We start from the raw sequence: 57,532 nt of genomic DNA on the forward strand, positions 1-57,532 counted from the left end.
AATGAACAGATCTCTGAGGAGCGGCGCATGGTCTCATAACCGATTCTAAGCAGCAGTTCATTGCGCCGGCCGGCTAGAGAGGAGTCACATTTTTTTAAAAGTTGCTCAAGAAGGTCGAGTGTCAGAGGGTGAGCCTGTTTCTGCTGCCTACCGATTTTACGATGCATCTTTTTCAGTGCAATTTTAACCTCTGGTGTTTTCGTTGGGCTATTGAAGCCCGCAAAAAAGCAGATAGACCCCAAAGTATCTATGCGGCGCCGAATAGTCGCACTTTTTTGAAATTGAGACATCTCTTCAATGTAAAGTGCTAGATCTGAAGCTTGGGGTGGAAGAGGATTAAGTCCTTTTGATATTGCCCAGTTGGCAAAGTGTTTAAAGTCACTGCGATAAGCTTTGAGGGTATTTTCTGCAAAGGCGCCGTCTAATTGCGCCATCAAATCATCTAAGAACTGATTTACGTCCATCACCTACCTCCCTGTATCGTGATGGTTTAAGTGTAGACCACAAAATGTGGATTCTGTTTTAAAAAATTTACAGAGATAAAATGTTTCAAAAATTTATCAAATATACTATATTGCAAACTATATGAAACAAATATGGTGTTTTAAGTGGACGCTGAAAATATTGGGATAGCAATAAAGCAAGAACGAAAACGCTTGAACGTAACCGCTGAAGCATTGTCAGGTGCTTCAGGTATTTCAAGAGTTACATTGCATCGAATTGAGAAAGGTGAGGGAGGGTCAAGTTTGAACAGCTACCTCGCCGTAGTAGCTGCTTTGAATCTGGAGTTAACGTTGACTGATACGTCAAAAGTTGGGGCGCGCAAAGTTGATCAAGAAGACTCTATTCCTGTGATCATTCGGCTGGATGACTACCCTGAACTTAAAAAGCTCTCTTGGCATATTACAGGCAGAGACTACCTTAAACCTTTCGAAGCACATGCTATGTACGAGCGAAACGCCCGTCATCTTGATGAAAATGATATGACACGAGCTGAAAGGTTATTGATGGCAAATTTAAATAGGGCATTTGCATGAACCATGAAGGTTGTCATTTTAAAAGACCTCATCATCAGCTGATTGCAAGAGTACTTGCAGCGATTAATACAGATCTCTTTGATATGAGTGAGTGCTTTTTTGGTGGAGGAACTGCTATCGCCCTTGCTTATGGAGAATACCGAGAATCTATTGATATAGATTTTGTGGTCTCTAGTAAGGAAGGTTATCGCGCTCTGCGAGAAGTTGCGAAAGGACACCAGTTGGGTTTGGGGCTTTTTAAAGAGCATCAAGAAGGGTTGGATATTGATCGAGTGCGCATGGACCAGTATGGAATTCGTATGGTAGTGAGGATTAGCGAAAGTGCATTTATTAAATTTGAAATTGTGAATGAGGGAAGGGTAGAAATTCAAAAGCCTGATGCAGACTCAAGGATTTGTGGAGTATCCATATTGAGTAGGCTTGATATGGCGGTTACAAAGTTACTGGCCAATTCAGATCGTTGGGCTGATCGCGCGGTTTATTCTAGGGATGTTATTGATTTATCGATGTTGGGTTTATCAAAGAGAGAGCTAAGTCAGGCCATATCCAAAGCTGAAGCAGCCTATGGGTCTTCAATTATGCAAGATTTGAAAAAGTCACTTACCTACCTGACTGAAACACCGAAACGACTCGAACAATGTATGGAAGCTATGAGCATCGATCTCCCTAAATCTGTTCTATGGCAAAAATTGAAAAAGCTAGAGCGAGACTCTGATAATTGCCTATAGCCCCTAAATAATAACATTTAGTTAGACAACCACCTTAGCCTAAGTTAATTGAAGAGCGCCCAGATATTTCACAGCGCGAACTGGCTTCGCGGTTGGGTGTGAGTGTCGAGAACTACAAATCAACATAGGGTGTCATTGAATTCCTATCAAAAGGGCAACAAAGGCTTGTTTTCCCGTAGGTGTCGTCAACTTGCTTTCCATCCCGTCAGAGAATTGATGAGCCTTAGTTATCCCTTCTTTTGTTATCGATATCACCAAAGTCACTTTGTAAAGTTATTACAATCTTGTTAGTCTATGTTCATAGATTGAACAACCGTTTTAAATGTAACCGCACTGTGGCAAGCAGGGGCAGTAGCGTGCCTAAATGAGTCAAAACAGCGATACCCTTGAACTTGACTACCGTGTCCTTCAATTAATAGAAGAACGACCTGATATTTCACAGCGCGAACTGGCTTCGCAGCTGGGGGTGAGTGTGGGTAAAACCAACTACGTATTGTCTGCACTTATAGAGCGTGGCTTGGTTAAAGCGGAAAACTTCAAGCGTTCAAATAACAAAGCCGGTTACTTATATCTTCTTACACTCAAAGGCATTTCAGATAAGGGGTTAATCACTGCGCGATTCTTAAAACGGAAGGTGGAAGAGTACGAGCGCTTAAAGGCTGAAATTGCGGATATTCAATCAAGAATCGAAGAGTGAGTGTTGAGAACTAAAAGTCAAAATTGGGTATCATTGAAAACTTATAATAACGGCGATAAAGACTTTCTTGAGGTTCGTCCTGATATTTTTGATTTTAGTAGAGAAGTGCTATCGATGAGCGATCTGAAAATTGACACAGCTTTTTATGTGAAATGTATATCTGCCCTAGAGCGTGCGTTCGAAATGTTGAATGCTTCACAAGCTGAAAGCATCGAATTTGAACTCTATCGCTCAGCGACCATCAAAGAGTTTGAAATTATATTGGAGCAGTCGGGTAAGTTACTTAAAAAACGATTGAGACCTTTCTTTCACAGTAATAAAGCTGCTGATGAGCTTTATTTCAAAGATATATTTCGTCATGCAGCATTGCATGGTCTGATCACTGCTGAAGAAGCAGAAAGATGGTTGCAGTATAGGGATAATCGGAATTCCACGAGTCATGACTATGGTGAAAAACTCGCTAACACAACGCTGCTGTTGATCCCTAAATTTATTGTTGATGCTAAACGGTTGGCAAAAGTTATAGATGCTGCTTAGAGATAAAGATCACAAGGAAATTATCCGCCTAGCTAAAAGGTCGTTTACAAAGCCCGTTAAAGTTTGGGCTTATGGTAGCCGTGTTAATGGTATGGCGCACGAGGGTAGCGACCTCGATTTGGTTGTGCTCCCGGATGGCGATGGAATGCTTGATCTTAGCGAATTAGGAATTTTCAAAGATTTATTACAAGAATCAACCATTCCGATTCTTGTTCAGGTTTTAGATTGGAATCGCATACCTGAAAGCTTTCAAGCGAATATTTTGAAAGAGTACGAGGCGCTCTTATAGGTAAGGCGGGCTTATATTAATAAGTGGCCCTTATCGGAAACTAAAGTAGTTTTATATAGAAAGTGTTAGCGTTTAGAAAAACAGCAAGGTTTTTGAAACTATCTCGAAGAGATAGCAATGTATTATAAGTCTCATTGAAAATTTGTAGGCGTTAGCTCACAGAGCGAAGAGATTCACGCTAGGTGTTTATTAGTAAATGAAAAAAGTCTTAACAGTATTCGGTACACGTCCAGAAGCTATCAAGATGGCCCCGTTGGTCCGCGCACTCGCCGCTGACACACGTTTCGAATCGCGTGTATGCGTAACGGCTCAGCACCGTGAAATGCTTGACCAAGTGCTTGATCTGTTCGAGATCAAACCCGAATATGATCTGAATCTTATGAGGCCTGGGCAAACTTTGAGCGATGTTACGTCCGGGATCTTAAAAGGGATGGAGAGTGTGCTGGATGACTTCCGGCCGGATGTGGTTCTAGTGCACGGAGATACAGCGACAACCTTTTCTACAGCGCTGGCTGCCTATTACAAACAAATACCAGTCGGTCATGTTGAGGCGGGTCTTCGGACAGGAAATATATACTCTCCATGGCCAGAGGAAGGTAACCGTAAGCTGACGGGTGCGCTAACGCGTTATCATTTTGCACCGACCGAAACTTCACGACAAAATTTGCTCAACGAGAGTATTCCCGCTTCTGATATCTCAGTGACTGGCAACACGGTTATTGATGCGCTTTTATGGGTAAAGCACAAACTAGATAATGATGCCCAGTTGCGTGATGAGTTAGCTGCATTATTCCCCATGCTGGGCACACACAAGAAACTAGTTTTGGTAACGGGCCATCGACGAGAAAGTTTTGGTGGTGGGTTTGAGCGTATCTGTGAGGCTCTGCGGAAATTCTCGAGCGAGCGTGATGACTGCCAAGTAGTCTATCCGGTTCATCTAAATCCAAACGTGCAGGAACCTGTAAATCGGCTTCTGGCGGACTGCAGTAACGTTCATTTGATACCCCCGCAAGACTATTTACCATTTGTATACCTTATGATGCAGTCCTGCCTGATATTGACGGATTCCGGTGGAATACAAGAGGAAGCTCCGTCTCTGGGTAAGCCAGTTTTGGTCATGCGCGACACAACTGAGCGTCCCGAGGCTGTGGATGCTGGTACGGTAAAGCTGGTGGGTACTGATGTAGATCTGATTGTCGAGGAAGTGATAAACCTTCTTGTAAACGAAAATGCCTACGCAGCCATGTCGCGCGCCCACAACCCGTATGGTGACGGCCAGGCGTGCAAACGTATCTTGAATTTTTTAAGTATTTAAGGAAGCTATATGAGCTTTGAAACGATCTCCGTTATCGGTCTTGGCTATATTGGACTGCCAACAGCGGCTATGTTTGCCTCGCGAAAGAAGAAGGTAATAGGAGTAGACGTAAACCAAAAAACTGTCGATACAATTAACCGCGGCGAAATTCATATCGTTGAGCCAGAACTGGATATTATTGTCCGCTCAGCTGTTAAAGAGGGTTACCTCAAGGCAGTTACAATACCTGAGCCTGCGGATGCATTTCTGATTGCAGTGCCAACACCTTTCAAGTCGAATGGTTCAGAAATTCCAGAGCCGGACCTCGGGTACATAGAGAAAGCTGCTAAGGCTATAGCTCCAGTTTTGAAAAAAGGCGATTTGGTGATTCTCGAGTCTACCTCACCAGTTGGGGCGACGGAGCAGATGGCTGAGTGGTTGGCAAACTCTCGTCCTGATCTGAGATTTCCGCAACAGCTTAGTGAAAATGCAGATGTTTCAATTGCGCACTGTCCTGAGCGAGTTTTACCGGGTCACGTTGTAAGAGAGCTTGTCCAAAATGACCGTGTGATTGGTGGAATGTCAGACATGTGCTCGAAGAGGGCTGTCGAACTCTACAAGGCGTTCGTCGAAGGTGAGTGTGTAATCACAAACGCACGTACGGCTGAAATGGCGAAACTCACTGAGAACTCCTGTCGAGATGTTCAGATAGCTTTTGCAAACGAGTTATCGATGGTTTGCGATCAGCTTGAAATTGATGTCTGGGAACTGATCACCTTGGCGAACAGGCACCCGCGTATAAACATACTTCAGCCAGGCCCTGGTGTAGGTGGGCATTGTATAGCTGTAGACCCCTGGTTCATTGTAAGTAAAACACCAGGCTTAGCGCGCCTGATAGAGACTGCCCGATTAGTAAACGACTCAAAGCCAAATTGGGTAATTAAAAAAATTCAGATGGCGCTTGCCGAGTATTTGCTCGAGCATCCTGATAAAACCGCTAAAGAGGTGACAGTTTCGTGCTTCGGTTTGGCATTTAAGGCAGACATAGATGACCTGCGGGAGAGCCCGGCATTAGAAATAGCGAGAACGCTAGCGGAACTACACCCTGGGCGGACCCTGGTTGTTGAGCCAAACATCAAAGAACTACCAATAAAGCTCCAGGATGCGGTAGAGCTCGTGAGTATCGTGACTGCCCTTGAGTCCTCGGAATTGATAGTATTGCTTGTAGATCATCATCACTTTAAAGCTATCGATCATCGGAATATCAACGCTAAAGTTATAGATACCAGAGGTATCTGGAACCGCTGATTTACCGAATTGAAACAGAAAAGGAAACCTTAATGCTAACCAATGCAACAATTCTAGTTACAGGCGGTACAGGTTCATTCGGTAACACTTTTGTTCCAATGACATTAGAAAAGTACAACCCCAAGAAAATAATTATCTTCTCACGTGATGAGATGAAACAGTGGGACATGGCCAAAAACTACCAAGACGACCCTCGTGTGCGTTTTTTTATCGGTGACGTGCGTGATCGTGATCGTCTTTACCGTGCGTTGGATGGTGTTGATTATGTTGTTCATGCCGCTGCTACTAAGATAGTACCCACAGCCGAGTACAATCCATTTGAATGCGTTAAGACCAATATCAATGGTGCAATGAACGTTATCGATGCCTGTATAGATAAGAAAGTTAAAGGTGTAGTGGCTTTATCGACTGATAAGGCGAGCAGTCCGATTAACCTCTACGGTGCTACAAAGCTAGCGTCAGATAAGTTGTTTGTGGCCGGTAATCATTATGCTGGAGGTAAAGGGACTTGTTTCTCTGTTGTTCGTTACGGCAATGTAATGGGCTCCCGTGGTTCAGTCATTCCATTCTTCATGTCGATCAAAGACAAAGGCTCACTGCCTATTACCGATGAACGGATGACCCGTTTTATGATATCGCTAGAGCAGGGTGTCGAGTTGGTCTGGCATGCTTTTGAAGATATGATCGGCGGCGAAATATACGTGAAAAAAATTCCTTCAATGAAGGTTACTGATCTGGCTCGGGTAGTTGCGCCGGAAGCAAAACAGGAAGTTGTCGGTATTCGTCCAGGCGAAAAACTGCATGAGCAGATGATCGGAACCGAAGATGCATTCTTTACTTATGAGTATCCTGAACACTATAAAATTTTACCGCAGATAAACAGTTGGGGGCTAGACGCTAATCGCATTAAAGACGGGCAGAAAGTACCGGAGGGTTTCGTTTACTCCAGCGAAAATAATGCCGAGTGGATGAGTAATGCTGAATTGCAGGTCTGGATTGATGCCAACCGTGAGAAGATCGGGAGTATCTGATGATCCCTTACGGCCGACAGGAAATTATCCAGTCAGATATTGATGCGGTTGTCGAGGTGCTTCAGTCTGACTTTCTGACGCAAGGGCCGAAGGTGCCACTGTTCGAACAGACGGTTGCCAACAAGGTAGGGGCTAAACATGCGATAGCTGTAAATAGTGCTACCAGCGCCTTGCATATAGCCTGTATGGCTCTTGGGCTCGGTCAGGCTGATTGGCTGTGGACTACCCCTATCACATTTGTCGCCTCGGCCAACTGTGGTCTCTATTGCGGGGCGCAGGTCGATTTTGTCGATATCGACCCGATTACCTACAACCTCTGCCCCAAGGCATTGGAAGCGAAGCTGATTGCTGCCGAACGGGAAGGCAAACTGCCTAAAATACTAGTCGTTGTGCATCTGTGCGGCCAGCCCTGCGATATGCATGCAATTCATGGGTTGTCACAGCGGTATGGCTTCAAGATCATTGAAGATGCGTCTCACGCTATTGGCGGCAAGTATCAGGGTGAATATATCGGCAACTGCCGTTATAGTGATATAACGGTTTTCAGCTTCCATCCGGTGAAAATCATCACCACCGCAGAAGGCGGCATGGCGCTGACGAATGATGACCAATTGGCAGAAAACATGAACCTCTACCGCAGCCACGGTGTTACCCGCGACCAGAACCGTATGACCCATGAGCCAGATGGGCCTTGGTACTACCAGCAGGTCGAACTCGGTTACAACTACCGAATGACCGAACTACAGGCAGCGCTCGGGATCAGTCAGACAGAACGGCTAGATACGTTTGTCGCCCTCCGCCATGACTTAGCAAAACGTTATGATGGGTTACTGAAAGAATTGCCGGTTAAAACCCCTTGGCAGCATCCTGGCAGTTATTCGGGACTGCATTTATATGTGATTCGCCTGCAGCTGGACAAAATCGGCAAAACCCATCGTGAGGTATTTGAATGCCTACGCGGGCAGGGAATTGGTGTAAACCTACATTACATTCCGGTGCATACCCAACCCTACTACCAGAAAATGGGTTTTATGCAAGGCGATTTCCCTATAGCCGAGCGCTATTATAGCGAAGCGCTCAGCCTGCCAATGTATCATGGGCTGACTGATGTGCAACAGGACACAGTGGTTGGGTGTTTGCGTAAAGTATTATCGTGATGAAAATTGCATTGGGCACCGCACAGTTCGGTTTGGTGTATGGCGTAGCTAACGCAAGCGGTCGTGTTCCAGAGAACACTTCTCAAGATATTATTAGCCTCGCACGTGAGTTGAACGTGGACACACTAGATACTGCTGCGGCCTACGGTACTAGCGAAGAGGTACTAGGTCGTGCTGGTATCGAAAATTTTAAGGTGATTTCGAAAGTTCTTCCAGGTACAGACTGCATCGAAAAGCCAGCAAGTTGGGTAAATCGTTGTATTGATCGATCACTCACGAACCTCAAATGCGATTCGCTCTATGGGTTACTCCTGCACCGGCCTCTGGACCTGCTTCAGTCAAGCGGTGGTGAGCTTTACGAGGCTCTTGTTAATCTTAAGAGGCAGGGGTTGGTAGGAAAAATCGGCATTTCAGTGTACGGGCCAGACGATCTAGACAAACTAACTGATTTCGATTTTGACCTGGTTCAGGCACCGATGAATATCCTAGACCGACGCTTAGCGAATTCCGGTTGGCTTGAAAAGTTAACCAAACAGGGTGCGGAGGTTCATATACGATCTGCTTTTCTACAAGGGTTACTATTGATGCCAGCAGTGAAGCGGCCTGAATATTTCAAACCATGGCAAAAACTTTTATCCGAGTATGACACCTGGGTCTCCGACCAGCAATTATCTCATTTGCAGGCTTGTCTGGGTTTTCTGAGTGAGTATTCGGAAATTAATAAAATAGTGGTTGGTGTGGATACACCTGAGCAAATGCGGGACATTGTGTCTGCAGCTAACACTTCAACTCCCCGAGTACCAGAAAGCATACAGTCGACTGATATAAATTTCATCAATCCGGGGTTATGGAGGCTATGAGTATTAAGTTAGGCGTGCTCGGACTGTCAGAAGGTAATGGCCATCCCTATTCCTGGAGTGCTATTTTTAACGGGTATAATCCAGAGTTTATGGAGTTATGTGGCTTTCCGGTAATTCCGCGGTATCTTGAGTTACAGCAGTGGCCGGAAAGTCGAATTTCGAGAGCTGAAGTTGTATCTGTGTGGACACAGGATGAAAAGCTTTCCCAGATGATAGCGAAGGCTGCAAATATCTCCAAAGTGGTTCCGATTCCAGAAGCTATGATCGGTGAGGTCGATGCAGTTTTGCTTGCCAGGGATGATGCCGAGTGCCACCTTAAATTCGCGGCTCCTTTTTTGAAAGCCGGTTTGCCGATATATATTGATAAGCCAATTGCGCTGTCAATGGCCGACCTTGAAAAACTGTATGAACTCGAACAGTACCCTGGGCAGATATTTACTTGTTCAGCTTTGAGGTTCAGTCAGGAGTTGATGCTGTCACAGCAAGACCGTGAGAAAATTGGTGAAATAAGAAAAATCGTCGCTTTCACGCCTAAGTCCTGGAATAAGTACGCAGTACACATAATCGAACCCGTGCTGAACATGCTTCCTGAATCTGATCAGCCAGTGAGTTTCAGTGGGGGCGTTGTCAATAGATTGCATGACAATACTCCTGGATCGCTTCTTGTTGACTGGCGCAGCGGCATACAGACGGCCTTCTTTGCTGTAGGGGATGGCGTATCCCCAATTTCGATTAGAGTTGTTGGAACGAGAGGGTTCAAGGATTTAGTGTTCAGTGACTCTTTCAATGCTTTTAAGACAGCCCTCGAGATGTTCCTTGAAGGAGTCTGGAATCAGTCGGTCACTTCGCCTAGATCCTTTAACGAATTAGTTGTTCAATTGTTAGAAAGGGGGGGGCATGACTCAGACAATTATGATTACGGGCGGAACAGGTAAGTTTGGTCGCAAGTTTGTTATGCATTTTCTAATGAAGAAGTGGAGAGTTATTTTCACTACGACCTCACAGGTTCGTGGAGACGCTCTCATTGAAGAGTTCGGCAAACCAAGTGGCCTTGTGGCAATTGCTTCGGATCTTACCGGTCGTTCGGCAGTTAAAGAGTTATTAGAGGTTTTGGCGAAAAAGGGATATAGCATCAATCATCTAGTTAATAATGCCCGTAGCCTTGAATCGCTGAAAACAGATGCCTTTGGGCAAACCAGTCGCGAAGACTTCATGGCCGAGTATTTGATGGATGTGGTAGTGCCTTATGAACTTTCTATGGGTCTTTTTCACGCGCAACCAGGCGAGCTGAAAACGATTACAAATATAGGCTCTCAATATGGTGTTGTAGCCAGCAATCCTTACTTATACGAAGACTATCCCAAGCAATCACCTATACAGTATGGTGTAGCCAAAGCTGCGCTTAGCCATTTGACTAAAGAGCTTGCCGTGCGGATGGCCAGCAAAGGCGTTCGAGTGAACTGTATAGCATATGGCGGTGTGGAAGGTAGGGTAGATGATGCTTTTAAGGAACGCTATGCGGTATTAACACCTTCGGCACGTATGCTTGCGGAAGATGAGCTGGCCGGTCCGCTCGATTTTCTAATCGCTTCGTCCAGCAGTGCTGTTACGGGACAAACTTTGGTTGCAGACGGCGGCTGGTCGATATGGTGAAGCTGAGTATCGCAATCTTTGCTGCTAGTGTTTGTTCAAAGTGTATTTCTCGTAACGATATAGTGGTTTGTTCCGGCATTCTGTTGATTGTCCTTATAATTCAAGCCGCGAGAGAGTCCGGTTGGTTCGGTCGCAGGCTAGTTTCGGCAGATGTTAAATCAATTGCGGCGGTTTTCCTTCATTGAGAGTCTCATTTCGGGCTGACGCCTCTATCCGAATCGGTACCGGCCACGTTATGCGTTGCCTGACCCTGGCCGATGAACTGACCCGCCAAGGCCACCATTGTTGGTTTATTTGCCGAGAGCACCTAGGTCATCTAGGTGATGTAATCATCAGCAAAGGCTACAGCCTAACCCTGTTACCGGCACCAACCGACACACCGCCGCAGCAGAAAAACAACACATCCGACGTCTACGAACACTGGCTGGGCGCATCTTGGCAAGAGGATGCTAATCAAACGCTGGACGCGATTTTGCCAATGAAACCGGATTGGCTGGTCGTAGACAACTATGCACTGGATGCAAAGTGGGAACGTGCCCTTTCAAACGCAGCGCAAAAAATCATGGTGATCGACGATCTGGCGAATCGGCCCCATGAATGCAGATTGCTGCTGGATCAGAACCTTGGTCGCTTTGCATCGGATTATGATGGGCTATTACCTACAGAGTGCCAGCGATTGATCGGCCCTTGTTTTGCGTTGTTACGACCTGAATTTGCAGCGCTAAGAGAGAAAAGCTTGTTACGTCGTGAGAACCCAAAAATTAAGCGTATTTTAATTTCTTTGGGTGGAATTGATCGCACCAACGTTACCGGCAAGGTACTTGCAGCACTTGCACAGTCGTCACTACCTGCTGGTATTGAACTGGATATCATTATGGGTGCTGCTGCGCCTTACCTGGATGAAGTTCGCTGGGAAGCGGCGCAGTCGCCATTTAAAGCTATGGTAAGCGTGAATGTGCAGGAGATGGCAGCGCGAATGTTCCTGGCCGACTTGTCCATAGGTGCTGCTGGTGGCACTTCATGGGAGCGAAGTTGCTTGGGGCTTCCGTCGATGCTAATCGTACTAGCAGAGAATCAAGTGACTGGAGCCAAGGCGCTAGAAATGGTTGGTGCAGCGAGAGTGATAGAAGAACCGTCACTAGTCGAACCAATGCTGCCATCAATATTAGAAGAGTTATCAAACCCCACTCGGCTCATATGTATGAGTAAGGCTGCTGCAGGTATCACAGATGGTCACGGGGCTCTCAGTGTTGTAAGGACAATGGAAAGGTAATGTTTATGAATGAACATAGGCTAAGGCCGATGGAGGAGTCAGACCTTGAACAAGTGCTAAGCTGGCGTAACCATCCAGAAATTCGACGCTACATGTACTCCACCCACGAAATACCAATGGATGAGCATTGCGCTTGGTACGCCAGTTCGAGCACGGACCCGAGGGTGGAGCTTTTGATTTATGAGCAAGGATGTAAAGCACAAGGCTTTGTTAATATTACACGGACCGGTTGTGCTAATGTGGCAGACTGGGGGTTCTATATGGCCCCTGATGCCCCCAAGGGCTGCGGCCGTGACTTGGGCAAGCAGGCGCTCGACTATGCTTTCACAAAGTTAAGGCTTCACAAGGTATGTGGAGAGGTGCTTGGGGTTAATACCCGTTCGATAGCCTTTCATAAGAGCCTGGGCTTTACCGAAGAGGGTCGTCTGCGAGAGCAACACTGTGATGCCAGCAAGTTTCATGATGTTGTGTGCTTTGGCCTTTTGAGCAGCGAGTGGCAAGCACGATTTGAGGATTAAATTATGAAAGAACCGAGAATTTTTATATCCGGCAGAGAAATTTCCCAGAATCAGCCACCTTATATAATTGCTGAGCTCTCTGCCAATCATAACGGCAAGCTGGAAACTGCAATCAAAATAATTGATGAGGCCGCTAAGGCTGGTGCCGATGCTGTCAAACTACAAACCTATCGGCCCGACACAATCACGCTGGACTCCGATGCAGATGAGTTTAAAATCAAAGGGGGATTGTGGGATGGGCGAACACTCTACGAACTCTACCAAGAGGCTCATATGCCATGGGAATGGCATAAACCACTGTTCGAACACGCGGCTAAAGTTGGCATTACTATCTTCAGCTCACCCTTTGATTCCACTGCAGTGGATCTCCTAGAAGACTTGAACGCACCGGCATACAAAATCGCATCGTTTGAAGCAATAGATCTGCCGTTAATCCGCTACGTAGCAGCTACAGGTAAGCCGATGATCATCTCTACCGGTATGGCAGACGAAGAGGAAATCCAAGAGGCGGTCATCGCCGCTCGTGAAGGTGGTTGTAAAGAACTAGCTATTCTGCATTGCGTCAGCGGCTATCCAGCGCCCGCTGAGGATTATAATCTTTACACTATAAGTAACATGATAGAGCGTTTTGGATGTGTTGCCGGTCTCTCTGACCATACATTGGATAATACAACCGCGATAACAAGTGTAGCTCTTGGCGCTTCGATAATCGAAAAGCACTTCACACTTGATCGAAGTGGTGGTGGCCCTGACGATAGTTTTTCATTAGAGCCAGAGCAGCTGAGCAATCTCTGTCGAGACAGTAAAACGGCATGGAGGGCTACAGGGTCTGTTAATTACGGTAGAAAATCGAGCGAAGAAGGAAATGTAAAATTCCGAAGATCACTTTATTTTGTAAAGTCTGCTGCGCGTGGAGAAAAAATTACCGAAACAATGGTCAGATCCGTACGTCCCGGTTATGGCATACCACCAAAGTATCTTTATGATGTTATCGGAAAGACCTTAGTAAGAAATATTGATAAAAATTCTGCAGTGAAATTTTCGGATTTTGAATAGGTACGCGCAAATTAAATGATATTGGACTCTTGATATAATGGAAAATGAAAAAAAAGTAGCGTTAATAACTGGTGTGACTGGTCAAGATGGTTCGTACTTAGCTGAATTTCTTCTTGATAAAGGTTATGAGGTTCATGGGATTAAACGCAGAACTTCATTATTTAACACAGATCGTATAGATCATCTTTATAAAGATGAGCATGACCCAGAGTGTAATTTTTTCCTTCATTTCGGTGATATGACTGATTCCTTAAGTTTGGTGCGGATAATCCAAAAAGTCCAGCCAGATGAGATTTACAACCTCGCGGCACAATCTCACGTAGCTGTGAGTTTTGAAGAGCCTGAGTACACTGCTAACTCCGACGCGCTTGGAGCTCTTCGCATCCTTGAGGCGATCCGCACTCTTGGGCTGGAGAAAAAAACTCGTTTTTACCAGGCTTCTACGTCTGAATTGTTTGGATTGGTGCAGGAGGTCCCACAGAAAGAGACCACCCCTTTCTACCCACGAAGCCCTTATGCGGTCGCTAAACTGTATGCTTATTGGATCACCATTAATTACAGGGAAGCCTATGGGATCTATGCTTGTAACGGTATTCTCTTCAACCACGAGAGCCCAAATCGCGGCGAAACTTTTGTCACTCGCAAGATTACCCGTGCTATGTCTCGGATCAAACTCGGTCTGATCGATCGACTGTATCTTGGTAATCTCGATGCAAAACGGGACTGGGGGCATGCCCGGGATTACGTTGAGCTTCAATGGCTGATGCTGCAACAGGAAACCCCCGAGGATTACGTTATAGCCACTGGAGAACAGTACAGCGTTAGGGAGTTTGTTGAGCTTACTGCCGAAGAACTCGGTATCAAGATCACTTGGAAGGGTGAAGGCGTAGACGAGAAAGGGTATGACCATGAGGGGCGCTGTATCGTGGCTGTTGATTCTGCTTACTTCCGTCCAACCGAAGTCGAAACGCTATTGGGCGACGCTTCCAAGGCCAAAGAGAAGCTAGGCTGGAAGCCAAAGACCAGTTTCCGCGAATTGGTTAGTGAAATGGTTAAGGCTGATTACCAAGAGGCAAATTTTGAAGTCAAGATGGTTGCTGAGGGGCACAAAGCACTTAGGAATCAGCGTTGATCTGCTTCCAGGGCGAGAAACAATGCGAACAATTGACCGCGGAGAGCATTAGATGAGCAACAGAATAGCAATTATCCCAGCGCGTGGCGGATCCAAGCGGATACCCAAAAAAAATATTATCGATTTCTTTGGTGTTCCAATGATTGCCAGAACTATCCAGGCTGCCCTTGAATCGGGCTGCTTTGAGAGGGTGCTAGTCTCGACCGATGATCCTGCTATTGCTGATGTTTCACGAGCTCATGGTGCTGAGGTGCCGTTCCTTAGACTCGAGAATGCCGATGATCACAGCCCGATCAGTGAAGCGACCCTTTCAGCGCTTGCACAGGCAGAAGCTCACTGGGCTGAGATTTATGATACCGTGGTTCAATTAATGGCTAATTGTCCTCTAAGAAACTCTGATGACATTCGCAAGGCAGTTGCGGCCTTTGATAATCGATCTGCACAGTTTCAGATTAGTAGCTTTAAGTTTGGTTGGATGAACCCGTGGTGGGCTGCCAAGCTGGATGCTAATGGTACCCCGGAGCGTGTCTTTCCTGAGGCAATTTTTACGCGATCGCAAGACCTTGAAAGCCTCTATTGCCCAACTGGAGCTGTCTGGGTCGCGGAGTGCGTGGCACTTAAGCAAGCAGGCACCTTCTATGGAGACGGGTATGTGTTTGAGAACATGCCCTGGACATCGGCCGTGGATGTCGATGAATACGAAGATCTGGAGATGGCCAAAGCCGTTTTCCTGATGCAGAACTCTTCATCAAATGACTAAGACGAAATGGTAAGTCGAAGTGTTCTAATAATCGGCCTCGGGCAGATCGGTATGGGCTATGATATCGACCTGGATCCGAAACAGCATATTTACTCCCATGCCAGAGCTTTTACTCTGCACTCGGAGTATGTTCTTGTAGGTGGTGTCGACCCTGATCCGGGCATGCGGGCAGCGTTTTCCCGCAGCTATGGTGTTTTAGCCTATGAAACAGCTGAGGCTGCTCTCGTTGAACAGGCGCCGGAACTTGTTGTGATTGCGGTACCCACGTCTCTGCATGGGTTGACGTTGGAAACAGTGCTTAAGTTTTCATCGGTGAAAGTGGTGCTTTGCGAGAAGCCCCTCTCCTATGATCTGGCCGAGTCGCAGTGTATGGCTAGAGCCTGTCAAAAGCGGGGGGTCCAACTAGTGGTCAATTATATGCGACGCTCGGATCCTGCTGTTATAGAGATCGGGCGCAGATTTGTTTCCGGAGAAATCCAAGGACCGGTGAAAGGTTTGGTCTGGTACGGTGGAGGATTGATCCATAATGGATCACACTTCTTCAACTTGCTCAGGTACTGGTTGGGCGAGATGATTGATTTCCAGATCTTAGGCTCGGCAAAACCTCTGGGCAATGATGATGCCGAAGTTGATGTCAGTATCCAGTTTGAAGGCGGTAAGGTACTGTTTCTATCGACCATGGATCGTGATTTTGCCCATTATGAAGTAGAACTTATGGCTGATAACGGCCGTCTTCGTTATGAGCGGGCGGGCCATCGAGTGACATGGCAGGGGTTAGAACAGCATCCTGTATTTTCGAAAAGTAAATCGATTGCAAATGAAACGGAACTAATTGAGTCCGGAATGAATAAGTTTCAATACAACGTAGCTTCTCAGGTTGAAGAGCTCTTTGCAGGCCGGGTCAGTCATGTAGCGACAGGCGAGGATGCAGTTAGTACTCTGGAAGCACTTACGAGGATAATAGGTAAAATATGAGTAACTCTCACAAGTTGGCTTTGTTTGGCGGCCCTAAGGCAGTCCCTGAGACTCTTCCTGCGTATAACCCAATTGGGCTGGAAGAGTTAGAGGCAGCGAAAAAGGTTGTTGAAAGTACAGTATTGTCGCGGTTTGTTGGCGCTGCCTGTCCTGATTTCAATGGTGGCGATAAGGTCAATGAGTTTGAAGCAGCTTGTGCAGATTACTTCGGCGTTAAACACGCAATCACCGTAAATTCTTGGACTTCTGGGTTGATAGCCGCCGTAGGTGCATTGGGAATAGAACCGGGTGACGAGGTAATTGTTAGCCCTTGGACAATGTGCGCTAGTGCCACCGCTATTCTTCATTGGAATGCTATTCCTGTATTTGCAGACATTGACCCCGATACGTTCTGTATAGATCCAAAGTCGATTGAAAAAAACATTTCACCTTATACCAAGGCAATAATGGCTGTTGATATTTTTGGGCATCCAGCCGATATGGACGCTATCAGAGAAATTGCTGATCGTTATAACCTAAAAGTAATCTCCGACAGCGCTCAGGCCCCAGGGGTGTTCTACAAGGGGAAAATGGCTGGCACATTGGCAGATATCGGTGGATACAGCCTAAACTACCATAAACATATCCACACCGGTGAGGGTGGTATTCTCGTTACCAACGATGACCGATTCGCAGAACGTTTAAAACTAATTCGTAACCATGCTGAGGCTGTAATAACGGGTGAGGTCGTTGAAGATCTTACCAACATGGTTGGCTATAACTTCAGACTAGGGGAAGTTGAATGCGCGATTGGACTCGAGCAGCTAAAGAAATTAAGCAACGCTGTCAAATCACGCCAGCGCGCTGCGAGTCGTTTGACCGACTCTCTGCAGCATCTCAATGGATTGACGCCACCAATCGTCGCTAAAGATTGCACAAGTTCATTTTATTTTTATGGAATGATCGTTGATTTCGAAAAACTAGGTGTTACTCGCGAACGAATCGCAGAAGCTCTTGTGGCCGAGGGGGTTGAGGGCCTCAGCACCGCATACCAGAACTTGCACCTACTTCCAATGTATCAGAGAAAAATTGCCTTTGGTTCTAAGGGCTTCCCGTGGACATCAGATATCTGTCATCGAAAGGTGAGTTACGATAAGGGTATCTGCCCCGTTGCAGAGAAATATCAAGACTCCTGCTATTTGGGGCTTTTCATGTGCATGAAGGAGTACCGAGACGAAGATGTAGATAAAGTTGTGGCAGCGTTTGAGAAAGTCTGGCGTAACTTGGAGCTACTTGCGTGATCTACAAGTTGAACCACTCCTACTACGTTCGCCCTTTCCGAGAGTCGGATGTGGAAGGGCCTTACCTCTCTTGGTTTGAAGATCAGGATGTATGCAAGTTTAACGGCCATGGCAAGTTCTTCAAATCTGAGGCCTCGATGCGCAAGTTTGCCGCCGAGGCGAATAACGATCGGCAGTTAGTTTGGGCTATCTGTCATGTGGATGATGGGCATATTGGAAATATCAGCCTGCAAAACATTTCTTTTATCGACAGAACAGCGGAGTTCGCAATTTTGATGGGCGACCAACGTCATTGGGGAAAAGGCGTTGCTCGCTTGGCTGGGAAGGTACTTCTCTACCATGGCTTCTTCAAACTAAATTTGGAGAGGGTATATTGCGGTACCGCGGCTACTAATGAAGGAATGAAAAAACTCGCAGTCCAATTAGGGATGGCCCACGAGGGGACTCGGCGCGCTCACCTGTACCTCGAAGGTGAAAGGGTGGATATCGTTGAGTACGGCATTCTTAAAAGTGAATACTCTGGGATATGCACAGAATGATTGCAGTCGTTTCACATGACGCGGGTGGCGCAGAGATCCTCTCCAGCTATATCCGGCGAGCGGGTCTTGACTTTAATTTAGTTCTTAGCGGACCAGCTGTGCGGGTTTTTGAGCGAAAACTTGGGTCCTTTGTGAACGTTGATCTTAAAACTGCTCTACATAACTCTGACTTGTTATTATGCGGAAGCAGTTATCCTGCGAGTTTTGAGTTGGAGGCGATCAAGCAGGCGCGAGAGCAAGGTAAGCGATCTGTGGTGTTTCTTGATCATTGGATTAACTACCGTCAGCGGTTTGAGCGGAATGGATTTACCGTACTTCCCGATGAGATCTGGGTGGGGGATCCTGATGCTGAATGTATCGCTCGGGAGCAGCTTCCTGAGATACCGGTGAGGTTGATTGAAAACCCCTATTTTTCCGACCTGATTGCAGAGATACAGGCGCGCGCAAGAAAATATGTAAACACGGATATTAAGGCTCGAGCTTTGTTTCTTTCTCAGCCAATCAGTGCTCATGAGTCTCGAGCAAGCTATCCGGACCTTGATAGAGGGTACACGGAGCAACAAGCGCTGCGTTACTTCCTCAGAAATATCCATTTATTGGGACAGCCTGTGAAAGAGGTGCTGATTCGGTTGCATCCTTCGGAACAACCGGGGAAGTACGATGGTATCGAAATGGAGTTTGATTTTCCGATTCGAATAGATGCTAGCGCTGACTTGATAGATTCGATTTTTGCAGTTGATTTTGTCGTTGGAATGGACAGTATGGCCATGGTTGTCGGTCTGTTGGCAGATAAAACTGTCATATGTTGCATCCCCCCTGAGGGGAAGCCATGTCGATTGCCACATGCTGAAATTCTCCATCTGCGTGATTGGTGAGTGGGTTCAGGTGCCCGTTTGTCTGAGTTTTTGAATAGTTATTAGGTATTGTTGATGAAATACTGCACGGTTTGTTTACAACCAGATACCCGTCCAAATATTCAATTTTTGGAAAATGGTATATGCCCGGCCTGTAACTATTTTGATAAACTTAAAGAGGTCGATTGGCAGGAGCGCTTTGAAATCCTTGAGGATATACTGGGGAGCTACAAAAGGGGCCCAGGCAAATATTTTGACTGCATCATTGGAGTCAGCGGAGGAAAAGATAGCACGCGGCAGGCACTTTGGGTCAGAGATAAGCTCGGCATTAATCCATTATTAGTTTGTTTGAGTTATCCGCCTGAACAAATCACCCAGCGTGGAACCAATAATATTTCAGCGCTGATCGAAAACGGGTTTGACGTTGTAATCTCGTCACCCGCCCCTGGGGTATGGAAAAAGCTGGTTAAAGAAGCATTTTTATCGTTTACAAACTGGGCCAAAGCTACCGAGCTCGCATTGTTCTCTTCCGTGCCTCAGTTAGCAATTCGCTACAATATCCCGCTTATTTTGTGGGGGGAGAACCCGGGGCTACAGCTCGGCGATATGAAAACGCTAGGCCGCACCGGATATGATGGCAACAATCTTCGTTACATGAATACGCTTTCGGGTGGTGGTTTGGATTGGATGCTTGAAACTGGGATAGACCCCAAGCATATGATCCCTTACCAGTATCCGACGCCGGAAGAATTTAAGCACCACAACCTTCAGATTGTCTATCTGGGGTGGTTTCTGGGCGACTGGTCCGTGGCGAATAACGGGCTCTATTCCGCCGTCAATGGTTTGGAAATCCGCATTGACAGCGTTGAAAATACGGGTGATCTGGCTGGCGTGTCTTGCTTAGATGAAGATTGGGTCACACTCAATCAAATGATCAAGTATTACAAGTTCGGGTTTGGGAAAACGACGGACTTTGTAAATGAAGAGATTCGATTTGGAAAAATATCCCGTGATCAGGGGATAGAGCTCATTCAAAAATATGATGGTTGTTGCTCTGATGAGTATATCGCTAGTTTCTGTGAGTATATCGAGATTACGGTAGAAGACTTTTGGAAACAGGTACATGCTTCGGTCAATAGTGAGCTGTTTGATGTCACGAAAGACGGAAAAATATTACCAAAGTTTCGGGTGGGAGAAGGGTTGTGAGTCGGATTACAGTTGGGATTATCGATTACGGTGCGGGTAATATAGCATCCGTAAGGCGGGTGTTGCATAGCTTGGGCTACCGCTGCCGAGTGACGTCCAATCCTGACGTTTTGGATCAGGTCGATGTGCTTCTTCTACCCGGTGTCGGTGCCTTTGCTTCTGCTATGGCCGAGCTTAATCGCCTAAATCTGATAACCTATATCCAGGATCAAGCTCGGTTAGGGCGCCCGATAATCGGAATTTGCCTAGGCATGCAGCTGCTTGCTGACAGCTCTGAGGAATACGGATTGACAGCTGGATTGGGTTTGATTCCCGGTTGCGTCGTCCCGCTTAGCCAAGACCGCTGCCACATCGGGTGGAACAGTATTGAAGTGATCGATCCGACGGGTCCGTTAGTTGCTGGCGACGGCAGGGCAGTTTACTTTAATCATTCGTTCGAATTCCAGGCCCCCGCCGAGTACCGTTCGGCGGTTGCGCGGCTGCATCAGGATGCTGATCCCATCGTCGTGGGGGTTCAGAGAGGGGCGATGATCGGCCTCCAGTTTCACCCCGAGAAGAGTCAATTGGCTGGCCGGCAATTACTGTCTAGTGTGATAAGCGAGTTGTGCAGTGCTTAAGAAAAGATTAGTCGGTGTGATTACCGTTAAGGATGGGCAAGCGGTTCAATCGTTTGGATACAAACGTTACCTGCCGCTGGGCTCCCCGGAAATACTGCTGGAAAACCTTGACCGCTGGGGAGTCGATGAAATATTGCTGCAATGCATTGACTGTAGTCGACGGTCCTACGGTCCTAATTTGGCGTTGCTGGAGCAGATCAGCAGTGAGGGTCGCAGTACGCCCCTGATCTATTCGGGGGGAGTGGATTCTGAATTCAGCGCAGTTGCGGCGATTCAGGCCGGTGCTGACAGAATCTGTATTGATTCACTGCTTCATGTCTCACCACAAAGCGTCGAACGCATTTCCAGTCGATTGGGTGCTCAGGCTGTAATTGCTTCTATTCCGGTAACCGCAGGTAAAGGTGGCGTTGAGTGGTTTGATTATCGCCGTCAAACAAGCAAGCCTATCGGAGCGGAGTTGATGGGAATTCTAAATGACCGGGTGGTCTCGGAAGCCTTCGTCATCGATTGGCAAAATGAGGGGGTCCGCCAAGGATTCAATGCTGATCTGTTGGGGCTGTTTGCTTCGGTAAACACGCCCATTATCGCGTTCGGAGGGTTGAGTGAGCCTGATCAGATTAAAAGTGTATTGAGCATGCCTAGCGTGAGTGCAGTGGCTGTGGGTAACTTTCTTGCCTATAAAGAGCATGCGGTTCAGACCTACAAGGCATGTTTGGCTGGGTTGCCCATTCGGGAAGCGTATTACAATCGAGAGAATTACAGTTAATGAGTAAGATACAGATCTGCAAGCGTTGTCTCTACAGCACATCTCATGCGCTTGGACTCATTATCGATGATGAAGGGATCTGTTCTGGCTGCCGGGTACACGAAGAAAAGGACAGTCTAGACTGGAACGAGCGTTGGCGTGCTCTGGAAGCTTTGGTAAAGCCCTACAGAAGCACAAGCAGTAACGCCTATGACTGTATCGTTCCTGTAACTGGAGCAAACGATTCCTACTTCATCGTGCATTTGGTTAAAGAACGTTTGGGGCTCAATCCACTTCTTGTTTGTTACAACAAATACTTTAATACGCCTCTGGGCATAAGGAATCTGGCCAATCTTCGGATACGATTTGACTGCGATATCCTAATCAAGAATGTGAATCCTATTTCGGTCAAACGTATTACGCGAACCACTCTACGTGAGTTCGGCAGCATCTATTGGCATTGCCTAGCTGGACACACGGTTTTCCCGGTACAGACGGCGGTTCACTATAAAACCCCCCTAATCATTTGGGGTGCACACCAAGGTCTTGAGCAAGTGGGGATGTTCTCACACACGCACGATGTTGAGATGACTCGCAGGTATCGGAAAGATCACGACCTCATGGGCTACGAGGCAGATGATCTCTTGTCGATATTTGACACGCTCAAAGAAGAAGATATTTGGCAATACCGTTACCCTGATGATACAGATTTGAACGAGGTTGGTGTACGGGGTATTTACCTGGGTAACTATGTTCGTTGGGATCCAAAGGCGCAGCACGAACTCATGGTGGATATGCATGATTACAGGACCGCTCGATTCGATCGCACCTTTGATTGTTATGACCATGTGGACTGCTACAACTATATGGATTTGCATGACTATCTGAAGTTTGCAAAACATGGCTATTCAAAAGTGACAGATCATGCAACAAGGGAAATCCGACATGGGCGCTTGACCCGGGAACAGGGTCAAGCGCTTGTTGCTAAGTACCAAGTAGCGCCGATCCGTAACAAGGATATGTTCTGTAAATGGCTGGGTATTAATAATCGATCACTCAACTTCATAATTGATCAGAATCGTAATAACGACCTTTGGGATCGTTTGGATAGTGGTAGGTGGGAATTAAAGGGTGCATCTTCGGTAGTAAAAAATGGTTCTTGTACCCTGGACTATCTAGGTTTTCGTGCTACAGATACTCTCGATTATACTTCCAACACGGGATACGTAACCGTTGGTAAAGGTTATCCATAATATAATAACAATAATTAGTTCAGTAACGTATTAATAAGAGAAAAAATAGCGAAAAGCGAATGAAAAAAAACACACTTGTGATTATATCAGTTCCATTTCCTCGAATTGTAAAACACATTCTTAGTGACGTAGTGTTGAATCCAATATGTAAACGAGCTGAAGTAGTAATAGTTTCGCCTTTCGCAAATAATCAAAAATTTATAGAGGATTTTTCTAATAGAGAAGTCTCATTTAACCTTTGGGAATCTCCAGTAAAAAGTTGTCTTTTTCGAAATTTTATTGGTGCTACAGAACTAATGCGTAGATTAGGTTATTGGCGAAAAAACCGATCTACTGAACTTAAATACTATCTACTTAATCAATACACCTCGTTTGGAATTAATGGTGCTGATAAGTATTTTGGACCTGTGCGTCGTCTTGCATATTGGTTGTTAAGCTTTATCGGTGAGCACCCGAATGCATGGAGAGTTGCTGAAAAAATTTTAGGTAAAAGTTGGTACCGTTTAGGGAATCAGGCATTACTACAAAGAGCTGAAAAATATCAAAATGTAATACTAATTCAATCAGCGAATTGGGGACTTCAAGATCGGTCGTTGGCTAGGTTGTGCGTTGAAAATAAATGGCGCTCAGTTTTGCTTCCCTATACAACCGATCAGATATTTACTAATGGGTTTTTAATTAATGATTTTGATGCCATTTGTGTTCAAGGTGATTTTGAGTATGTGCTCGCCCGCAACTACCACAAAGTCGAGGATAAAAATATATATCGTGTTGGCTCAGTTTGGTTTCGTACGCTACACGAACTCAAGACAGACTTTCCAGTTATTAATGATAAAGCTAATACTGAAGTTAGAATAATTTACGCAGGAGTCTCTAATGTTTTTTTTCCGACTGATAGTGAATTTAAAGGACTTGATGCACTTATAAAATATGTATCTAAAATTGAAAAGAATGTAAAGATTATTTATAGGCCAGTAGTTTTTGATGCCAATTTGAAGCAGGATATTATTTCACGATATGAATGTATTCCAGAGGTTGAAATTGACTGGCCTGATGAGACAGTGTTTAGTTTGAGCGAGTATAATTCTAGCGTTAATGATAGCTTGCGTAATTATGCACGAAGTATTGTAAACTGCGATTTGTTAGTAATGTCGTATATGACTTCATTTTGTATGGATGTAGCATTCTTAAGCGAGTGTGGGGTTATATCGAATATGATCGATTCGAATAATATTCTCGAAAGCCGACATAATGAATTGTTTCCAACTAACCTACACCCCGGATTGTGTGTTTGTAAAAGCACGAAGGATTTAATTTGTAACGTTGATGCATTTCTCCAATCTTCGATATATTCAAAAAAACAAGCTTCAGAAATAATCTCACTTTGGGATTACCCAGATAGTGATGTTCAAGGTGAGTTGATAAACGCTATCTTTGGTAGTTAGTAATGGATGAGAGTAGTATTATTTACGAATAAAATATCCGTATAAGAATTATACCGTAAAATTTACAGGGATTTTGAAAGTTGAGATTTTTATATAAATTTTAAATTATTTTAAATTTAAAGGAGATGAAATGAATTTAGAAGATTCTATAAAAATAGTTATATCAGTTATTAATACTGTTTTAGAGGGTAAAGAAGAAATTACAGAAGATAAGCAGCTAATCGGAGGTGAGTCGTTACTTGATTCGATGAAGCTTGTTGAAGTGTGTCTTGCACTCGAGGATTTAGCAGATGAACATGGGTTTGAATTTGATTGGACATCAGAAGTGGCGATGTCAAAGTCACGCAGTATGTTTAGAAATGTAGCTGCACTTGCTGAAGAGTTTGCAAATCAATCGGAGGTTTAAGTGATTATTGTTACTGGGGCAAGTCGAGGACTTGGGCAAGCAATCACTGAGCGTCTGATTGAGAATGGTGAAGAAGTAATAGCGTTAGTTCGCAACACAAGCGGATTGAAAACAAACGCTATTGAATGTGATGTTAGTGACTATCTCTCAGTAAAGAATGCCTCAAAAGAAGTAAAGCGCATTAATAAGCCAGTTAAAGCAATTATCAATGCGGCCGGTGTTGCTTCTATGAACATGGCGGTGACAACTGATGAATCAACAGTTCAAAAGTTAATACAGACAAATCTCGTTGGAACTATTTACTGTTGCCAGTTATTCGCGCCAATAATGCTTCGCCAGAAGCAAGGCAGCTTTATCAATTTTTCATCCATTGCTGTGGCGTTAGCTTTAAAGGGTGAGTCAGTTTATGCGGCGTCTAAGGCTGGAGTTGAATCATTTTCTCGAACATTTGCTAAAGAGATGGCTGACTTCAATGTAAGAGTTAATTGTATTGCTCCAGGGCCTATTCGTACAGATCTTCTACGTGGAATTACCGACGCGCAAATTAATAAAATCACATCTCAACAAGTAATACCTAAACAATTCCAAAAGTCTGATGTGTGTGATCTTGTCGAATTGTTACTTGACGAAAAATCATCATCACTCAGTGGACAAGTGCTTAATGTGGGTGGTGTCTAATGGATATTATAGAGAAACTTTTCAATCGATGGAGAGGGATTGATTACCCATTCTTGGTGCATGCGAATGGATCTTTAAGGTTCGATGAAGTCGCTAATCAGGAGTTCGTTGATTTGACTGAAGTTAACAGTGGAGATGTAGTTGCACTTATTGGTGACTTTAACCCTCAGTCCATTCTTACTCTTTTACAGCTAATTGACAAGGGTGTAGTTCTTGTTCCACTAACAGTAGATACCAGAGCTCAACATGAATACTTCTTCGATTCAGCTCTCGTAGATGTTGTAATTGAAGAAGGAAATATAAAGCGTATCACTCATAATAAAAAGCATTTACTCATTGAAGAGCTAAGAGCTAAACAGCATGCGGGATTGGTTCTATTCTCGACGGGAACGACTGGGCGTCCTAAAGCCATTCTTCATGATTTAACGCTTTTTATGCAGCGTTTCGAAACGCCACGTCCGACGTTGAAAACGATCAATTTCTTACTGTTTGACCACATTGGTGGACTCAATACACTACTCCATACCTTGTTCAACAAAGGAACTGTAGTGGCACCGAAATCGCGAAGAGTAGAAGACATCATAGCTACGTGTGCCGAACATGAAATCGAAGTTCTTCCTACTACACCTACATTTCTTCGCATGATGCTAATGAGTGGTCTAATACCAGACGGTATTCCTAAATCGTTACGTATTATCACGTATGGAACCGAACGAATGGATCAACCTACTCTTGATGCGCTTTGTGAGTTGTTGCCAAACGTAGAGTTTAGACAAACATTTGGTATGTCTGAGCTTGGAATTGTGCGTGTAAAGAGTCAATCATCTAATAGTCTCTATATGAAAATTGGTGGCGAGGGTGTAGAGACAAGAGTTGTTGATAATGTATTAGAAATACGTTCTAAGGCAAGAATGTTAGGGTATCTTAATGCAGAAACGCCTTTCGATAAAGAAGGTTGGTACAATACGAAAGACATTGTTGAAGAACTGAATGGCTTTTATAAAGTAATTGGAAGGACGAGTGAGGTTATAAACGTAGGAGGGTTAAAATTCATGGCTTCTGAAGTTGAACGAATCGCTCTTCAATTCGATCATGTCGAGCTAGCTAAAGTAGAAGCCAAGCGGAATCCAATCACGGGGCAGCATGTTGAGCTAACTATACAGGTTAGTGAGAATTTTGAAATTGATAGGGCATTATTTAACGGATTTATGGCTAATCACTTGCCTAGCCATATGCAGCCGAGGCGCATACGATTTGGGAAAGTGAGTGTTGGTCATCGATTTAAAAAACAATGATGGCGGATTTATAGTTAGTATTAATAGTTAATGAGTAGAACAATGTGTGGTTTTAAATGTGGGATTTCTTGATGCGGGATTATAGAGGTAGATACGTAAGTGAATTATATAACTGAAGTTATATTCAGATTAGCAAACAAAATTCGCAGTATTTTACTGAGTATTATTGGTAGAAAAAACTCTCAGACTGACTTAATACATATGACATTATCATCAAGTAACTATGTAAAGTCAAAAATAAAGGTGCCGACTGGATATAAAATTAGACAATTTGAAGACAAGGATATCATTAAATATTACCTAATGCTTTTTAGGTCAGATATAGGTTTATGTTCGATTCACTATTGGAAAAAACATATTCTTTCCAATGGTTTCTTTGTCGTAGAGGATGTAGGTAAAAATAAATTGGTTGGGGCAATTTTTGCGGCCGAGAGTCCCCGCTGCCTCACTTCTAAAACAGGGACTATAGAATTTCTTGTTTTAGACCCGTCAAACGATTGGTTATCAGCAGTTACTAGGCCAGTTTTAGCATACTGCCTAGCGGCATTAGCAACGGAACGTCTATTAAATGAAAACTTTTATTCCAACGAAGTTTTCTGCACTAATGTTGTTAAAAATATGTATAAAAAACTTGGTTGGAAGGAGGTAGAAAGAGAAGAAATATGATTAAAATAAAAAATTACACGAATGCTTGCGTAACAATTGAAGGTAAGAATGAGAAAATCATAATAGATCCTTGGTTTTATGATGGTATATACCAAGGAACATGGCATAATTTCCCTCGATTGTCCGAGAATCAGAAAATAGAAGCCTTCACGAGTGTAACGTTTTGTCTATATACCCACCTTCATAAAGATCACTTCTGTATAGAAACTGCTAAAAAGTATTGTCCAAAAGATATGCAGTTCTTGGTTCCACGAGTCTTTGGTTGGCAGGTAATGTCTAACACCCTGAAAGAAGCTGGGTTTAATAATGTAAATGTGTTGGAATGTTCAGCTGAGAGTTTTTTGACTGAAGAATTCGATATAACGGCTGTGCCACCCATAAATGTAACTGGGTTAGAATCTCAGAAAGAAAACAGTATGTCTATAGATGCTGGTTTTTCCATTATTTGTAGAAAAAACGGCATTAAACTAGTTTTTTTAGCGGGTGATAATCTATATAGCGCAGTACGAATATCTGAAAATATAAAAATTCTAAATAACCCTGATCTAATAGGGTTTGCATATTCTGGATTTGCTTCCGATTTCCCTTTTAAATATAGATTTAATTTTGAAGAAAAATTAAAAATATTGCGTGATAAAGAAAAAGTGAGATTTGAATTGCAGGTGGATAATTTAAAATTACTTAGTCCGAAATGTGTAATGCCATATTCATCAGAATTTGTTGCTGTTGGGGGGCATGCAGCTGAATGGAGAAGAGTTATTGGTGAGGTTTGGACTTGTGATAAGTTTGAAGTGGCGAGGAGATATGGAAAAGCTCTTAATGCTGATTTTGTCGCACTATATCCTGAGGATACTATAATCTTTGATGAGAATGGTGCTCGAGTAGATTATTTAAACTCATCTTTTGAATCAGGAGAATCCATCTTTAAAGAAATGATTAATTATTCTGATTCTTTAACGTGCTCAGAGGGTAGCTCGCGGGTGTTTAAAAACACTGTTCGCGATAGTGAATTCGACTTTGGATTGTTAGAGCTTGCGGCTAAAAATTATTCAAAAGCAATTAAAAAACACTCATTAGAACCCAAGCAAGAGATCATTATTAGTATAGACGGCGACCGCAGACTGCACTTAGATAAAGAAGGTTCGCTCAAGGATATTAATGGTGATGCTGGAATAGATCCCTTCATAATTGTGGATGTAAATGCAGGTATTTTAAAATTGATCATCGATGGCGATCTTCATTGGGATGACGCTTGCTTATCGATGAAGTTAAATTGGCACAGAGAGCCGAACTTTTTTTGTAGTGATACTCTTAATGCTTTGAATTACTTTAGACTTTGATTTCTGGGTTATTTAGTAAATAAAGTTCCTTTGATGCTTAAAAGTTATTAAGAATGGTGTTTTTATACATGAATTATAAACCAGTTAACAATAGATTTGATTATTTGGATGGTTTGAGGGGGCTGGCGGCTCTAGTTGTGGTTTTTGGTCATTTTTGGCCGTATGAATCTTTAAGGGCAATTCCTTTATTAAATATTTTCTTTGATACTAAGTTGGCCGTTGCAATTTTTTTTGTGCTTTCTGGTGTAGTACTAAGTCATTCAGCAAGTAAATATGAGATAAATTTTCGCTGGCTTTCCTATTCAATATTTACTCGCTACATTCGTTTGATGATACCAATTCTTTTAGTTACCTTGATTGCACTCATTTTTTTTGAATTAGATTTGTTTTTTAATGATAATATTCCTTCTTCGTTTGGGGCGTGGAAGGGTTATGATATTTTTTACAGATTTAAACATGATTTATTTGACGGTCTTTTGTTTGCCACTTACAACGTTTTCTTTGATTATGATGCGCAGCATACTTATATTCCACCTGCGTGGACAATGCGGCCGGAACTTTTTGCATCTACTATTTTGTTTTTGTTTATATGGATCTTATCCTTGTTGAGAAAATCCAATATATCGCTATTCTTACTTCTGTGCCTTTCATTGTTTGTTTTTTTGTCACGATTTTACCTGCCGGGTCTTTATTATTTTTCTTATTTTTTAGTGGGCTATATTTTATACGCCCTCTATTTAAAGCCGAGCTGTAATTTTATTATCCCGTTTTGGGCTTTTATTTTGTGGGTATTGTTTAAAAGTGTGATTTTAATGTTTTCAATAAATAGTTTGTTTATTGATTTTGTTTTAGCATCAGTTTTGATTGTAATTGTGATGTTTAATCCTATAGTAAAAAAATTCTTAACTAAAGGTGTTTTCTTGTATTTGGGTTATATATCATTCCCGCTTTACTTGGTGCATTCGCCTTTGATTTCAAGCTTTGGGCTATATAATTTTACCTGGCTAGGTTTTACGGGTTTTTCTGTAGTTGTTTGTGCAGTTATTAATTTTATATTGCTGATGGTTCCTGTTTTAATTTTATCGCATGGTCTCGCCTATGTAGATAAAATAAACATAAATTTAATAAAAGCGGCTGCAAATAAAATAGTTGTGAAATTATAGTGCTGCGTTGTTTGATTCTTAATAATTATTTTTAATCATTACTATTTTATAAGGCAAAATACATATGTTGATACCAGTTTATAAGCCAGCATTGTTGGGTAACGAGGAAAAGTATGTTCTTGATTGCTTAAGGGAGGGGTGGGTTTCCTCTAGAGGAAAATATGTAACTAAGTTTGAGAGTTCATTTTCCGATTTTTTAAAGTTGCCAGCAGCGACTTCAGTTTCAAACGGTACGGTAGCTCTTCACCTTGCATTGTATTCTTTAGGGATAGGTTTTGGAGATGAAGTTATTGTACCGTCATTAACATATATTGCATCGGTAAACGCCATCGCCTACGTCGGGGCTACTCCTGTATTCGTCGACTCCCTACGCGATACTTGGAACTTGGATCCTGAGGATGTTAAACGTAAGATTACACCCAAAACTAAGGCCGTAATGGCGGTTCATCTCTATGGTAATCCCTGTGCTATTAGGGAACTTCAATTGCTTTGTTCTGACAATGGTTTGTTCCTAATAGAAGATGCTGCTGAAGCATTCGGTAGCGTCTACTGTGGGCAGTCAGTTGGTGGGTTTGGAGACTTTTCGACGTTCAGTTTTTTTGGCAATAAAACCATCACTACCGGTGAGGGGGGAATGGTGTCATCCAAAAGTGCTGAGCGCGTTGAGCGAGCTGCTTTTCTGAAAAACCAGGGTGTTTCACTCACTCGGGAATACTGGCACGACGAAGTTGGGTTTAACTTCAGGATGACAAATATCTGTGCTGCTATCGGACTGGCTCAGCTTGAGAGAGCTGAATCAATACTGCAGAAAAAGAAATTAATCAACGACTGGTACCGAGCCCGTTTGGAGGGAGTCGGTCTACAATTTCAATATATAGAGCAGGAAGCTATAAGTTCTTACTGGATGGTAACGGTACTTGTGGCTAGTGAGGAGTTGAGGAATAATCTTCGGGTGTACTTAGATAGTAAGGGAATTGAAACTCGTCCTATGTTCATACCAGCGCATCAAATGCCAGCATTTTATTGTGAAGCCTCTTTTTTGGTGGCTGAAGATTTAAGTGTAAGAGGTATTAACTTGCCGAGCTACCCAGGTCTATTGGAGACTGACGTAGAAGTTATCTGCGAACACATTATTTATTTCATCACAAATTTTTCGACTAAATGTTAATAAGCTTATATTTTGGAATTCTGTTGTTGTAAAAATCGATGGATTATAGATAGATCTGAAGGATTTTAATTGTATAAATTGGTGTTTGTGTGTTCGCTAAACATCTTTACATATTCTCTTGAATGGGGTGGATTTTATTAATTTTGTATTAAAATTTTTAGGTCGCGATGTTTTTGTCTTAATTTTTGTTTTATTAACAAATATAATTGTTGCTAGGAATATCAGTAAATATGACATGGGAATTTATGTAATAATCCTATTGGTGGCATCATATTTAGAGGTATTTGCTAGAAACTATCAAGATATTTCATCAGTGTATGCTATAAAAAGTGGTAAATATAACCAGATAATTCTCTTGCGGTCTGTATTATCAAGTGTCCTTAAGTTGATATTTTTTTTACTGCTTGTTTTATATGGTGGTTTATATGTTTGTTTAGAGTATGAATGGTTAATTAGTAATGAGATTGCTTATTTATTATTAATATTACTTATTCGCTATCCTTTTACTGTTTTGAAGCTGGTTTTTGATTACTATATTTTAGCTACAGATCGCTTAAGCCTTTATAATATATCACAAGGTTTAGTTCCGGCTGTTACTTTGTTGTTGGTTGTATTTTATCAAGCCGACTTGTCACTGAAGTATCTTGTGATAATCAGTGTTGTTGCTTCGATTATTGGGTTTGCTTTTTCCGCTTATATGGTCTTAAATAACATAAAATTACTTTCTGTTGCTCCCCGGAAACTGAGCAAAGATTTTTTAAGTTACGCTCGTGCTCAATATGTAAACTCTTCATTTTCTTTTTTAAATTCAAGTTTGCCGGTCACTATTTCAAGCTTTATTCTTTCCAGTAATGCAATTGCTAATATTAGTATAACAAAGTCTCTTTCTGATGCGTATTTTAGGTTCTTGCCGACTGCTGTGGGTCAGGTGCTATATCCAAATATATCTTCCAAGAATTTAACTATATTTGAAAAATATAAAATATTTACTCGCGCATTTAGAATTACCTTTATTCTTATGAGTTTGGCTGCATTATTATGGGTGTTTTTAAGTGGCTACATAGTCACAGCATTGTATGGTGCGAAGTATTTCGATATAACGCCTTTTTTAAACGGATTTGTTCCGTTTTTTTTCATATATTATTTGTCTGGTATAGTTGAAAGTTTTCATAATTCTACAGGGCAGGCTTGGGTTGTGGCCCAATCAACATTTATCGGTCTGATTGTATCCATAGCATTGTCTATACCGCTTACTTTTTCTTTTGGGGTTTATGGTTTGCAGTTTTCATTATTTATAGGTATTTCGTCGCAGTTTTTTATTCGTGTTTTAAGAATCAAAAATGTGTATTTAGATGCTGAAAAAAGAGATTTATATCCTAGTATTAGTGAATTTTTTTCGGTATTGAAATTAACTGGTGATAAATTTATAAATAAATGAATAGTTATATAAGAAGTTTTTTGTGGCAGGGGTTGAATTCCCCTGATATTCACGATTTTAAAATCAAACAATATGGAACAGATTTTGATTCAGAAAGGTTTTTACTGAATTCATGTCGTTCGGCAATTTATCTTATTGCACGTCATTTGAAAGATAGTGGTCGGGGGCGGGTTCATGTGTGTTCCTATACCTGTGATGCCGTTATTGATGCTTTAAATTCTGCTGATTGCGAGTTGCTGTATTATGGTTTGGATGCTAATTACAAGGTCGAAGTGTCAAAAATCCTTAATGAAGGGGATGGTCAAACTGATTGGGTGCTTTGGCAGTGTACCCTTGGGCAATTGGGGGGAGATTGTATTGATATCAATATGCTTTCTGAATTGGGATTTACAGTTGTTGGTGATTTGTCACTTTCATATGGGAGCTTGCGCAATGGTCGCCCCTATGAGTCTTATTTCGATTACAATGTTGTGTCTTATGAGTGTTCTAAAGCGTTTAGCGTTGGTTGGGGTGGGGAAGTTTTGTCTGGTAAAAAAACTCATCCCCTTAATTCCAGTATTGTAAAGCTCGAGCCCGCATTGATGACTTTTAAAAAAATAATACAAGTGCTTTTTAGCTACAGGATTTATAATACTAAGTCAAATTTAATTTTCATCATTGGTAATTTTCTTCGAAAGATGTTTGTCGTTTTAAATTTCTTTCTTCGATCAGAAAAAATGAGTCGTAAGCGTTTTCTTGGTTGTGGTATGAGTCCTAGATTTATTTCATATTTATTCAGATCTGAAAAGTTTTGGTTGGCTACGCGAAAAAGTGAATACTTGTATAAATCATATATTAGTGTGTATAAGATTATTATTAAAAACAATGTCCTCACGCCAAATGTTAGTGATAAAGACTTTCTGGTTAGTCCAAGAATCGCTTTTTTTATTAAAAGGGACCGTGTTGAGTGTTTTAATAATCTTGCACATGAAATGAATATGTATTTTGGTGATTGGTTTAATTCTAATTCTTGCTTTTCGAACTTGTCGATTAGTGATGGGGATTTCCATACTTATAATATATCTCTTTTTGATATTAATTCTGTTTTCTTAGAACGTTTGGACGAATTTTTCACAGAATGGGAGTCTGTTTGTGTCAAATTACCTTAAATTTTTCCATTTTATTTCTGGGTTTTTTATTGCTCTTCCTCTTTATTTCTCGGTGGGGCAATCTGCATTATTTATTCAGTCGCCTTTATTTATGGAAATTGCCGGTGCAGGCCCTAAATCTGAGAGCAATCTTGGTCTCATGCTTCCGCTTTCGGTAGTAGCTTTTCTTCTTCTATTTGGTGGTATGCTGTTTCGCTATGTAACTGGAAGTGTCTACCGGTTTTTATTTGCCTGCTGCGCGTTTGTCGTCTTTATCGATGTTGGTATTGCTAAATCTTCTTGGCTTGTTGTTGGTTTGCTAACTCTTTTAGCTTGCTCCTCTGAAATACAAAAGTATGCTGGATCTTTGCATTGCCAATCTCATCGTCGTTTTATTTATCGTGGCTGGTATTTTGGATTGTTTTTTGTTCTTTGTGGTGTGGTTTTGGATTTTCTAGCCCGCGATTTACATTTGATCAGTTCTGTAGCTGATGGTTTTGTATATGACGGAATTCGATCATCATATGGTATTGAGATATACGGTTTTTTGGTTTCTTTTTCTGCTGTTTTGTCAGTCTTTTCTGGTTGCCTTTTGTTTGTATCGTTTGCAAAGAAAAAGAATAGAGTTTTAAACCTTTTCGTATTCGCCCTGTCTGTTTTTGTTATCACCATGGCTTCGCGTAAAGCTGCTTACCTTGATTTGGTGTTTTGCTGCATCTTGCTATCATTTGTGCTGTTTTTTGAAGTTAAGAATCAGGTTTTACGTTATTTGATATTTGTTTTCTTATCATTCATTTTGTATTCGCTCTATTATTTACTTGATATTCAGCGCAGTGGGTTTAGCTTATCTAAATTTTGGAATGAAAGGTCGGGTAACTATTATGAGTTTTATGCTGATCTTATCAGTGCTGATGTGTGGGGTGTTTTCTTTGGTTGGAGTTCTGGCGGGCTCGGCGGCTATAGCAATCTTTTTGTTGATGTCTTTGTTCGCTGTGGTTTTCTAGGTGTTTGTGTGCTGGTCGCAGTTTTTTGTTTGTTCTTTTTTAGGGTTTTGAAAGTCGCAATATTAAGTCGAGATATTTATTTAATTTGTTGTTGTATATTTCTGTGTTTCAGCTTTTTAATTGGAAATATTGTTAATTTAAATTTTTCATTACCTTATTTTGTTTCATGTTATGTTGTTATTTTATTATCTGTTTTTTATCGTTTCAGAGGAACTGGTGATGTCTAAGGTAATTTATTATGTTCCTGTTGATGAAGTGTATACTTCTGAGTGGGAATATTACTCCGCTGATCAGCAAATGCTGGAAGAATCAGGATTCGATGTTATTGTTGTTACTGGTTTGTTTGGACTGCTCAGAAATTTATTTAACGTAGAATTCGTTTACTGTTGGTGGTGGGGGCGTTCATTAATTCCTATTTTGCTCTGCAGGTTTTTTTCTGTTCCCGTTTATGTTACCGGTGCCGAGCATATGTTTGATCTTTCTGGCAGTGGCTCCTTTATTGACAGAAAAATTTATCAGCGTATCGGATTATATTTGTCATTTCGTTTAAGTAATTTAAACCTATTTATTTCAAAGCACCAAAAACTTTCTATTGTTTCTATGCTAAAGGGCGTTAAAGGAGTTGTTCTGTATCCTAGTCTAACTACAAGTTTTCTTAATCCCTCTTTGCTTTTACCTTATGAGATCCGCAAGAATACAATTCTTTGCTTTTGTTGGATGACTCACAGGAGCTTTGTTCGCAAGGGGATTTATGATGCCTTAAAAGGCTTTAGGATTTTCTTAAACTCTCAGGAACACCCCTCAAATTTTGAATTAGTAGTGGCCGGTCGTCGTGGCGATGGTCTTCAGTTTCTGTATTCTTTGATAGAAGAGCTAGAACTTACAGAGTTTGTTTCTGTTATTCTCGATCCGAATCAGTCAGAAAAACAAAGTTTATTTGGATCATCTATATGTCTTTTGGCTCCGTCGTATATGGAGGGGTTTGGTAATGCCTCTTTAGAGGCTATGTCATATGCAACACCAGTTATCTGTTCTCCTGAGGGTGCTTCTCGTGAAGTAGTTAGCAATACTGGGCTGATAATGACGGATGTAGGTGTGTCCGCGGTCGCAGAGGCTTTGGGTATATTTTTTAATCTACCTCTTCAGCAGAGAGCATTAATGTCAAATTCTGCAAGTGATCGCAGCAATTCTTTTTTTTCTTTGGCGGAAAGAGTTAGATGTTTTAAACAGATGCTGGAGAAGAGATAAATATGTGCGGAATCGCTGGAATACTTGGATCTATGCCCAATGGCAGTCTTGATAAGATGTTGTCTCGAATTGCTCATAGGGGTCCTGATGGTATTGGTAGATACTGTGATGAGCAAATACAATTGGGCCATGTTCGCCTTGCTATTATTGATCCTTCATTAAGTGCTGGTCAGCCGATGTGGGATAGTAGTGGAAGGTTTTGTATTGTCTTTAATGGTGAAATATACAATTTTCGAGAGTTGCGTTCTGAGCTCATAGAATTGGGCTATACTTTCATTACTGAAGGCGACACCGAAGTCTTGCTTCATCTTTATGTGGAGTACGGCAAATCTATGTTGGGTCGACTACGAGGGATTTTTGCTTTCGCTATCTATGATCTCAAAAGTAACAATCTATTTATTGCTCGAGATCAGTTTGGGGTAAAGCCGCTTTACTATACTTGGATAGATGGTTGTTTTGTATTCGCTAGTGAAGTGAAGTCTTTTTTAGATTTAAAGGGATTTATGCCTGTTCCGCATTATCCTAGTATTTACCGCACATTAATTTTTCAGTGGAACCCCGGTCCTGAGACTGTATTCCATGGTGTTTATTGCGTTCCCAGTGGGCATTATGTCGAAGCTGATATGTCTGATGGTTTTGTTATCAAGCCCTACTGGGAATGGCCTCGCTATAATCCAAAAGATGCAACCTTTGAAGTTAAGCTAAGCGAGTTAGATTCCTTGATGGTAAGTTCTGTTGTTGAACAGTCTATTTCAGACGTTCCAATCGGTTCCTTTTTGTCTGGCGGGGTCGATTCAAGTTTGATTTGTTCGATTTTTACAAAATTATCAAGAAGTAAACTGCCGACGTACACCATCGACAATGGTGATTTAGATATTGGCTTTGGTGATGATCGTTTCTTCGCTCATAAGGTTGCTGACTTGCTTGATATTCCTTGTGCTAATGTTTCTTTAGAAGGTAATTTTATTGAGCAGTTGGAAAAAATGGTTTACAACCTTGATGAGCTTTGCTCAGACATTGCGCCGTTGAATGTTGCGGCTATAAGCGCTGCATCTAGGAGGGCTGGTGTTAAAGTTTTATTTTCCGGTGCTGGTGGTGATGATATTTTTTCAGGATATCGTCGACATTTTGTTGCTAGATATTCAAAATTCTTTTTCAACGTTTTTTTTAGAAAGTTAGTTAGAATTAGCAATACCATTATTTCTGTTTTGCCTAACACCGCATTTAAGCGCAGAATTCATCGTTTGTCGTTGATGTATGATCGAAGTGATAATATGCGAATTTTATCGTACTTTTTCTGGTTTGATCCCGAGGTTGTTTTTGAGCTTTTTAATGAGTCTGTTAAAAAACAACTGAAATCTCCATTTCTTTCGTTAGGCGATATTATAAAAGAGATAAATGATTTAGATAAGATGCCCGAGCTCGAGAAAGTTCTGCACCTTGATCGTAAATATTTTCTTACTGATCATAATTTGCTTTACACAGATAAAATGTCTATGGCTGAAGGGGTTGAAGTGCGTGTTCCTTTTTTGGATGTGCGTTTAGCTGATTTTTCTGCTGGTCTTAATGTTCGCCTTAAGCAAAGTCGTTCTAAAGGTAAGTTTCTTTTGAAGAAATTAGCTGAAAAATATTTACCAAGGGAAGTTGTTCATCGTTCTAAAACAGGGTTTGGATTTCCTTTGAAGAAATGGGTTGATGATTCGCTAGGCGAATTGAGAGTTAATTACTTCAATCGCGATATGATTGAGAGACAAAATTGTTTCGATTATCTGGCCGTAGTAAGAGTTTTGGATGAGCATGAGTTGGGAGTTCGTGATCATTCTTATCTTATATTATCATTACTATTAACATCGTTATGGTTTGATATATTTGTAAGTGGTAAGCATTTATCTTTTTTAAGTTCGGAAAAATCATGCGACAAGTAATTCAAAATTTAAGTACTGGAGAAACTGAAGTTATACATTCCCCAAGTCCAGTTATTACACCTAACTCTATCATAGTAAGCAGTCGAGTCAGCTTGATCTCAGCAGGAACAGAGCGGATGCTAGTTGGTTTTGGTAAAGCTTCTTACTTGGAAAAGGCATACCAGCAGCCGGATAAGGTCAAGATGGTTCTTGAAAAGATAACAACGGACGGTTTAGTGACAACTGTGGATTCAGTTAGATCTAAGCTTGCTCAGCCACTGCCCTTAGGATACTGCAATGTAGGGGTTGTTTCTGACGTTGGTGCTGGTGTTTCCGGTCTTAAAGCTGGTGATCGTGTTGTTTCTAATGGTCCTCATGCAGATATCGTTAAAGTTCCTACAAATCTCTGCGCGCGCATTCCAGATGTCGTTGATGATGAGTCAGCATCATTCGTAGTTGTGGCGAGTATCGGTTTACAGGGTATCCGTCTTGCCGAACCAACCCTTGGTGAGGCCTTTGTTGTCATAGGGGCTGGACTAATAGGGTTGCTTACTGTTCAGTTGTTGTTAGCGCAGGGCTGCCGTGTATTGGCTATTGACTTTGATGAATCCAAACTAGCGTTGGCACGCCAGTTTGGTGCTGAAACCTGCAACCCTGGAAAAGGTGAAGACCCAGTAGCTATCGGTATGGCGTTCAGTCGTGGTCAGGGGGTCGATGGCGTTATTATTACAGCATCTACCAAATCGAATGACCCTGTTACCCAAGCAGCAAAAATGTGCCGTAAGCGTGGTCGTATCATTTTGGTCGGGGTGACAGGCCTTGAACTTAGTCGTGCTGACTTTTATGAAAAAGAGCTCAAGTTTCAGGTTTCCTGTTCTTATGGACCAGGACGTTACGATCCTTCATACGAATACATGGGGCAGGACTATCCTTTGCCTTTTGTTCGCTGGACAGAACAGCGTAATTTTGAGGCGGTTTTGGATATGCTGGCCAACGGCAGTCTCGATGTAAAGCCGTTGATTAGTCATCGTTTTGCGTTCGAGGATGCACGGATGGCTTATCAAGTCCTGTTAGAGGACAAAGCCAGTTTGGGTACTCTGCTGCAGTACACTTCTGCAGATGAAAGCCGTTCCATGAGCAAGGTAAAACTCAATACGGATTTAAGTTTCAATCTTGATAAGCCAGTAATGGGCTTTATTGGTGCTGGTAATTACGCTTCTCGCATGTTGATCCCGGCATTTAAGGCAGCCGGTGCTCAGTTTCATACCTTGGCGACAGCCGGCGGTATCAATAGCGTTGTTCATGGTGAGAAGGCCGGGTTTGCCGAAGCTTCGACCGACGCCACCGAGATGCTGACGAATTCTGATATTAACACCGTGGCGGTTGTAACTCGTCACGATAGTCATGCGTACTTTGTCGCTCAAGCACTGGAAGCTGGTAAGCATGTCTTTGTTGAAAAGCCGTTAGCTATCGATATTGCCGGATTGGAGCGGGTTGAAAGCGCATACAAAGCTACTATTGACGACGACAAAAGGTTACATCTGATGGTTGGTTTTAACCGTCGGTTCTCTCCGCAGGTTAAAAAAATTAAATCCCTACTTGAACCTGTTAAGGAACCCAAGTCATTCATCATGACTATGAATGCTGGTTCTATCCCCGCTGATTACTGGACACAGGATAACGCTATTGGCGGTGGTCGTATCATTGGCGAGGCCTGCCATTTTATCGACTTGATGCGATATCTGGCGGGCAGCGAGATTGTATCCGTTCAAGCGCGACGTATGGGAGACCACCCAAGTGTGCCAGTGACAGAGGATAAAGCTAGTATCACACTTGGTTTTGCAGATGGCTCTTTCGGGACCATTCTGTACCTCGCTAACGGTGCATCTACCTTCCCGAAAGAACGGGTGGAAGTGTTTGCTGCTGGTGGCGTGCTTCAGTTGGACAACTTCCGCAAACTGAAAGCTTTCGGTTGGAAAGGCTTTAAAAAAATGAACTTGTGGAAGCAGGACAAAGGCCAGAAGGCTTGCGCTGCTGCTTTCCTTGAAAGTATTCAAACCGGTAACCCTGCGATATCCGCGGATGAAATTTTTGAGGTCGCGCGGGTTAGCATAGAGATAGCTGAGCAACTGAGATCACAGTAAATGTCGTTTTTGGTTAAAGCGCGTACTGCTGCTGCTTTAGGGGCCTTAAATCTGTGTCGCGCTATTAGTTATCGTTTAGGTGTCAAGCTGGGCTTTAATCCTGTTCGTCGCCTGACAGGTAATGCAGCTGAAGGCGTATTTTTTAATCCTCAAACATGGCCCATAACTAACGTTATTGCGCCCAGCCACTGGGAAAGTATAGCGCTCCTTTTTGGTCACTATCCAATTCCAGTCACGACAATACCTCCTGATTGGCATGCTAATCCAATAACAGGAAAGCGAGTACCTCAGCCCGAAAAGGACTGGTGGTCTATACCAGATTTCGACCCTGCACTAGGTGATATTAAGTTGATCTGGGAACTGTCACGTTTCGACTGGGTACTGGCTTTTTCGCAGCAGGCTCGGGCGGGTAACTACGAGGCATTCCAGCGTCTGAATAATTGGTTAAACGATTGGTGTACGCAAAATCCGCCCTACAAAGGCCCTAACTGGAAGTGCGGTCAGGAGGCTTCGATTCGGGTTTTGCATTTGGCGATGGCCGCGCTGATATTGGAGCAGATAGAAACTGCACCAAAAGCGTTGGTTGATATTGTAGAGCTGCATCTTCAGCGTATTGCGCCTACTTTAAGGTACGCAATGGCACAGGATAACAATCACGGTACATCAGAGGCTGCAGCACTGTTTATAGGTGGAAGCTGGCTGACCGTGATGGGTAGTTCAGGGGGGGCAGAATTGACGACAACCGGGCGCAGGTGGCTCGAGAATCGTGCTTCACACCTCATTGGCGAAGATGGAAGTTTTAGCCAATATTCGCTTAACTATCATCGTGTAATGTTGGATACCTTCAGTATGGTAGAAGTTTGGCGCCGGAAGCTTGCGTTACCTGAGTTTTCGGCATGCTGGCAACAACGCGCTCGGGCTGCCGCAAATTGGTTGTATGCCATGACAAATCACTGGAATGGTGACGGGCCTAATTTGGGCGCCAATGATGGAGCTAGGCTTTTGCCGTTAACCGATACTGATTATCGTGATTTTCGCCCATCGGTCCAGTTGGCAACCGTACTATTTTTAGAGGCTAATGCTTATTCCGAAGATGGTGTGTGGAATCAGCCTTTAAACTGGTTAGGTCTTGAACGACCAGACAAGGCATTGCCTGCTGGAAAGTCCGAAGTATTTGATCAAGGTGGCTACGTACTGCTCTGTATGGGTGATGCAAAAGTCATGCTGCGTTATCCGAAATTTCGTTTCAGGCCAAGTCAGGCTGATGCACTGCATTTGGATTTTTGGTTGCAAGAGTGTAACTTACTCCGTGATGCTGGTACCTTCAGCTACAATACAGAAGCGCGATGGTTGCAGTACTTTTCTGGTACGGAGAGCCACAATACTGTTCAGTTTGATGGCCGCGACCAAATGCCCCGTTTAAGTCGTTTCTTGTTTGGGGATTGGCTGAAAACAAATGTTTTTAAACCTATCGCTGGTTCAGCATATAGGCAGGCAGTAACTGCGGGATACAAAGACGGGAAAAATGCACAACATGTTCGTAGTGTAAGTCTCTGTGAGGGGTTGCTGAGTGTCACTGACGAAATTGCAGGCTTTAAGGAAAAAGCAGTTCTTCGCTGGCGCCTAGAGCCCGGCGACTGGAAAATAAGCGGCGATGTGATATCTAAAGGTACCCACTCAATCAAGGTGATGGCAGACATACCAATCAAGCGATATGAGCTGGTGGAGGGATGGGAGTCACGTTTTTACCAGGATAAACAACCAGTTCCTGTTTTGGAGGTTGAATTACATCAACCGGGCATACTAACAACGGAGTATCGTTGGGTCTCATGAGAGTTCTCTACTTCCATCAGCATTTTTCTACTCCAAGCGGATCCGTTGGTATTCGTTCCTATGAAATGGCACGTCGATTAGTTGTACGCGGTCATCAAGTCACTATGGTGTGTGGCAGTTATGGTGGCGGTGAAACTGGAATCGCGCAACCGTTTATTAAAGGGTTGCGCCGTGGCGCTGTCGGAGGCATCGATATTATTGAGTTCGATCTTGCCTATTCAAATAGTGATGGGTTTGTCAAACGCGCCTCAACCTTTGTGAAGTTTGCGTTGCGTAGCATCGGGCTGGTATTCAGTGAAAAATACGACCTTGTATTTGCGACCACAACACCATTGACCGCGGGTATTCCCGGTATTTTTGCACGTTGGTTAAGACGTAAACCTTTTGTGTTTGAGGTGCGGGACCTTTGGCCAGAACTGCCGAAGGCCATGGGCGTAATCAATAACCCGCTGGTACTAGGCGCTATGTCGTTTTTGGAGTGGGCCAGCTATCGATCTGCGCATCGTTGTATAGGGCTTTCCCCCGGTATCGTTGAAGGTATCGCTTCACGTGGTGTTCCGAAAACGCGTATTGAACTTGTCCCCAACGGTTGCGATCTGAGTATTTTTGCCGCTGAACCAACTCCCTGGCGGCCAGAAGGAGTGCAGCCTGACGATATGATGGCTGTATTCGCTGGTACTCACGGTATGGCGAATGGGTTGGATGCAGTGCTAGACGCTGCAGTGGAGCTCAACGCCCGCAATCGTTCTGATATCAAGTTGGTCCTGGTTGGGCAGGGCAAGCTCAAAGCTAAGCTGGTTGAACGTGCCCGCAATGAGGGACTGGAAAATGTTATATTCCATGAGCCTGTGAGCAAAAAACGTTTGGCTGGTTTGATGGCAAGCACAGACGTGGGGCTGCAGATTCTGGCAAACGTTTCAGCTTTTTATTACGGCACGTCACCCAATAAGTTTTTTGATTACATTGCAGCAGGGGTGCCGGTGTTAAATAACTACCCGGGCTGGTTGGCGGACATGCTCAAGGAGCATGCCTGTGGTTTTGCTGTGGAACCGGATTCCCCTAAAGCATTTGCAGATGCACTGGAACAAGCAGCAGACGATCGAGCGCGGTTGGTGCAGATGGGCCAAAATGCCCGGCAGTTGGCTGAAAATGAATTTGATCGGACTAAATTAAGTAATCGCTTCGTTGATTGGCTTGAGGGGGCCGTGAAATGATGAAGCGTCTTTTTGATATGATTGCCTCAGCTATCAGTCTATTAGTGCTTCTGCCGGTCATCGCCGTGGTCGCCTTGCTGATTCGCCGTAAACTCGGTTCGCCAGTTCTGTTCCGTCAGGTGCGCCCGGGCAAGGACGGCAAGCCTTTTGAGATGTTCAAGTTTCGCACCATGCGAGATGCGGTTGATGAAAAGGGTAACTTGCTACCGGATGCAGAACGCATGACGCCTTTTGGTCATTTTCTACGCTCTACTAGCCTGGATGAATTGCCGGAACTTTGGAATGTGTTAAAGGGTGAAATGAGCTTGGTAGGTCCCCGCCCCTTATTGATGGAATATTTGCCACTTTATTCGGCGGAGCAGTACCGACGCCACGATGTTCGGCCAGGTGTAACCGGTTGGGCGCAGATTAACGGACGTAATTCGATCAGTTGGGAAGAAAAATTCAAACTCGATACATGGTATGTTGAAAATCGCTCCTTATGGTTAGATCTAAAGATCATTTACCTTACGATAAAGAAAGTGCTGCTGCGTGATGGTATCTCTGCAGATGGCGAGGTAACGATGCACAAGTTTACAGGCACTCCTCGTGACTAGACGGCTAGCTATACTGGGCGCGAGCGGCCACGGAAAGGTAGTGGCTGAAATCGCTCTTGAATGCGGATGGAGTGAGATTGTATTTTTTGACGATGCGTGGCCGGACCTATCACTTAACGGCTGTTTCGATGTGGTCGGAAATACCGCAGCGCTCGTTGAGCAGATTTGCGACTTCGATGGGATACATGTTGCCATAGGCAACAACACTGTGAGGCTAGAAAAGTTCGAGTTTTTCCGCTCTCGTGGAGCTCCCTTGCCATCCTTGGTGCACCCTAGATCTGTAATCAGTAAATCTTCATCCATAGGCGATGGAACGGTTGCTATGGCTGGCTCCGTTGTTAATGCAGATACGACTATCTCTGCTGCCTGTATTTTGAATACTGGAAGTACCGTTGATCACGACTGTAATATTGGAGAGGGCGTTCACGTCTCTCCGGGAGTTAATGTTGCCGGTGGAGTGAAGATCGGTCGGTTGAGTTGGATCGGAATCGGCGCAGCTGTAATTCAATGTGTCTCTATTGGCTCCGATGTCCTAGTCGGCGCTGGTTCTGTTGTTTTATCGGACGTTCCTGATGGGATATGCGTTGCTGGTGTTCCAGCAAAACCCTTTTCCTAATTTTTCTATGAGTTTCTAAAAATGTTAAACGGACCGTTTTCTCCTTGGCCATCATTTTCTGATGAAGAGGCTTCAGCGGTACAGAATGTCTTACTGTCGAATAAAGTGAATTATTGGACAGGGCAAGAGTGTAGAGAGTTTGAGCGGGAGTTCGCTCGGTTTTCTGAAACTGAATACGCTATTGCAGTGGCGAATGGAACGGTTGCCCTTGACCTCGCCTTCAAAGCCCTAGACGTGGGTGAGGGCGATGAAGTAATCGTTACGCCCCGTACTTTTCTTGCGTCTGTGTCTAGTATTGTGAACGCCGGCGCAACTCCTGTGTTCGCAGATGTCGACCTAGATACCCAAAATATTACAGCAGAAACGATTAAAGCTGTTCTTACACTTAGGACCAAAGCGATTGTCTGTGTTCACTTAGCAGGCTGGCCGTGTGATATGGATCCTATTATGGCGCTATCAGCTGAGCATAATCTCTATGTTATAGAAGATTGCGCCCAGGCTCACGGTGCGCGCTATAAAGGGCGGTCTGTTGGTTCGATCGGTCACGTTGCCGCTTGGTCATTCTGTCAGGATAAAATCATGACCACTGGTGGTGAAGGCGGTATGGTTACTACGAATAATCGCGAACTGTGGTCGAAAATGTGGTCATTTAAGGATCATGGTAAGAGCTGGGATGCGATTTACAACCGAGAGCACCCTCCCGGCTTTCGTTGGCTGCATGAGTCGTTTGGCACTAACTGGCGAATGATGGAACTGCAGGCCACAGTAGGTCGTATTCAACTCAAGCGAATGTCTGAGTGGTCTAAAATGCGCCAACAGTATGCCGAACAGATATGGGATGCTGCCAGAAAAACAGCGGTTCTGAGAGCTCCAAAATTAAGGTGTGCGGGATGCGATAATTGTGATGCTTTAGTTAGTTGTACCCATGCTGCCTACAAGTGTTATGTATTTGTGGAGAACGAGAAGCGTGATCAGTACATGGCCGAAATCAATGCGCGCGGTGTGCCTTGCTTTTCTGGTTCATGCTCTGAAGTGTATTTGGAAAAAGCATTTGATGGTTCAGGGTTTCGTCCTGAAAGCCGCCTGCCAGTTGCCAAAGAGCTTGGTGAGACCAGTTTGATGTTTCTTTGCCATCCGACATTGACTCAGGAAGAGATTGATTTAACTTGCAGGGTAATAAGGGAAATTTGTATCTAACAGACTTCCTCGAATACATCTAAATCACTTTCTACCCAACTAGCTAAGTATTCTAGTGCTGTTGATTTAGAAGACCAGCCACCTCGCAACATAATCTTTTCTAATGGGACTCCCCTCTCTAGAAGATCTAATGCGGAACCTACTCTGAAAGAGTGACCGCTGAAGTGGGGGAGGTGACGTAGTCGTGAACGGTATTGCAGATCGACTAGTATGTTTGTCATTGCTGCAGGTGATAGTGGCCCATTTACAGCACCGTTTTTGCGAATGCTTCTTAAAATTACACCCTTACTAATGTCAATTCGCTTTAGCCATTTAGTAATTAGGTTAGCTAATTTTTCTGATATTGGTATTAATCGCCCATTACATAGTTGATCTGTTTTTGACTGGCGAAGTAATAAAGCGAATTTGTTGTTCGGCATTTTCTTAAGATCTTCGAATTTGAATTGGCATATCTCGCTTCTGCGGCGCATGTTTTCGTAGCCTAAACGAACGCTGTATATGTAGGGGGCAGAGCGGAGGTCGGACCCCGTACAAGGAAGGGTAGGGTGCGATAAGATGCAGTTAAACTGTTGTAAATTCCATTAGATTCTAAGTCATTGTTTTTCCGTCTTTTGCCTCTGTTTTGATAATATAAACTCTTCGTTTGGCTTTTGGCTTTTGGCTTTTGGCTTTTCCATCTATAATCGGAGACTAGAATATTGACTGGTCAGTTTATGCATCTTGAAAGTTCTGGCTTACATCAAAAGTTTCTGAATATGCCCCGATCGGTTAAGCGGGTGATTCTGGTTGTGGCTGATGCTTTGGCTTTGGTTTTTGCGCTTTGGTCTGCCTTTGCTCTGCGTATCTCTGAATGGTGGCCTGCGTCGTATCTTGCGGATGCTTGGACACTGTTCTTGGTAACGCCCGTTCTTGGCGTGCTTATCTTCATAAAATTAGGCATGTATCGCACTGTGTTGCGATACATGAACGTTAAGCTGCTTCAGTCTGTCGCGCTTGGCGTGTTCTTGCTTGTTTTGGTTCTTTATACATCGGCCGTTATCTTTGATATCTGGCGAGTTCCGCGTTCTGTCCCTATTATTTTTGGTTTGACGGCTTGGCTTTACCTGGGTGGTAGTCGTCTTATTCTTCGTAGTTACTACCATTGGTTGTCTGGCAAGATCTCCAGCCGTCATGTCGCGATTATTTACGGCGCCGGCAGTGCCGGTGCGCAACTGGCGCTCTCTTTACAAGCAGGTGGCGAAGTTAAACCCATCGCTTTTATTGATGATGATCGTAAATTGCAGAAGAACATTGTCTGTGGATTACGCGTCTATTCACCAAGCGAACTGGTGATGCTGGTTACCCGTTACGGTGTCGATAGCATTATGCTAGCGATGCTAAACGTTACTGCAGCGCAGCGTCGTTTGATACTGGAGAGCTTGTCTAAACTATCTGTCAACATTTTGACTATGCCAACCATGGGTGAGCTGATCTCTGGTAAAGCGGTCGATGATCTGCGTGAAGTTGAGATTGAAGATCTATTGGGTCGTGATCAAGTTGCGCCTGATCAGTCGCTGATTGCCAGGAGCATAGAAGGTAAGTCCGTTTGTATTACGGGTGCAGGTGGTTCTATCGGTTCTGAGCTGGCACGCCAAGCAGTGACTTATGGTGCTGCTAAAGTCGTTCTTTATGATCAATCTGAGTATGCGCTTTATGCGATCGAGGCTGAGCTTTCATTATTGATACGTAATGCGAACCCAGAGTGCGAGTTACTTCCAATTCTTGGCTCGGTTCTGGATGAAGTTCGTGTCACGCAAGTGCTCAAGCAATACAGTATTCAAACGGTATACCATGCCGCTGCTTATAAGCATGTACCTTTGGTGGAGTATAATGTTCTGCAAGGTGTTCAAAATAACGCCTTGGGTACTGCGGTTGTCGCGTCTGTTGCTAAAAAGTTAGATATCGAGCGTTTTATACTGATATCTACCGATAAAGCGGTAAGGCCGACCAATGTCATGGGCGCAACCAAACGTCTGGCTGAGATTGTGGTTCAGCGCTTAGCTGCTGAGAATCAAAGCAATACCAGATTCTCAATGGTTCGTTTTGGTAATGTGCTGGGCTCTTCTGGCTCGGTGGTTCCTCTGTTTAAGAAGCAGATAGAACATGGCGGTCCTATTACCGTGACACACCCAGAAATAAATCGTTTCTTCATGACCATACCGGAAGCGGCGTCGTTGGTTATTCAATCGGGAAGTATGGCGAAAGGTGGTGATGTCTTTGTATTGGACATGGGCGAGCCTGTTAAGATTGCCGATTTGGCTAAACAGATGATTCGCTTGAGCGGCCGCACGGTTAAAGATATTTCAAACCCAACCGGTGATATTGAGGTGGTATTCTCTGGATTGCGTCCAGGTGAGAAGCTATATGAAGAGCTCTTGATTGGCAATAACGCAGCAGGCACCAAACATCCTAAGATTCTAACCGCCGACGAAGAGTTCGCATCGCGCGAGGAGCTAGATCGAGTGCTGTCAGGCATTCTCAAAGCAATTGAAACCAATGACAGTCATATGGCACGCCAGTTATTGATTGATATAGTGAAAGATTTTTCTCCTTCCAGCTCAAATGTGGACTTACTTCAGAATAGCCAATCGAAGCAGATAAATAATGTCATAAAGCTTGGTTAAAGTTGTTAGACTATTGACCATATTTACACCCTTGAATTTAAGAGCCTCCCATAACGATTATCAGAATGTCTAAAGAGTTAAAACCTACTTACCAAGATGATGAGATTGATCTCTTTGAGTTGATCGAAACTCTATGGAAAGAGAAGGTTTTGATTATCCTCTTTACTATTGTTTCTGCTGTTGGTGGTGCTGGGTATGCGCTTTTGGCTACGCCTAAATATTCTGTTTCAGTAAATTACATCGTTAACCCTAAAATGCCTGCCAGCGATGCCAGCGATGCCAGCGATGCCAGCGATGCCAGCGATGCCAGCGATGTCGTTAGCCGATTATTTGCCCAACTTCCAGCTGGTTGGGGCTAGGATAAGAAAAGTAATGCTGCCGTAATCACGACATTTGCTCCTGAAAGTGTAACGCAATACGACAATCTTTTTAGTGGGCTTGAGCGCTCAATTAGCAAAGAGCTTCTCAGTGAGGCTAAGTCAAATGTTGAAATAATTATCAATGACTTGCCGGAAACACTTCAGTCTACAGATGCGGTCGCGCAGCAGATGCTTCAGTCTAAACAGACTATTCGTGCCTTATCTGATGGTGGTGAGTCGATAGCCTTTTCGGCTCCTGTTATTTCTCAAACTGCACCTACAAAAAATTAAGCGGCTGATTACGGCCGCTTTTTTATGTCCGATAATCGCTGCTTAACAAAACTTATAAAGTTATGGTTCTTCCTGTAACCTATCTAAAATTTATTAGTAGGTGATTTGTGACGATACACCCTTCATACCGTGCAGATATTGATGGACTTAGGGCAATTGCCGTACTTTCCGTTCTGCTATACCACACTTTCCCAAATATACTTCCGGGCGGATTTGTTGGGGTTGATGTTTTTTTTGTTATTAGTGGTTACCTAATCACAACCATTATTTTTACTTCTCTAGATAAGGGTGAGTTTAGACTAATAGAATTTTACGCGAGGCGTATTAGGCGAATTTTTCCTGCATTAATAGTCGTATTAATTGCTAGCGTAGTTTTCGCTTGGTTCTTTTTGCTTCCTGATGAATTATCTCGATTAGGTTTGCATGCAACTGCAGGCGCTGGTTTTGTTTCAAATTTCTTGTTGTGGAGTGAATCAGGTTATTTTGATTTAGATGCGACGAGAAAGCCATTTCTTCATCTCTGGAGTTTGGGTATTGAAGAGCAGTTCTATCTTCTTTGGCCCGCTTTAGTAATGCTCACTTGGAATGCTAAATTACCTCGCTTTTTGATGATTCTTATCGTAGGAATGCTGTCCTTCTTGATAGGTTTGGTTCTGCTTGCGTATTCAGAAACTGCTGCTTTTTACTTGCCTATCGGAAGATTCTGGGAGTTGTTAGTCGGTTCAGGTTTAGTGCTGATTGCGAAGAGACGAAATGGTTTTCGTTTTTTAGGGAGTGATCTTAGAGTAAGTGTTGCACTTAATACCATGTCGATAATCGGTGTGGGCGCATTGTTTGCTAGCCTGTTAATTATTGATAGTTCATATCAGTTCCCAGGCTTAACAGCCATGTTTCCTGTCTTCGGGGCAGCGTTGCTGGTTCTTTCAGGTTCGGACTCCTTTGTAAATAAGTACCTATTAAGTAATAGGCTATTAACTTTCTTCGGTTCTATAAGCTTCGCGCTATATCTATGGCACTGGCCATTAATTTCATTCCACGAAATTGTTAAAAACAGTCTCCACTTTGATGCCAAAGTGGCGATTATTTTAGTGACGATATTGTTGGCATATTTAACGACTCGTTTTATTGAGAAACCACTAAGATTTGGCAGAGCGCTTCGTCAAAAAACTCAGGGGTTGGCTTTGGCGATGATATTGATTGCTATTGCTGGGTTAGTGATTAACTTTCAGAAAGGATTTGAGCAGCGTTTTGATAGTCAAATGATGCAACTGACCCGAGATCTTCAGGGTGGTGTAACGCTGCCGTCACCGTCAACTCGATGGTGTGATAAGTTTTCTCTTTCTTTTTGTACTCACCAAGGTAAAAGCCCCACAATGGTACTCATTGGTGATAGTCATGCACGTGCACTGTATTTCGGTATGAGTCTTTGGGCGCAAAGCAGAGGGCAATCGTTAGCAATTGTTGGGCAGGGCGCATGTCCACCATATCTCTTTGACAATCCAAAAGGTCAGTGCTTAGTATCAATGTCGTCGGCAATTACTACCATTCTGAGTGACCCAGATATAAAAACGGTCTTTTTAACTTACCAGATGTCACGCTATTTAAATCCAGCGAAAGCTTCTGAAGTGTTCAATACCGAACAGAACTCCTTATCGCTTAAAGATATCAATATCATAGGGTTGCGTAATTCAATATCCTCGTTGAATGCCGCAGAGAAACGCGTTGTTGTTTTAGAAGACGTACCGGAGTTACCGTTTGATATTCGATCATGCTTACCAGAGAACAACAGAAGTAGTGCTTGGGATTTCGGAAGATGCTCTTTTGATAAAACGGAGTTTGATTCACGTAGAGAAAGTTCGCATTCAATTTTGATTGATGCAGTTTCATCTGTAGGTGATATTCCGGTATTAACGCTTGCTGATGCTCTATGTGATAGCTCTAGATGTTATGGCGCTAACAAGGATATGCTTTTTTACACGGATACAGATCATCTATCCATAAGGGGATCAAACTATGTGGTCGAATCTAATTCTGTTAAGTTGAATGGAGTTCTTCAGTAGTGTTGTTGACGGATCTTGATGTCAAGCCAATTGCGATTCCACACCAAACCCAGAACCAAGCAGTTGTCCAGCTCCCGTAAAGGTTGTTTTGGGTGTTAAATGGAAGAAAGCCAGCCCATAGAGCGACCATAGCACCTATGGCTACTAAATCACCTGTCTTGATTGATTCTCTGGTGCGATGGAAAAGTCTGATATAGAAGAGCATTAATCCTAAAACCCCTATAGCGCCAGCTCCTGACCAAGCATCAAAGAAGAGTTGGTGGGTATGAGCGGCGCCCTCTAATTCATGAGGTATCTTTGGATCATTTATTTTGTGAATCCACCGTATCCCGGCAGGCTTTTCAAGCATTGGTTGGGCATATCTGAAGTTATTAACTCCTGTGCCAGCTATCGGTGAGGATACGCCGATGTTGAAACCATCAATCCATAGATCAAGTCGGCCCGATAGTGAATGATCAAGATTTTCTATTGTAGGCTCTTTGAATACTAACAGAGTCGCATCAATTCTCTGTGATAGCCCAGGAAGTCTGTACAAACTTGATAAGGTTAATGAAAAGAATAGAAGTCCAATTAATATTCCTAACAAGTAAATGGGTTTGAGCTTGTGGCCATTGCTAAAAAATATGATTGGAACCATAAATAATGTGAAAGCAATCGATACCCAGCTAGCTCTAGTGCCGCTTATATAGCATAAAATAACAATGAGCATTCCAATCAAGATGCTGGTTTTGTAGTACTTGGTCTGCCAGAGGCTGAACGTAATAAATGGAAATAAGGTGCCTAGTATGAATCCAAGCATCAAGCTTCCATCTGTGAATGGATTGTTTCGAGTGAATATGCCTTGATTGTGTGATCCACCAGGGCCAAATGGATTGGATGGGTCTAAGTATTGCCATATTGCTAGCGCCCCCCAAATCAAAATTAATGATGAAATAGTTTTGATGGATGGCCATATATCTATACCTTCTTTAAGTCGAAAATATATGAAATAGGCAGCAAGAAAATACAAAGGATATGTAGCTATGAATTCTAGGCTTCTTGGTATGTCTATTGACGTGACAAGTGAAAATCCCGCCGGAATTAATATGCACGATCCGCTTAGTATCAACCACTTAGTGTCTGAAGAAACCTTTCCTGTTCTAATTTCTTTAAGAAGCAAAAAAGCCCCAATCATTGCCATTAATAGCAACGGCAATGTCGATGACTTGCCAAAGGCCAGTAAGAAAAAGAAACCGCTCAGCAAGATAGTAAAGTGGTGTCGATGAATTGCGTTTAGCACAAAATATCCAAGATGACAGATGACAGATGAGATTATTTTACCCGAAGCACCGTCAAATGACATGCATCCAAAGTATTTCCTGGCATTAAATGGAATTGGCAAAAACCTCTAAGTCTGAACCCACCCAGGTGGCTAAATATTTAAGTGCAGTGGATTTTGCTCCCCATCCACCTCTTAACATTATCTTTTCTAAAGATACTCCGCGTTCTAGTAGGTCAAGTGCAGCACCAACGCGGAATGAGTGGCCGCTGAAATTGGGTAAATGGCGGAGTCTTGATCGATATTGAAGGTCTACTAGTATATTACACATCGATGCTGATGATAGTTGGTCGCCTATGGCATCATCCTTGCGAATGCTTCTTAGAATGTACCCAGTGTTTGTACCAACTCTGCTTTGCCATTTTATGATTAGTTTAGCCAAGGTGTCTGATATAGGAATCAATCTACCTTGTGCATATTGGTCTGTTTTAGATTGGCGAAGTAGTAATGAGTATTTGCCGTTTGGCATCTGCTCTAGGTCTTCAAATTTGAATGCACAGATTTCTGAACGCCGTCGCATTGTTTCGTAGCCGAGTTGAAGCATTACCTTGTCACGCATACCTCGGTTTGAATTGTCACACTTACGTTTCATTTGTTCTAGGTATTTTAAGGTAAGTGGGGATGCTTGCTTTTGTGCTCTGCCAATCTGGCGATGCATTCGTTTCATGGCTAAGGTTACCTCAGGCTCATTAACCGGGTTTGGTGATTTAGTCAGATAAAACAATGACGATAGAGAACTGAAACGGCGGCGTATTGTTGCGCTTTTGTATTTGGTAGTCATCTCCTCGATGTAAAGAGCGAGTCGATCTGCGGTAGCAGGGATTGGTGGCCAACCATGAGAAGAGCACCATTTTTCGTAATGCGTGTAATCGCTTCGGTAAGCGCGAAGTGTATTTTCTGCGAAAGCACCGTCGAATGATGCTAGTATTTCTTCAATCATAATAAAACCCTAATAAATGATATAAAAAAGATCATATAGATAAATAATGATATCATCAAGTCAAATTCGAGCTGGTCGTGCGTTGCTAGGTTGGAGTGCATTAGATCTGGCTATTCACAGTAGTGTTGGTGTCGCTTCAATTCGTAGGTATGAGGTTCAAGATGGGGTGCCTTCGAGTAATGCTAAAACTTTGCATGCACTAAAGGTTTGTCTAGAAGAGGCCGGCGTTGAGTTTACTGGGGATCCGCTTGTGAATCCTGGGGTGGTGCTTCATCTCAAATAGGTCGGGGCCTACCCTGCGGGCAGGGCCCTCCTACAAAAAGCTCTTTGATTATCCTTGCGAGTCCTTTTGTTCAGGTTTGTACAGCTCTTTCCGATTGCTAAATTCTTGTTAGGCTACGCTATATACAAAGCTGTGTTTTAATTGTTACACCTACTAAAGTTATGAGGTGAGATATGGCAGCTAAAATTACAGTTAAAGACGAGCATCTTGAACTGCTCAATCGCGTTCGCACTGTCCATATGGATGAGGGGAACTTTGAATACGAAGAGGTTCTGCAGGGGCTCTACTATGAGCTCGATAAGCCCTCCGTATTGTCAGTGTTGATTATCGAGCAAATCGCTCAGGGTTTCTTTTGGATTAAAAGACATACACAAGACAAAGAGTCTTTGGTTCATTCTGCAATGATAGGTCTAGTTCGTGATTTTAGTTTTTCAAAGCCCGGTGCTCCCAAATTGGCTCCACGGTTATCGGAAGCGATTGAAAAGGGGCGATACTCAGAAGAGTATGAGTTATTTGAAACTGAGCTCAATATTTGGAAGGGTGTCACTATTGATGAGCTACGTTCTAAAGCTACCTCATCTAAGATAAAAGATTTGAGGACCTTAGATGATTTAATAAATAGGCAGGTTCAAAATCTTAGGCATCTTCAGAAAAGCCTTGATGCGATAGATTTCAAGAAACGTATTATCAATAAAATGGATCTTGAGCTGGAGCGTATCGAGGCGGAAAACGCAAAGCTGCTAATCGAGACTGAACATGCCTGATAAGGCTGCTGGGGTTAGAAGGTCTACTGGCCCTATCTCTAAGCGTGGTAAGGAGCGCTCTGCGCGAAATGCTGTAAAGCATGGTTTGAATGTCGCAACTACTCATATAAGTGACCCTCTGTTTCAAGAAATCGCAGGTGACTTATTAGCTTTAGGTTACGGGTATGAGCAAACGGTTGATGCTGCAAACGCTTTACTTGAGTATAGGAGGGTAATGAAAGTCTATAATCAGACTTATTGGGAAGCTGATTTTAGCTGTGCCCATTTTATGCAGTATGCTGAAAATCTGAATCATGTTCATTACTCCGAACTAGGCTACCAAAAGAAGTCAGATCTTGTTGAGGCCCAAAACCTTTTCGTTAAAGTTGCAAATTGGGATCTTAAATATGGTTCCCTTGAGGGTAAGCGGGCGGCATTATTGAAGCCGTTAATGAGATATCAGCGCAGTGCTGTTTCGAGGCTTTCTAAGGCGCTTTGTCGGGCTAGGTAATTAGCTGAAAAGCTGCAGCATAAAGTGGTGTCAGACCGGAGGTCAGACACCGGTAGAAGATGAAAAACAACAAAAAGTGACAAAACGAACTAGGTTAAGTCACTGATTCTTATTGCCCCTTCCAATACGATAACGACGCCTTATCGGCACCTTGTTCGCTTTTGCCCCAGATTTTGGGGGAGTCACTTTTTAGCACCCAATTGAATTGTTATTAGTATTTCCTTGGTGCATTATTGCATCATTACGCCATTTGTAGATTAGAGGCATCGCTAATGACACGACAAAGTATTTCTCTCACTGCTCAAAATGACGCTTGGCTTAAGGATCATGTTGAGAATATTGGTGACTATGCCAGCAAAAGTGAGCTCGTTAATGATCTTATTCGTAGGGCGCGTAGGGCCGAAATGATAAATAGGAAACTTGAAGTTGCAGAACTAAGTGGTTTCGTAGAACAGTCCGCTGAAGAGATCTTGGCTGAGTTTAAAACTCTTTTAGGTCGCTAAGTGTCTCACTACAAAATCTCCCATCATGCTAAGTTGGATCTGCAGCGAATATACCAATACGGATTCGAGCAGTTTGGAGAAGAACAGGCGGATAGCTACTTTTGGGGATTCTTTGACTGTTTTGAAAAGATATCTGAGCGTCCGGAGCATTACCCGGCTGTTGATCATATCCGAATAGGCTACCGTCGCTGTGTATATAAGGCGGATACCATATATTTTCGTATTCAGTCATCACAAGTCGAAATAATGGCTATATTGGGTGGCCAGGATGTAGATGAATGGCTTTAACGCAAGCTCTCAGGCTTAAGCCGGACACCAAATAGCTCCCTCAATTAAAAAGTGATAAAACTTTGGTTTGTTCGCTGATTCTTAAACTCACTTCCAATTTGAAAAACGACTGCTAATCAACGCCTAAACTCTTATTTGCAAAGTAAATAATATGCGCATAAAATTTACGCATTCTTATGTGAGGTCATTTTATGCATTCAGCGAATCCACGATCAACCACTAGGCGCCCAACAAATTTATCTATTGATGCTGAGCTATTAACTATAGCGAAAGAGGTTGGAGTTAATATTTCTAGATCAGCAGAAGTCGGTATTCAGGAAGCTGTTAAGAACAAGCTTCGTGAGCGTTGGCTACAAGAGAATAAAGAAGCTCTATTGTCTTCTAATGCATTCGTTGAAGAGAATGGTTTGCCTCTCGAAAAGTTTAGGTCTTTTTAATGGCTAGGTACGATGTTTACCGTTTAAAAGACGGTGGGCTTGTCTTGGTTTTGCAAGCTGACCTCTTAAGCGATCTAACAACCCGTGTTGTTGCACCTCTTCTGACTCTAGACGGAACCTTGAAACCGGCCTCAAATTTGAATCCCCTTTTTTACGTGGATGGCGAAAAGTATATGTTGGGTGTTCAGTTTTTGGCTGCGATTCCGAATCGAGAGTTACAAGATTATGTCTGTTCTCTGTTGAGTGATGAGCAAAGAATACTTAAATCAATTGATATGTTGTTTTCGGGATTCTAATTCCATCCTCTACTCCAAGCGTTTGGTTGCAGATTCTTATACTCACTTCAAATTTGAAAAATGACTTCTTATCAAGGCCTAAACAAGCATGTGTGGCACTTGACCACATTAGTCAGGGTAGCTTTTGGTTGCTCGGGCTTATTATTTTTATCGCTTTGATTTTAGTGCGCAATCTGACATCTTATGTACGGGAATACCGTACAAGTTTGGAGCGGATATGGACTCTATAAGCGTTAAAAAGTTTCGAGATAATCTAAAAAGTGTTGTGGAGTTAGTATCCAATCGACATGAGCCGGTCAAGGTGACTCGTAGATCAGGCCAAGATTTTATCGTGATGAGTGCTGAAGATTGGGAGCGTGAACAAGAGACTCTCTATGTCCTTCAAAACTCTGACTTGATGCAGCAAATAGCGGTTTCTCTAAGCTCACATAATAGCCAGGCTGGTTATCACCCAACTCAAGAACAGATTCATGAGATCACTAGTATTTGAAGGTAATACTTGGTCTGTTTATGAGTCTCTTCGAGATAAAGATAAGCTTCTTCACAAATCACTTTGTAAATTACTAAAAGAGCTTATTCGATCTGAGGACCCGACAATTGGGCTTGGTAAACCTGAGCCACTAAAGCACAACTTGTCCGGTTTGTGGTCTAGAAGAATTTCTAGAAAAGATCGTTGAATCTATAAATTCGATCAGAACTATGTATACGTATTCGCTATTGGTGGGTACTACGATCATTAGTTTGTAGCTAAGTTATGTTCGACCACTTCGCAGCTGTTAAAATGATTTAACGCTATTTCATCTGCTTGAATCTCTTCTACACTTGAATCAGAAAAAATAAGCTCTGCACCTTCAATAGCAAAACAGGCAGGTCTGTTTTGAGTCCAAACTTTTTCCCAGCGTTGGCCACCTGATCGGCTATCCTTTGAGAATGGGCCGGCTACCCTGAGAAATGCATGTTCTGCACCGCTTTTGTGAGCTCTGATAATGTGCCCCTTATTGTCAAAAGCGGTAGCTTTAAACATCACGTAGCTGAGCTCTCTGCCTGTCTGGTTGGTAAAGTCGATGGTGGCATGGGTTGAATGCCCATTTTTTGAAGGAGTGAGATCTAGTTGGTGAATGACAAGCGCTGCAGTCGGTTTCTGAATTGCAGGTTCAGACTTAGCTACTTTTTCAGGCTTAGTTATGCAGCCAGTAATTGCCAAGGTCATAGCAAGTAGAGCTATTTTTATTCTTATAGAGTGCATTGCAATATTCTCTAAAACTTAACTTAAGATTAACATACAGTGTTTGCTGGAAGCTGCCAACTTTAAGTTTGTTTTATTACCTATCAGCTATGACGTCTTCAAAGCACTTTAATACCCATTTGGACAAGGATCTTAATGAGCCGCTTTCTTATTACAGGTGGAGCCGGATTTATCGGTTCAGCTGTTGTTCGCGCTTTGCTTACTAAAAGCACGCATTCGGTTTGTGTGGTTGATAAGCTCGCCTATTCAGGAAATCTAGCTTCATTAGGTTCACTTGAGTACTTTGATGATCGGTTTGAGTTTGTTGAGCTAG

At 43.1% G+C, this 57,532-nt stretch carries 63 protein-coding genes (2 of these 63 running past the window's edge); 58 read left to right on the top strand and 5 right to left on the bottom strand.

The window, feature by feature from the left end; genetic code table 11:
- Positions 1-464: the start of a tyrosine-type recombinase/integrase gene (locus HH196_RS10760; RefSeq protein WP_169452116.1), read on the bottom strand. It extends 484 nt beyond the left edge of the window; the window shows 464 of its 948 coding nt (coding positions 1-464); its start codon is at positions 462-464; its stop codon lies beyond the left edge, outside the window.
- Between the two features lie 144 nt (positions 465-608).
- Here HH196_RS10760 and HH196_RS10765 point away from each other — a divergent pair, with 144 nt between their 5' ends.
- From HH196_RS10765 to HH196_RS10985, 45 genes are all read left to right on the top strand, one after another.
- The gene (locus HH196_RS10765; protein WP_169452117.1) at positions 609-1,037 is read left to right on the top strand and encodes a helix-turn-helix domain-containing protein; all 429 of its coding nucleotides are present in this window, start codon (positions 609-611) and stop codon (positions 1,035-1,037) included.
- Complete coding sequence (locus tag HH196_RS10770) at positions 1,034-1,765, top strand: nucleotidyl transferase AbiEii/AbiGii toxin family protein (protein ID WP_169452118.1); 732 nt, start codon at positions 1,034-1,036, stop codon at positions 1,763-1,765. The genes HH196_RS10765 and HH196_RS10770 overlap by 4 nt, the downstream gene beginning before the upstream one ends.
- Positions 1,766-1,830: 65 nt before the next feature.
- Positions 1,831-1,893: a hypothetical protein gene (locus HH196_RS11650; protein ID WP_371807858.1), complete on the top strand. Its 63-nt coding sequence runs from the start codon at positions 1,831-1,833 to the stop codon at positions 1,891-1,893.
- 236 nt (positions 1,894-2,129) lie between these two features.
- On the top strand, positions 2,130-2,462 hold the full coding sequence (locus HH196_RS10780) for a MarR family EPS-associated transcriptional regulator (protein ID WP_169452119.1): 333 nt from the start codon (positions 2,130-2,132) through the stop codon (positions 2,460-2,462).
- 3 nt (positions 2,463-2,465) lie between these two features.
- Positions 2,466-2,999, top strand: coding sequence for an HI0074 family nucleotidyltransferase substrate-binding subunit (locus HH196_RS10785; protein WP_211160791.1), 534 nt, complete (start codon positions 2,466-2,468; stop codon positions 2,997-2,999).
- A complete protein-coding gene (locus HH196_RS10790) occupies positions 2,989-3,288 on the top strand; it encodes a nucleotidyltransferase family protein (RefSeq protein WP_169452120.1) in 300 nt (99 codons plus the stop codon). The genes HH196_RS10785 and HH196_RS10790 overlap by 11 nt, the downstream gene beginning before the upstream one ends.
- Positions 3,289-3,484: 196 nt before the next feature.
- Positions 3,485-4,603, top strand: a complete 1,119-nt coding sequence (wecB, locus tag HH196_RS10795) for a non-hydrolyzing UDP-N-acetylglucosamine 2-epimerase (RefSeq protein WP_169452121.1) — start codon at positions 3,485-3,487, stop codon at positions 4,601-4,603.
- Between the two features lie 9 nt (positions 4,604-4,612).
- Complete coding sequence (gene wecC, locus HH196_RS10800) at positions 4,613-5,890, top strand: UDP-N-acetyl-D-mannosamine dehydrogenase (protein WP_169452122.1); 1,278 nt, start codon at positions 4,613-4,615, stop codon at positions 5,888-5,890.
- A 32-nt stretch (positions 5,891-5,922) separates the two neighbouring features.
- Positions 5,923-6,921 (top strand): UDP-N-acetylglucosamine 4,6-dehydratase (inverting), encoded by a 999-nt coding sequence (gene pseB / locus HH196_RS10805; protein WP_169452123.1) that lies wholly within the window; start codon positions 5,923-5,925, stop codon positions 6,919-6,921.
- Positions 6,921-8,078 carry a UDP-4-amino-4,6-dideoxy-N-acetyl-beta-L-altrosamine transaminase gene (gene pseC, locus HH196_RS10810; protein ID WP_169452124.1) on the top strand — a complete coding sequence of 386 codons (1,158 nt, stop codon included), beginning with the start codon at positions 6,921-6,923 and terminating at the stop codon, positions 8,076-8,078. Before pseB ends, pseC begins: the two co-directional genes overlap by 1 nt.
- Entirely contained in the window at positions 8,078-8,938 is an 861-nt protein-coding gene (locus HH196_RS10815) for an aldo/keto reductase (RefSeq protein ID WP_169452393.1), read from the top strand. Before pseC ends, HH196_RS10815 begins: the two co-directional genes overlap by 1 nt.
- Positions 8,935-9,873 (top strand): Gfo/Idh/MocA family protein, encoded by a 939-nt coding sequence (locus HH196_RS10820; protein WP_169452125.1) that lies wholly within the window; start codon positions 8,935-8,937, stop codon positions 9,871-9,873. The genes HH196_RS10815 and HH196_RS10820 overlap by 4 nt, the downstream gene beginning before the upstream one ends.
- Complete coding sequence (locus HH196_RS10825; protein WP_169452126.1) at positions 9,836-10,591, top strand: SDR family oxidoreductase; 756 nt, start codon at positions 9,836-9,838, stop codon at positions 10,589-10,591. The genes HH196_RS10820 and HH196_RS10825 overlap by 38 nt, the downstream gene beginning before the upstream one ends.
- Positions 10,592-10,826: 235 nt before the next feature.
- Positions 10,827-11,864 (top strand): UDP-2,4-diacetamido-2,4,6-trideoxy-beta-L-altropyranose hydrolase, encoded by a 1,038-nt coding sequence (gene pseG / locus HH196_RS10830; protein ID WP_248276855.1) that lies wholly within the window; start codon positions 10,827-10,829, stop codon positions 11,862-11,864.
- A complete protein-coding gene (gene pseH / locus HH196_RS10835) occupies positions 11,864-12,382 on the top strand; it encodes a UDP-4-amino-4,6-dideoxy-N-acetyl-beta-L-altrosamine N-acetyltransferase (RefSeq protein WP_211160793.1) in 519 nt (172 codons plus the stop codon). The genes pseG and pseH overlap by 1 nt, the downstream gene beginning before the upstream one ends.
- 3 nt (positions 12,383-12,385) lie before the next feature.
- Entirely contained in the window at positions 12,386-13,438 is a 1,053-nt protein-coding gene (gene pseI, locus HH196_RS10840) for a pseudaminic acid synthase (RefSeq protein ID WP_169452128.1), read from the top strand.
- Between the two features lie 37 nt (positions 13,439-13,475).
- The gene (gene gmd / locus HH196_RS10845; RefSeq protein WP_169452129.1) at positions 13,476-14,570 is read left to right on the top strand and encodes a GDP-mannose 4,6-dehydratase; all 1,095 of its coding nucleotides are present in this window, start codon (positions 13,476-13,478) and stop codon (positions 14,568-14,570) included.
- Positions 14,571-14,622: 52 nt separating this feature from the next.
- On the top strand, positions 14,623-15,330 hold the full coding sequence (locus HH196_RS10850) for a cytidylyltransferase domain-containing protein (protein ID WP_169452130.1): 708 nt from the start codon (positions 14,623-14,625) through the stop codon (positions 15,328-15,330).
- Positions 15,331-15,381: 51 nt separating this feature from the next.
- Positions 15,382-16,305: a Gfo/Idh/MocA family protein gene (locus HH196_RS10855; RefSeq protein ID WP_169452131.1), complete on the top strand. Its 924-nt coding sequence runs from the start codon at positions 15,382-15,384 to the stop codon at positions 16,303-16,305.
- The gene (locus tag HH196_RS10860) at positions 16,302-17,585 is read left to right on the top strand and encodes a DegT/DnrJ/EryC1/StrS aminotransferase family protein (RefSeq protein WP_169452132.1); all 1,284 of its coding nucleotides are present in this window, start codon (positions 16,302-16,304) and stop codon (positions 17,583-17,585) included. The genes HH196_RS10855 and HH196_RS10860 overlap by 4 nt, the downstream gene beginning before the upstream one ends.
- Entirely contained in the window at positions 17,582-18,124 is a 543-nt protein-coding gene (locus HH196_RS10865) for a GNAT family N-acetyltransferase (RefSeq protein WP_169452133.1), read from the top strand. The genes HH196_RS10860 and HH196_RS10865 overlap by 4 nt, the downstream gene beginning before the upstream one ends.
- Positions 18,121-18,999, top strand: a complete 879-nt coding sequence (locus tag HH196_RS10870; protein WP_169452134.1) for a hypothetical protein — start codon at positions 18,121-18,123, stop codon at positions 18,997-18,999. Before HH196_RS10865 ends, HH196_RS10870 begins: the two co-directional genes overlap by 4 nt.
- A gap of 54 nt (positions 19,000-19,053) precedes the next feature.
- Positions 19,054-20,184, top strand: a complete 1,131-nt coding sequence (locus HH196_RS10875; RefSeq protein ID WP_169452135.1) for an N-acetyl sugar amidotransferase — start codon at positions 19,054-19,056, stop codon at positions 20,182-20,184.
- 59 nt (positions 20,185-20,243) lie between these two features.
- Positions 20,244-20,801 carry an imidazole glycerol phosphate synthase subunit HisH gene (gene hisH / locus HH196_RS10880; RefSeq protein WP_248276925.1) on the top strand — a complete coding sequence of 186 codons (558 nt, stop codon included), beginning with the start codon at positions 20,244-20,246 and terminating at the stop codon, positions 20,799-20,801.
- Positions 20,794-21,567: a HisA/HisF-related TIM barrel protein gene (locus HH196_RS10885; protein WP_169452137.1), complete on the top strand. Its 774-nt coding sequence runs from the start codon at positions 20,794-20,796 to the stop codon at positions 21,565-21,567. Before hisH ends, HH196_RS10885 begins: the two co-directional genes overlap by 8 nt.
- Positions 21,567-22,799, top strand: coding sequence for an N-acetyl sugar amidotransferase (locus HH196_RS10890; protein ID WP_169452138.1), 1,233 nt, complete (start codon positions 21,567-21,569; stop codon positions 22,797-22,799). Before HH196_RS10885 ends, HH196_RS10890 begins: the two co-directional genes overlap by 1 nt.
- A 59-nt stretch (positions 22,800-22,858) precedes the next feature.
- Positions 22,859-24,244, top strand: coding sequence for a hypothetical protein (locus tag HH196_RS10895; RefSeq protein ID WP_169452139.1), 1,386 nt, complete (start codon positions 22,859-22,861; stop codon positions 24,242-24,244).
- Between the two features lie 130 nt (positions 24,245-24,374).
- Positions 24,375-24,650, top strand: a complete 276-nt coding sequence (locus HH196_RS10900; RefSeq protein ID WP_169452140.1) for a hypothetical protein — start codon at positions 24,375-24,377, stop codon at positions 24,648-24,650.
- Positions 24,651-25,328, top strand: coding sequence for an SDR family NAD(P)-dependent oxidoreductase (locus HH196_RS10905; protein ID WP_169452141.1), 678 nt, complete (start codon positions 24,651-24,653; stop codon positions 25,326-25,328).
- On the top strand, positions 25,328-26,623 hold the full coding sequence (locus HH196_RS10910; protein ID WP_169452142.1) for a fatty acid--CoA ligase family protein: 1,296 nt from the start codon (positions 25,328-25,330) through the stop codon (positions 26,621-26,623). The genes HH196_RS10905 and HH196_RS10910 overlap by 1 nt, the downstream gene beginning before the upstream one ends.
- Before the next feature lie 99 nt (positions 26,624-26,722).
- The gene (locus HH196_RS10915) at positions 26,723-27,289 is read left to right on the top strand and encodes a hypothetical protein (RefSeq protein ID WP_169452143.1); all 567 of its coding nucleotides are present in this window, start codon (positions 26,723-26,725) and stop codon (positions 27,287-27,289) included.
- On the top strand, positions 27,286-28,629 hold the full coding sequence (locus HH196_RS10920; protein WP_169452144.1) for an MBL fold metallo-hydrolase: 1,344 nt from the start codon (positions 27,286-27,288) through the stop codon (positions 28,627-28,629). The genes HH196_RS10915 and HH196_RS10920 overlap by 4 nt, the downstream gene beginning before the upstream one ends.
- A gap of 68 nt (positions 28,630-28,697) precedes the next feature.
- Positions 28,698-29,792: an acyltransferase gene (locus tag HH196_RS10925; RefSeq protein WP_169452145.1), complete on the top strand. Its 1,095-nt coding sequence runs from the start codon at positions 28,698-28,700 to the stop codon at positions 29,790-29,792.
- A gap of 64 nt (positions 29,793-29,856) precedes the next feature.
- Complete coding sequence (locus tag HH196_RS10930; RefSeq protein WP_169452146.1) at positions 29,857-30,960, top strand: DegT/DnrJ/EryC1/StrS aminotransferase family protein; 1,104 nt, start codon at positions 29,857-29,859, stop codon at positions 30,958-30,960.
- Between the two features lie 127 nt (positions 30,961-31,087).
- Positions 31,088-32,398 carry a polysaccharide biosynthesis C-terminal domain-containing protein gene (locus tag HH196_RS10935; protein WP_169452147.1) on the top strand — a complete coding sequence of 437 codons (1,311 nt, stop codon included), beginning with the start codon at positions 31,088-31,090 and terminating at the stop codon, positions 32,396-32,398.
- A complete protein-coding gene (locus tag HH196_RS10940) occupies positions 32,395-33,546 on the top strand; it encodes a hypothetical protein (RefSeq protein ID WP_169452148.1) in 1,152 nt (383 codons plus the stop codon). The genes HH196_RS10935 and HH196_RS10940 overlap by 4 nt, the downstream gene beginning before the upstream one ends.
- A complete protein-coding gene (locus tag HH196_RS10945; RefSeq protein WP_169452149.1) occupies positions 33,530-34,756 on the top strand; it encodes a hypothetical protein in 1,227 nt (408 codons plus the stop codon). The genes HH196_RS10940 and HH196_RS10945 overlap by 17 nt, the downstream gene beginning before the upstream one ends.
- Positions 34,749-35,777, top strand: a complete 1,029-nt coding sequence (locus HH196_RS10950) for a glycosyltransferase family 4 protein (protein ID WP_169452150.1) — start codon at positions 34,749-34,751, stop codon at positions 35,775-35,777. Before HH196_RS10945 ends, HH196_RS10950 begins: the two co-directional genes overlap by 8 nt.
- A 2-nt stretch (positions 35,778-35,779) precedes the next feature.
- Positions 35,780-37,702, top strand: coding sequence for an asparagine synthase (glutamine-hydrolyzing) (asnB, locus tag HH196_RS10955; protein WP_169452151.1), 1,923 nt, complete (start codon positions 35,780-35,782; stop codon positions 37,700-37,702).
- Positions 37,690-39,825: a bi-domain-containing oxidoreductase gene (locus HH196_RS10960; protein WP_169452152.1), complete on the top strand. Its 2,136-nt coding sequence runs from the start codon at positions 37,690-37,692 to the stop codon at positions 39,823-39,825. The genes asnB and HH196_RS10960 overlap by 13 nt, the downstream gene beginning before the upstream one ends.
- Positions 39,826-41,658, top strand: coding sequence for a heparinase II/III-family protein (locus HH196_RS10965; protein WP_169452153.1), 1,833 nt, complete (start codon positions 39,826-39,828; stop codon positions 41,656-41,658).
- Positions 41,655-42,872, top strand: coding sequence for a glycosyltransferase family 4 protein (locus HH196_RS10970; protein WP_169452154.1), 1,218 nt, complete (start codon positions 41,655-41,657; stop codon positions 42,870-42,872). Before HH196_RS10965 ends, HH196_RS10970 begins: the two co-directional genes overlap by 4 nt.
- On the top strand, positions 42,869-43,468 hold the full coding sequence (locus tag HH196_RS10975) for a sugar transferase (RefSeq protein ID WP_169452155.1): 600 nt from the start codon (positions 42,869-42,871) through the stop codon (positions 43,466-43,468). Before HH196_RS10970 ends, HH196_RS10975 begins: the two co-directional genes overlap by 4 nt.
- A 40-nt stretch (positions 43,469-43,508) precedes the next feature.
- Positions 43,509-44,084, top strand: a complete 576-nt coding sequence (locus HH196_RS10980; protein WP_248276856.1) for an acetyltransferase — start codon at positions 43,509-43,511, stop codon at positions 44,082-44,084.
- A gap of 21 nt (positions 44,085-44,105) precedes the next feature.
- On the top strand, positions 44,106-45,281 hold the full coding sequence (locus tag HH196_RS10985) for a DegT/DnrJ/EryC1/StrS aminotransferase family protein (RefSeq protein ID WP_169452157.1): 1,176 nt from the start codon (positions 44,106-44,108) through the stop codon (positions 45,279-45,281).
- Here HH196_RS10985 and HH196_RS11655 read toward each other — a convergent pair.
- Positions 45,278-45,751 carry a tyrosine-type recombinase/integrase gene (locus HH196_RS11655; RefSeq protein WP_169452158.1) on the bottom strand — a complete coding sequence of 158 codons (474 nt, stop codon included), beginning with the start codon at positions 45,749-45,751 and terminating at the stop codon, positions 45,278-45,280. The genes HH196_RS10985 and HH196_RS11655 overlap by 4 nt on opposite strands.
- 285 nt (positions 45,752-46,036) lie before the next feature.
- Here HH196_RS11655 and HH196_RS10995 point away from each other — a divergent pair, with 285 nt between their 5' ends.
- The 3 genes from HH196_RS10995 (at position 46,037) to HH196_RS11005 (ending at position 50,654) form a co-directional block, all read left to right on the top strand.
- Entirely contained in the window at positions 46,037-47,944 is a 1,908-nt protein-coding gene (locus tag HH196_RS10995) for a nucleoside-diphosphate sugar epimerase/dehydratase (RefSeq protein WP_248276857.1), read from the top strand.
- A gap of 65 nt (positions 47,945-48,009) precedes the next feature.
- A complete protein-coding gene (locus HH196_RS11000) occupies positions 48,010-48,303 on the top strand; it encodes a Wzz/FepE/Etk N-terminal domain-containing protein (RefSeq protein ID WP_169452159.1) in 294 nt (97 codons plus the stop codon).
- Between the two features lie 398 nt (positions 48,304-48,701).
- Complete coding sequence (locus HH196_RS11005; RefSeq protein ID WP_169452160.1) at positions 48,702-50,654, top strand: acyltransferase family protein; 1,953 nt, start codon at positions 48,702-48,704, stop codon at positions 50,652-50,654.
- Here HH196_RS11005 and HH196_RS11010 read toward each other — a convergent pair.
- The gene (locus HH196_RS11010; RefSeq protein ID WP_169452161.1) at positions 50,629-51,996 is read right to left on the bottom strand and encodes an O-antigen ligase; all 1,368 of its coding nucleotides are present in this window, start codon (positions 51,994-51,996) and stop codon (positions 50,629-50,631) included. The two genes, HH196_RS11005 and HH196_RS11010, sit on opposite strands and share 26 nt — an antisense overlap.
- A 22-nt stretch (positions 51,997-52,018) precedes the next feature.
- Positions 52,019-52,912, bottom strand: a complete 894-nt coding sequence (locus HH196_RS11015) for a tyrosine-type recombinase/integrase (protein ID WP_169452162.1) — start codon at positions 52,910-52,912, stop codon at positions 52,019-52,021.
- A gap of 46 nt (positions 52,913-52,958) precedes the next feature.
- On the opposite strand from HH196_RS11015, the gene HH196_RS11020 reads away from it, so the two are divergent.
- The 9 genes from HH196_RS11020 to HH196_RS11060 all read left to right on the top strand — a co-directional run bounded on the left by HH196_RS11020 (position 52,959) and on the right by HH196_RS11060 (position 56,650).
- Positions 52,959-53,195, top strand: coding sequence for a transcriptional regulator (locus HH196_RS11020; RefSeq protein WP_169452163.1), 237 nt, complete (start codon positions 52,959-52,961; stop codon positions 53,193-53,195).
- Positions 53,196-53,368: 173 nt separating this feature from the next.
- Positions 53,369-53,959, top strand: coding sequence for a hypothetical protein (locus HH196_RS11025; RefSeq protein WP_169452164.1), 591 nt, complete (start codon positions 53,369-53,371; stop codon positions 53,957-53,959).
- Positions 53,952-54,449, top strand: a complete 498-nt coding sequence (locus tag HH196_RS11030; RefSeq protein ID WP_169452165.1) for a hypothetical protein — start codon at positions 53,952-53,954, stop codon at positions 54,447-54,449. The genes HH196_RS11025 and HH196_RS11030 overlap by 8 nt, the downstream gene beginning before the upstream one ends.
- A gap of 272 nt (positions 54,450-54,721) precedes the next feature.
- Positions 54,722-54,952: a CopG family transcriptional regulator gene (locus HH196_RS11035; RefSeq protein WP_169452166.1), complete on the top strand. Its 231-nt coding sequence runs from the start codon at positions 54,722-54,724 to the stop codon at positions 54,950-54,952.
- Positions 54,953-55,240 (top strand): type II toxin-antitoxin system RelE/ParE family toxin, encoded by a 288-nt coding sequence (locus HH196_RS11040; protein ID WP_169452167.1) that lies wholly within the window; start codon positions 54,953-54,955, stop codon positions 55,238-55,240.
- Between the two features lie 191 nt (positions 55,241-55,431).
- Positions 55,432-55,677, top strand: coding sequence for a type II toxin-antitoxin system CcdA family antitoxin (locus HH196_RS11045; RefSeq protein WP_169452168.1), 246 nt, complete (start codon positions 55,432-55,434; stop codon positions 55,675-55,677).
- Positions 55,677-55,973 (top strand): CcdB family protein, encoded by a 297-nt coding sequence (locus tag HH196_RS11050; protein ID WP_169452169.1) that lies wholly within the window; start codon positions 55,677-55,679, stop codon positions 55,971-55,973. Before HH196_RS11045 ends, HH196_RS11050 begins: the two co-directional genes overlap by 1 nt.
- 217 nt (positions 55,974-56,190) lie before the next feature.
- The gene (locus HH196_RS11055) at positions 56,191-56,463 is read left to right on the top strand and encodes a type II toxin-antitoxin system Phd/YefM family antitoxin (protein ID WP_169452170.1); all 273 of its coding nucleotides are present in this window, start codon (positions 56,191-56,193) and stop codon (positions 56,461-56,463) included.
- Positions 56,444-56,650: a type II toxin-antitoxin system YoeB family toxin gene (locus tag HH196_RS11060; RefSeq protein WP_169452171.1), complete on the top strand. Its 207-nt coding sequence runs from the start codon at positions 56,444-56,446 to the stop codon at positions 56,648-56,650. Before HH196_RS11055 ends, HH196_RS11060 begins: the two co-directional genes overlap by 20 nt.
- Before the next feature lie 59 nt (positions 56,651-56,709).
- On the opposite strand, the gene HH196_RS11065 is transcribed toward HH196_RS11060, so the two are convergent.
- Positions 56,710-57,177: a hypothetical protein gene (locus HH196_RS11065; protein ID WP_169452172.1), complete on the bottom strand. Its 468-nt coding sequence runs from the start codon at positions 57,175-57,177 to the stop codon at positions 56,710-56,712.
- 177 nt (positions 57,178-57,354) lie between these two features.
- Between HH196_RS11065 and rfbB the strand changes: the two genes are divergently transcribed.
- Positions 57,355-57,532, top strand: the beginning of a protein-coding gene (rfbB, locus tag HH196_RS11070; RefSeq protein WP_169452173.1) for a dTDP-glucose 4,6-dehydratase. It continues 902 nt past the right edge of the window; the window shows 178 of its 1,080 coding nt (coding positions 1-178); it begins with the start codon at positions 57,355-57,357; its stop codon lies beyond the right edge, outside the window.

This window comes from Marinobacterium sp. LSUCC0821, from assembly GCF_012848475.1.
Taxonomy (GTDB): Bacteria; Pseudomonadota; Gammaproteobacteria; order Pseudomonadales; family Balneatricaceae; genus Marinobacterium_E.

Excerpts from the sequence above, each read along its gene's own strand:
- HH196_RS10770 (WP_169452118.1), top strand. The coding sequence starts at position 1,034 with ATGAACCATGAAGGTTGTCATTTTAAAAGACCTCATCATCAGCTGATT.
- HH196_RS10780 (WP_169452119.1), top strand. The coding sequence starts at position 2,130 with ATGAGTCAAAACAGCGATACCCTTGAACTTGACTACCGTGTCCTTCAA.
- HH196_RS10790 (WP_169452120.1), top strand. The coding sequence starts at position 2,989 with ATGCTGCTTAGAGATAAAGATCACAAGGAAATTATCCGCCTAGCTAAA.
- wecB (WP_169452121.1), top strand. The coding sequence starts at position 3,485 with ATGAAAAAAGTCTTAACAGTATTCGGTACACGTCCAGAAGCTATCAAG.
- wecC (WP_169452122.1), top strand. The coding sequence starts at position 4,613 with ATGAGCTTTGAAACGATCTCCGTTATCGGTCTTGGCTATATTGGACTG.
- pseB (WP_169452123.1), top strand. The coding sequence starts at position 5,923 with ATGCTAACCAATGCAACAATTCTAGTTACAGGCGGTACAGGTTCATTC.
- pseC (WP_169452124.1), top strand. The coding sequence starts at position 6,921 with ATGATCCCTTACGGCCGACAGGAAATTATCCAGTCAGATATTGATGCG.
- HH196_RS10815 (WP_169452393.1), top strand. The coding sequence starts at position 8,078 with ATGAAAATTGCATTGGGCACCGCACAGTTCGGTTTGGTGTATGGCGTA.
- HH196_RS10820 (WP_169452125.1), top strand. The coding sequence starts at position 8,935 with ATGAGTATTAAGTTAGGCGTGCTCGGACTGTCAGAAGGTAATGGCCAT.
- HH196_RS10825 (WP_169452126.1), top strand. The coding sequence starts at position 9,836 with ATGACTCAGACAATTATGATTACGGGCGGAACAGGTAAGTTTGGTCGC.
- pseG (WP_248276855.1), top strand. The coding sequence starts at position 10,827 with ATGCGTTGCCTGACCCTGGCCGATGAACTGACCCGCCAAGGCCACCAT.
- pseH (WP_211160793.1), top strand. The coding sequence starts at position 11,864 with ATGTTTATGAATGAACATAGGCTAAGGCCGATGGAGGAGTCAGACCTT.
- pseI (WP_169452128.1), top strand. The coding sequence starts at position 12,386 with ATGAAAGAACCGAGAATTTTTATATCCGGCAGAGAAATTTCCCAGAAT.
- gmd (WP_169452129.1), top strand. The coding sequence starts at position 13,476 with ATGGAAAATGAAAAAAAAGTAGCGTTAATAACTGGTGTGACTGGTCAA.
- HH196_RS10850 (WP_169452130.1), top strand. The coding sequence starts at position 14,623 with ATGAGCAACAGAATAGCAATTATCCCAGCGCGTGGCGGATCCAAGCGG.
- HH196_RS10855 (WP_169452131.1), top strand. The coding sequence starts at position 15,382 with ATGGGCTATGATATCGACCTGGATCCGAAACAGCATATTTACTCCCAT.
- HH196_RS10860 (WP_169452132.1), top strand. The coding sequence starts at position 16,302 with ATGAGTAACTCTCACAAGTTGGCTTTGTTTGGCGGCCCTAAGGCAGTC.
- HH196_RS10870 (WP_169452134.1), top strand. The coding sequence starts at position 18,121 with ATGATTGCAGTCGTTTCACATGACGCGGGTGGCGCAGAGATCCTCTCC.
- HH196_RS10875 (WP_169452135.1), top strand. The coding sequence starts at position 19,054 with ATGAAATACTGCACGGTTTGTTTACAACCAGATACCCGTCCAAATATT.
- HH196_RS10890 (WP_169452138.1), top strand. The coding sequence starts at position 21,567 with ATGAGTAAGATACAGATCTGCAAGCGTTGTCTCTACAGCACATCTCAT.
- HH196_RS10895 (WP_169452139.1), top strand. The coding sequence starts at position 22,859 with ATGAAAAAAAACACACTTGTGATTATATCAGTTCCATTTCCTCGAATT.
- HH196_RS10900 (WP_169452140.1), top strand. The coding sequence starts at position 24,375 with ATGAATTTAGAAGATTCTATAAAAATAGTTATATCAGTTATTAATACT.
- HH196_RS10910 (WP_169452142.1), top strand. The coding sequence starts at position 25,328 with ATGGATATTATAGAGAAACTTTTCAATCGATGGAGAGGGATTGATTAC.
- HH196_RS10920 (WP_169452144.1), top strand. The coding sequence starts at position 27,286 with ATGATTAAAATAAAAAATTACACGAATGCTTGCGTAACAATTGAAGGT.
- HH196_RS10925 (WP_169452145.1), top strand. The coding sequence starts at position 28,698 with ATGAATTATAAACCAGTTAACAATAGATTTGATTATTTGGATGGTTTG.
- HH196_RS10930 (WP_169452146.1), top strand. The coding sequence starts at position 29,857 with ATGTTGATACCAGTTTATAAGCCAGCATTGTTGGGTAACGAGGAAAAG.
- HH196_RS10940 (WP_169452148.1), top strand. The coding sequence starts at position 32,395 with ATGAATAGTTATATAAGAAGTTTTTTGTGGCAGGGGTTGAATTCCCCT.
- HH196_RS10950 (WP_169452150.1), top strand. The coding sequence starts at position 34,749 with ATGTCTAAGGTAATTTATTATGTTCCTGTTGATGAAGTGTATACTTCT.
- asnB (WP_169452151.1), top strand. The coding sequence starts at position 35,780 with ATGTGCGGAATCGCTGGAATACTTGGATCTATGCCCAATGGCAGTCTT.
- HH196_RS10960 (WP_169452152.1), top strand. The coding sequence starts at position 37,690 with ATGCGACAAGTAATTCAAAATTTAAGTACTGGAGAAACTGAAGTTATA.
- HH196_RS10965 (WP_169452153.1), top strand. The coding sequence starts at position 39,826 with ATGTCGTTTTTGGTTAAAGCGCGTACTGCTGCTGCTTTAGGGGCCTTA.
- HH196_RS10970 (WP_169452154.1), top strand. The coding sequence starts at position 41,655 with ATGAGAGTTCTCTACTTCCATCAGCATTTTTCTACTCCAAGCGGATCC.
- HH196_RS10975 (WP_169452155.1), top strand. The coding sequence starts at position 42,869 with ATGATGAAGCGTCTTTTTGATATGATTGCCTCAGCTATCAGTCTATTA.
- HH196_RS10985 (WP_169452157.1), top strand. The coding sequence starts at position 44,106 with ATGTTAAACGGACCGTTTTCTCCTTGGCCATCATTTTCTGATGAAGAG.
- HH196_RS11655 (WP_169452158.1), bottom strand. The coding sequence starts at position 45,751 with ATGCGCCGCAGAAGCGAGATATGCCAATTCAAATTCGAAGATCTTAAG.
- HH196_RS10995 (WP_248276857.1), top strand. The coding sequence starts at position 46,037 with ATGCCCCGATCGGTTAAGCGGGTGATTCTGGTTGTGGCTGATGCTTTG.
- HH196_RS11000 (WP_169452159.1), top strand. The coding sequence starts at position 48,010 with ATGTCTAAAGAGTTAAAACCTACTTACCAAGATGATGAGATTGATCTC.
- HH196_RS11010 (WP_169452161.1), bottom strand. The coding sequence starts at position 51,996 with ATGTCATTTGACGGTGCTTCGGGTAAAATAATCTCATCTGTCATCTGT.
- HH196_RS11015 (WP_169452162.1), bottom strand. The coding sequence starts at position 52,912 with ATGATTGAAGAAATACTAGCATCATTCGACGGTGCTTTCGCAGAAAAT.
- HH196_RS11020 (WP_169452163.1), top strand. The coding sequence starts at position 52,959 with ATGATATCATCAAGTCAAATTCGAGCTGGTCGTGCGTTGCTAGGTTGG.
- HH196_RS11025 (WP_169452164.1), top strand. The coding sequence starts at position 53,369 with ATGGCAGCTAAAATTACAGTTAAAGACGAGCATCTTGAACTGCTCAAT.
- HH196_RS11030 (WP_169452165.1), top strand. The coding sequence starts at position 53,952 with ATGCCTGATAAGGCTGCTGGGGTTAGAAGGTCTACTGGCCCTATCTCT.
- HH196_RS11035 (WP_169452166.1), top strand. The coding sequence starts at position 54,722 with ATGACACGACAAAGTATTTCTCTCACTGCTCAAAATGACGCTTGGCTT.
- HH196_RS11045 (WP_169452168.1), top strand. The coding sequence starts at position 55,432 with ATGCATTCAGCGAATCCACGATCAACCACTAGGCGCCCAACAAATTTA.
- HH196_RS11050 (WP_169452169.1), top strand. The coding sequence starts at position 55,677 with ATGGCTAGGTACGATGTTTACCGTTTAAAAGACGGTGGGCTTGTCTTG.
- HH196_RS11055 (WP_169452170.1), top strand. The coding sequence starts at position 56,191 with ATGGACTCTATAAGCGTTAAAAAGTTTCGAGATAATCTAAAAAGTGTT.
- HH196_RS11060 (WP_169452171.1), top strand. The coding sequence starts at position 56,444 with ATGAGATCACTAGTATTTGAAGGTAATACTTGGTCTGTTTATGAGTCT.